Consider the following 42,268-nt stretch of genomic DNA (forward strand, 5'->3'; position numbering starts at 1 on the left):
GGTTTGCCTTGACAAGCAGGTCCTGAATCTCGAGCGCCGCCAGCGCGGCATCGACAGCGTGCGTGCGGTTGATCTCGGGCAGGCCGCCAGCGCAGAGATAGGCATCGCCGATGGTCTTTATCTTCTCGAGCCGATGGCGCGCGATGATCTCGTCGAAACTGCTGTAGTACTCGTCGAGCTGGTGCACGACCTGCGCCGGCTCGATCGCTTCGACATGCCGGGTGAAATCGACGAAATCGACGAAGAGGATGCTGACTGATTGATAGAAGCGCGGCCGCACCTTCTCGTTGGCCCTGAGCTCCTCGGCGACCGCCGGGGGGAGGATGTTGAGCAGGAGCGCGTCTGATTTGCTCCGCTCAGCCTCCGCCATTGCGCGCGCCTTGTCGAGCTCGGCCAGCATCTCGTCGCGCTCGCGGAGTCTACGTCTGAGCTCGAGCTGAGCCACGGCCTGACGCGAGATCCGCCGCACTGCTTCTTGCTGCTCGAAGCTGAGCTCGCGCGGCTCGAAATCGATGACGCAGAGCGTTCCTAGCGCGTATCCCTCCTCGCTGATCAGCGGCATGCCGCAATAGAAGCGCAGCCCGAACTCGCCGGCGACCAGCGGCGAATCGCTGAACCTCGGATCCTTCGTGAGATCAGGCACATAGATGAGATCGTCATGGCAGATCGTCGCCTGGCAGATCGAGATCTCCTTGGGCACGTGCGTAAGGTCAGGCGGCAGGCCGCACTTGGCCTTGAGCCACTGTCGCTTGTCGTCGAGGAAGGTCAGCAGCCCGGCGCTGCAGCCGCAGATCTGCGCCGCGAGGTCCGCCAGTTCGTCATAGGCGATCTCCGGCGGCGTATCGAGAATGCGATAGGTTTCGAGAGCGTGCTGCCGCCCCAGCTCGTTGTCCGGCAGGTAGGTCTTCATGTCGTCCGCCACCGCTCGACAGAACCCGCCATGACCATATCTCCATGCCCAGTCAAGACGCCTGCATTAGAACATCGGCGGCGCATCATGGAAAGGTGCGACACGGCTGCGCAGTCAGCGAGACTGACGTGATTGCGGCCATGCTTTTCCCATCATATGCGTGCTTTCACCCGAACGTGCTTGCTGCCGGTTGCGTGCGTCTCAGCACTGTCGTGCGGGGCCCCTGGCGAAGGCAAGATCGGTGATCAACTGAAACGCGGCTCTAGGTCGGCCGGTGCGTCCTTGGCGCGCTGATTGGCAAAAGCAGACTCGCCACTCGCTATAAGGGGCCGCCGCTGGCAATTGCCGTTGCGGGCGGCAAATCACCCGATCTGCTTCTCGCCGTGCCGCTCCGACAGCGTGAAGATCTCGACGCCGGTCGCGGTGACGCCGACGGAGTGCTCGAATTGCGCCGACAGCGAGCGGTCGCGGGTCACGGCGGTCCAGCCGTCGGAGAGGATCTTCACATGCGGCTTGCCGAGATTGATCATCGGCTCGATGGTGAAGAACATGCCGGGCTTGAGTTGCACGCCCTCGCCGGGACGGCCGATATGGATGATGTTCGGCTCGTCGTGGAACATGCGCCCGAGGCCATGGCCGCAGAAATCGCGCACCACGCTCATGCCCTGCGGCTCGACGAAGCTCTGGATGGCGTGGCCGATGTCGCCGGTGGTGGCGCCGGGTTTCACGGCGGCGATGCCGCGCATCATCGCTTCATAGGTGACCTCGATCAGCCGCTCGGCCTTGCGGGCGATCGGACCGACCGCATACATCCGGCTGGAATCGCCGTACCAGCCGTCGACGATGAAGGTGACGTCGATGTTGACGATGTCCCCTTCCTTCAGCGGACGGTCGCCGGGCATGCCGTGGCAGACGACGTGATTGAGCGAGGTGCAGGTCGAATAGCGGTAGCCGCGATACATCAGCGTCGCCGGATAGGCGCCATGGCTGAAAGCGAAGTCGCGGACGAATTCGTCGACCTTCGAGGTCGGCACGCCCGGCCCGACGATATCGGTGAGCTCGTCGAGGCATTTCGCCACCAGAGCGCCCGCCTTGCGCATGCCGGCAAAGGCGCTCGGCCCATGCAGCTTGATCTGTCCGGTCTTGCGCAGGGAGGTATCGGAGGCTTCGACGTAGCTCATGCGTGTCAGGTCTTTCGGGGCCGATCTCAATACCGGCGGAAGGGCTTGATTTCAGGCCCTAATTTAATGATTGCCGGCCTTCATGCAAGCCGAGCGTGCGACCTTGGGTGGGAAAGCGGGCCTAATTCGGGACTTCTACGGTGGTTTCCACCGGCAGGGCGCCCCCGCGGATGCGGATTTCGCGGACGGGATAGGGAACCCGGATGCCCTCGCGCTTGAAGGCGTCCCACAGCGCCAGCATCACGTCGCTTTTGACCTTGTCCATGCCGTCGGGGTCGGCGATCCAGAAGGTCAGCGAGAACTTCATCCCGGCTTCCGCGAACTCGGTCAGGATGCAGGTCGGCGGCTTGCCCTTCTGCGCGCGCGGATGGGCGGCGGCGGTCTCGGCGGCGAGCGTGCAGACCAGGCGAGGGTCGGCGTCGTAATGGGTGCCGAAGGCGATCTTCACCAGCGTGTTCTTGTCGGTATAGGTCCAGTTGACGACCTTCTGCGTCACCAGGTCCTCGTTCGGCACCAGGAATTCGCGGCCGTCGCCGGCGGCGACGGAAATATACCGCGTCTTCATCGCGCTGATCCGCCCGGTATTGTCGCCGATGGTGACGAGGTCGCCGGGCTTCACCGACTTGTCGGCGAGCAGGATGATGCCCGAGATGAAATTGGCCACGATCTTCTGCAGGCCGATACCGATGCCGACGCCGACCGCGCCGGAGAACACCGCGAGCGCCGACAGGTCGATCCCGACGGCGCCGAGCGCAATGACGATTGCGATGGCGAGAAGTCCGATGCGGATGATCTTGACCAGCAGCACCTGCACCGACGGCGTCAGGTCCGTGGTTGCATTGATCCGGCTCTCGGCGAAATTGCTCGCGATGTTGGTGAGCCAGAGTGCGAGCAGCAGCAGTGCGCCGGCCTTGAGCGCCAGAAGCGGGGTCAGGCGCAGGCCGCCGAGCACGATCGCGTAGGAATCGAGCAGCTCGACCGTCGTGTCGAGCTGGCCGAGGATCGAGAGGGCGGCGAGAAACCAGGCCGTGATCGACACCAGCCTGACGATGAAGGCGTTGCGCAGCACCGAGGTCACGAGCCGGATGACGAGCCAGGCGAAGCCCAGCTTGGCTGCGACCATCAGGAGATAGCTGCGGCTCGGCCAGGTCGCGTGGTACATCACCACGCGCGAGATGATCACGAGCAGCGTGAACACCGCCGTCGAGGCGCTGGAGACCATCACCCGGACGAAATGCCGGAACGGCAGCGGCCAGCGCATCGCCAGCGAGGTCATGTCGACGCGGCTGCGCATCGCGGCCTCCGCGGCATAGGCGATGCCGGCCGCAGCCAGGATGAGACCGAATTGCAGGTAGAACCAGGGTGAGGAGACCTCCGCCCCGACGCTGCGCGCGGTGGTCTGCACGAACTCCATGAAGTCCTTGAGGTCCATGTCCATCGGTCTCGTCGGCAAGCGGGGAGGGAATTGATTCGAGGGAGCCGCAGATTCCCACAAAGGGCGCGACCGGACCATCGATACACCGCGAAGTGAAGTACGTTAAGGCCGTAAAATACGGGCAGATTGCCGCGAGATGCGAAAATGGGTTGGCGCGCGAGTCTGCCGACGATAAGGATGCCATTCCAGCTGTTTTGACCCGGAAGGTGGATGGCTTCCCTCGACTCCGTCAGCCTCGCCATATTGCTCGGCGCCGTCCTCGTCATGGCCGGTATCCTGTCGAGCCTGCTCGCGCTGCGCTTCGGCGCGCCGTTGCTGCTCGTCTTCCTTGCGATCGGCATGCTCGCCGGCGATTCCGGCCCGGGGCAGCTCCAGTTCGACGACGTCCGCACCACTTATCTGGTCGGCTCGGTGGCGCTCGCCTTGATCCTGTTCGACGGCGGCCTGCGGACGCGCTTTGCCAGCATCCGCACCGTGCTCGCGCCCTCCGTGGTGCTCGCGACCGTCGGCGTGCTGCTGACCGCGCTGATCACGGCGCCGTTCGCCAAATACGCGCTCGACCTCAACTGGGCGGAGTCGCTGCTGGTCGGTGCCGTGGTGGCCTCGACCGATGCGGCCGCCGTGTTTCTGCTGGTGCACACCCAGGGCCTGCGGCTGCGCCCGCGCGTCGGCGCGACGCTGGAGGCGGAATCCGGCACCAACGACCCGTTCGCGATCTTCCTCACGCTCATGCTCGTCGAGTACATCTCGGTCGGCTCGAGCTCGCCCGGCCATGTGCTGATGGAGTTCGTCATGGAGGCGGCGCTGGGCGCCATCGTCGGTGTCATCGGCGGGCGCCTCGTCGTGATCGCCCTCAATCAGGTGGCGCTGCCGCAGGGCCTGCATGCCCCGTTCGTGACCACAGGTGCGCTCGTGATCTTCGGCGGCTCGCAGATCATGCACGCCTCCGGCTTCCTCGCGGTCTATCTCGCCGGCATCATCATCGGCAACCGGCCGACCCGCGCGCATAATTCGGTGGTGACGTTCCTCGATGCCGCGACCTGGCTGGCGCAGATCGTGATGTTCGTGCTGCTCGGCCTTTTGGTCTCGCCGAGCCGGCTCGGCGCCAGCGTGCTGCCGGCGGTCGCCGTCGCGCTCGTGCTGATGCTGGTGGCGCGGCCGCTCGCGGTGTTCCTGTGCCTTTCGCCGTTCCGTTTCAACTGGCGCGAGAAGATCTTCATCGCCTGGACCGGCCTGCGCGGTGCGGTCGCGATCTTCCTGGCCTCGATCCCGATGCTGGTCGGGCTGTCGAAGGCCTACCTCTATTTCGACGTTGCCTTCGTCGTCGTCATCATCTCGCTGCTGCTGCAGGGCTGGACCCTGGCGCCGGCCGCGCGCAAGCTGCATGTGGCATTGCCGCGCGCCGAGCGCGGCCCGCGGCGCGTCGAGCTCGATCTGCCCGGTCAGCTCGAGCAGCAGCTCGTCGGCTACCCGGTGCGGCCCAAGAGCCTGTATTTCCGCCGCGGCCTGATCCCGTCCTGGTCCAAGCCGACGCTGGTGATCCGCAACGAGAACATCCTGACGCCGACGGAAGCCGACCCGATCGCGCCCGGCGACTACATCTACCTGCTGGCTCCGCCGGAAAAAGCCGAGTCGCTCGACCGCTTCTTCGTCGACATGCAGCCGAGCACGGCGCCCGATCCGCATCTGCTCGGCGACTTCATGGTCTCCGGCGAGCACACGCTCGCCGAGCTCGCCGAGATCTACGGCGTGAAGGTGAGCGACGACGAGGGCAAGCTCACGCTCGCCGACTATTTCGACGTCCATCTCGACCGCGCGCCGAAAGACGGCGCCGAGCTCGCGCTCGACGAGATCGTCCTGGTCGCGCGCTCGATCTCCGGTGGCCGCGTCAACGTCGTCGGCCTGCGTCTGCCGGAAGAAGACGAGACGCCAGCGCCGCTGACGCGCGCGCAGGAGCTGCGCAAGAAGCTCGCGGAGCTGTGGACCTCGGTGGCGGGGGTCTAAAGCGCGATGCGATGAATCGTCATCGCGCTGTAGGTTGCTGTTTGAACATGATCTTTTCGGAAAACAGCTACGCACTTTTCCGGATCATGCTTTAGGTTCTCTTCGCCATACCGGGGCGGGATAGCTCGAACCCGCAATGACGAGGATGGGGAACCGCCACCAAATCGCCGCAACCGCCGAAGATTTGCGCCGCTTCGTGAGCGCGAAACCCGGAACGCTCGGCGGCGCCGCTCGTTTTAAGCCGCGTAACAGCTTGGAATGACAGGAGTATACCAATGCGAAAGTTCATCCTTCCGATCGCGATGGCCCTTACGCTCGGCGCAGCGGCGCCCGCGATGGCCTATGACACCGGCGATCAGATCTCGATGCAGGTCGCGCTCGATGTGGCGAGCGATCTCGGCGTTGTGACGGTCTCGCACACGAACTTCCTTGGCGATGAATGGGAGATCGAGGGTCGCGACCGCGTGGGCCGGTGGATGGAGGTGGACGTCGATGCCCGTACGGGCGAGGTCCGCAATGTCGACCGCGGCTGGTAGCTGAAAGGAACACGGTGGCCCGGATGGAGCGCAGCGGCGAAATCCGGGCTGCCGCCGCCTCACGTCAGCACCTTGACCCCGCCGAAGGACGTCACGCGGCCCTGCTTCAGCATCACGATCTGCGTCGCGAGCTGGCGCAGCTCGGCGGCGTCGTGGCTGACATAGACCATCGGCACGTTGGCTTCATCCCGCAGCCGCACCAGATAGGGCAGGATCTCGAGCTTGCGGCCCTCGTCGAGCGCGCCGAGCGGCTCGTCGAGCAGCAGCAGGCGCGGCTTCGACAACAGCGCGCGTCCGAGCGCGACGCGCTGGCGCTCGCCGCCCGAGAGCTTCCCGGGGCGGCGATCGAGCAGCGCGCCGATGTCGAGCAGGTCGATGATGCGCTTGTGCTGAGAGGGATCGGGCGGCAGGCGGTTCATCCGCCGTCCATAGTCGAGATTCTGCGCGACGTTGAGATGCGGAAACAGCCGCGCGTCCTGGAACACATAGCCGATGCGGCGGCGCCAGGCCGGGACATGGATGCCGGCCGCGGTGTCGTCGACGGTTTCGCCGTCGATCACGATGGTGCCGCGGTCGGGCCGCAACAGCCCTGCGATCATGTTGACCAGTGACGTCTTGCCGGCGCCCGAGGCGCCGAACAGGCCGATGGCACGGCCTTCGCTGGCGAAGGATGCATGCAGCGAGAATTCGCCAAGCTGCTTTTCGATGTCGACGCGCAGCATGGTCAGTTTCCGTGCAGGCGCGCGGTGGCGCGGCGGGCGAACCACTCGGCGGCGATCAACGCGCCCAGCGCCAGCACGATCGAGACGATCACCAGCCGTCCCGCAGCGGCATCGCCGTCCGGCGTCTGGATCAGCGAATAGATCGCCGAGGAAATCGTCTGGGTCTCGCCGGGAATGTTGGAGACGAAAGTGATCGTCGCGCCGAACTCGCCGATCGCCTTGGCGAAGCCGAGCACCATGCCGGCGAGCACGCCGGGCAGCGCGAGCGGCAGCGTCACCGTGAAGAACACTTTCCAGGGGGCCGCGCCAAGCGTCTCGGCGGCTTGCTCGAGCCGGCGATCGATCGCCTCGATCGACAGCCGCATCGGGCGTACCAGCAGCGGAAACGACATCACGCCGCAGGCCAGCGCCGCGCCGGTCCAGCGGAATGAAAAGACGATGCCGAGATGGTCGGCAAGGAAGCCGCCGACGAGGCCGCGGCGGCCGAACGTCAGCAGGAGCAGATAGCCGGTGACGACAGGCGGCAGCACCAGAGGCAGGTGCACGACGGCGTCGAGCAGCGACTTGCCCCAGAAATCGCGCCGCGCGAGCAGCCACGCCAGCGCGATGCCGAATGGCGTCGCCACCAGCGTTGCGATGATGGCGACCCTGAGCGAGAGCAGGATCGCCGTCCATTCGGCGGGCGAGATCTCGAACATCAATTGCCGAATATCAGATCGTCGGGCTGACCAGGAACTTGAAGCCGTATTTTTCCAAGATGGTCTTGGCGGCCGAGGAGCGCAGGAAGGCGAGATAGTCGTTGGTCCCGGCCTTCGCATGCGTGGTCGCGGCGACCGGATAGATGATCGCGGGATGCGACCCCGCCGGGAAAGTGCCGACGACCTTGACGCCGGGCTCGACCTTGGCGTCGGTGGAATAGACGATGCCGAGCGCGGCCTCGCCGCGCGCCACCAGCGTCAGCGCCGCGCGCACGCTCTCGGCCATGGCGAATTTCGGCTCGGCCGCTTGCCAGGCCCCGAGCTTCTCCAGCGCCGCCTTGGCATATTTGCCAACGGGCACCGACTTGACGTCGCCGGTCGCGATCCTGCCGTCGCCGGCGAGTTTTGCGAGGTCGAAGCCTTGCGTGATGGCGACGTTGTCGATCTTGGAATCCTTCGGCGCGATCAGCACGATGCTGTTGCCGAGCAGGTTGACTCTGGAAGGCTCATCGATGGTCTTCCTGGAGATCGCGTAGTCCATCCAGTCGGTATCGGCCGAGACGAACACGTCGGCCGGCGCGCCCTGCTCGATCTGCCTGGCGAGCACCGAGCTTGCCGCATAGCTGACGCTGAACTTGACGCCGGTCCTGGCGGTGTAGGCGGCGTCGACCTCGTCGAGCGCGTTCTTCATCGACGCGGCGGCGAACACGGTGATGGTCTTGTCCTCGGCGGCTGCCGGCGAAAGGCTTGCGCCGGCGAGGATCACGAAGGCGGTGAAAAGTCCTGCAATGCGTAACATGGGAGCGCTCCGTGCGAGTTCGCGCGCGCAAGATGCACGCGCTGGACTGGCGTTGGTGGATAGGTCGCGACGGGTGGAAGCGCTGCTCCACGGAGCCCCGGCTGCGGCTTACGGCCGGCAGGGATATCGCAATTGCGAAGATAGCAGGGGCCGCGGCCTCAGGTCAAAGGGTGGCCGCTTGTTTGGCAAACCGCGTCATTGGACGGGGAGGACTGCGATCGCGACCGTATTCTCCCTGGCGCCGCTGATTTGGAGCACGAAAGGCTGCGCCGACAGCTCGTATTTCACGGTCTTGCGGATGCCGCTGCAATCGGTCGCACCGCTGAAGGCCGCGGGCTTGAGGACATGCCCATCCTGGACCACGTCGACCCAGGCGCCGATGGACAGGCTGATCGTGTAGAGCCCGGCCTTGGCGGACTTGACGCTGGTGAAGCCGGCAAAGGTGCCGTCCTTCGGCGCGCGCTCCGGCGGCGAGGGCAGCTTTGCCTCGCTTGGGACGACCAGCGCGAGGGTGATGGCCGAGGCCGGCAAGGCCGCCTGGTCGCTGCCCGATGCGAGCTTGGCAAGGTCGGGCGCGGTGAGCGCGGCGCGCTCGCGATCGATCGGCCATCTGAACTTGTCGCAGCCGCTGGGCTCTTCGGCCGCGAGGGCGGAGTTTGCGCTGAACGCGAGCGCAGCGAGCAAGGTGAGGGCGCGCATGCGAACTCCCATCATTGGCCACGCGAACGGCGCGAGGCTTGCGGTCAGGTTCGTTGGTGAACGGGATGCGCATCCCGGGATGCCGCAGGCTTACGGCGCGGCGGCGAAGGGGATCCTAGCGTATCATTACGACGCGAACCAACCAACTCGTCGTCATCCCGGACAAGCCGCAGCGAAGCTGCGCGCAGATCCGGGATCCACAGGGCGATGTTTGGCGAAGACCCGGAGCGGGAGCTTTGTCCCTCGCTCCTGCCTGTGGTTATGGGTGCCCGCGTTCGCGGGGACGACACCGAGCGGGGCGGTGACAGCGCGCCCTACGGCTTCGCATCACCCGCGTGCAGCACCGCCTTGCAGGCCGCCGGCATCTGCGCCAGCGTCATCGGCGGCTTCGGCTTTGGCGGCTCCGGCGGCGGCTTGGGATGCAGCACCGCGTCGGAGAACCAATAGGCGAGATCGGCGGGTTTGCAGCCTTCGTCCTCGGCCTGTGACGGCTGGCCCTGGCACTCGCGGGCGCCCGCCGGGCAACGCATGCGGATGTGGAAGTGGTAGTCGTGGCCCCACCACGGCCGGATCTTCGACAGCCATGCGCGATCGCCCTTGGCCTCGCGGCACAGCGCCTTCTTGATCGCGGCGTTGACGAAGATGCGCTGCACCGCCGGCTCGCGCGCCGCATCGCGCAGCACCAGCACATGGCCGGGTGTGAACACCCGGGGGTCGACGTCGAGCCGGTCCTGGCGCACCATCATCACCGCCGACATGTCCTCGCGCTCCTCGCGCGAGAGCCGGCGGTCCGGCATCGGCGTCAGCCAGATGTCGGCGTCGAGACCGATCTGGTGGCTGGCATGGCCTGACAGCGCCGGCCCGCCGCGCGGCTGGGCGATGTCGCCGACCAGGATGCCGGGCCACCCCGCGTCCCTGTGCGCCCTCGCCGCGAGCCGCTTGATCAGTGCGATCATGTCGGGGTGGCCGTAGCTGCGATTGCGCGACAGCCGCATCACCTGCCAATGGTCGCCGTTGACCGGAATCTGCTCAGCGCCGCCGATGCAGCCCTTGGTGTAGGAACCGATGACATGGGCCGGCCCCTTCGACGGCAGCAGCTTTCGCGCGAACAGTTCCTTGGCGGCGAGATTGGGGTCGTTCGGATTGGCGAGCGGCGGCAGCGGCTTCGGGTTGATGCTGCCTTTGTCCTGGGCCAGCGCGCCGCCGGCAGCCAGAAGAGCGAGCGAGAGCAGGAGGAGGGTGATGCGGCGGCGACTCATGCTGACGTCCTTATAGCCCAATGCTGCATCGGGGTTAACAAGGAGGCCGTGAGCCAGCCGCAGGCTCGCCGCACATGTGTGCACCCCAAATCGCCTCTGAAACGGCCGTTTCTTAACGGTGCAATAACCCTATCCTGCATTGACCAAAATTCGTGCGCGGAGGGAGGAAAACCTGCGGCTCGCATGCAATCGCGTGCGATTTCGGAACCGATTCAAGTGCGCGCGCAATTTTGCGCCAGATCGCTCATTGATTGCGGCGCCGCGCTCAGCCTGACCGCGATTGTCGCCGTTGGCCGCGCCGCGCAAAGAGGCAGCAAGCCCCGCCTCGCGCGGACCGCGCCCGGGCAAGATTACTTTTTTTTCAGACACTTGCCTCAAGACTTGCGGCCGCCGGGGGCGCGACTGGGAAGTGAAGTTGAGTTTGGGGTCTCGAAAAACGAAAAAGCGAAAGCAGAACGTGCTTGCCCGCGCCGGCAGGATGGCGCGCAAGCCGCGTTTCGCGTGCGCGCCGCGAGACCCTGTCGAGCGCGACGAGGTCCTGCGCAGCCGTGCCGAGGCGGAAGCCGCGATCGCGGAAGCGCGAAAATCCCATGAACGCCTGCGCCAGGCCATCGATATCCTGCCGCAAGGCATCGTGTTCCTCGATGCCGAAGGCCGTTACGTCCTCTGGAACAGGAAATACGCCGAGATCTACAGCAAGACCGCCGATCTGTTCGAGGAAGGCGCGCGCCTCGAAGACACGCTGCGCATCGGCGTCGCCCGCGGCGACTATCCCGAGGCCATCGGTCATGAGGACGAGTGGATCGCCGAACGTCTGCAAAAGCTCTATCAGCCCGGTGCGCGCCACGAGCAGAAGCTGTCGGACGGTCGCGTCATCCTGATCGACGAGCGCCTGACCGACGACGGCGGCGTCGTCGGCCTGCGCGTCGACATCACCGAATTGAAGCAGCGCGAGGCCTCGTTCCGCCTGCTGTTCGACGGCAATCCCGTGCCCATGATCGTCTGCGCGCTCGACGATGAGCGCATTCTCGGCGTCAACGATGCCGCGGTCGCCCATTACGGCTACAGCCGGGCCGAGTTCGAAAAGCTGAAGATCCGCGCCCTGCAGGCCTTCGACAGCGAGCCGCCCTGGACCGCCGATGCGACCGGCGAGGAACAGGCCGGCCGCACCTGGAAGCATGTCAAGGCGGACGGGACGCTGATCGACCTTGCGATCTACTCCCGCGAGCTGACCTATGCCGAGCGGCCGGCGGCGCTGCTCGCGCTGATGGACATCACCGAGCGCAAGCGCGCCGAGGCGCGGCTCGCCTTCATGGCCCAGCATGACGGGCTGACCGGCCTGCCGAACCGCACGCTGCTGCGCCAGCAGATCGACGAGATGCTCGTGCACACGCGTCGCAGCGCCGAGAAGGTCGCGGTGCTGATGCTGGGGCTCGACAATTTCAAGGCGGTCAACGACACGCTGGGACATGCGGTCGGCGACAAGCTCCTGCGCGGCGTCGCCAAGCGGTTGCGTTCGACCCTGCGCGAAGAGGACGCGCTGGCGCGGCTGAATTCCGACGAGTTCGCGATCGTGCAGAGCGGCCTGACGCGTCCCGAGGACGCGGTGATGCTCGCCAAGCGCCTGCTGGAGGCCATCGCCGATCCCTATCTGCTCGACGGCCATTCCGTGGTGATCGGCGCCTCGATCGGCATTGCGATGGCGCCCGGCGACGGTGATGATTCCGAGAAGCTGCTCAAGAGCGCCGACATGGCGCTGTCGCGCGCCAAGCTGGACGCGCGCGGCACCTTCGCCTTCTTCGAGGCCGCGCTGGATGCGAAAGCGCAGAGTCGCCGCAAGATCGAGGTCGAGCTGCGCGACGCCATCCAGAACGACGTGCTCCGTCCCTATTACCAGCCGCTGATCGATCTCCAGAGCGGCCGCATCACCGGCTTCGAGGCGCTGGTGCGCTGGCCGCATGCCGAGCGCGGCATGGTCTCGCCGGCCGAATTCATTCCCATCGCCGAGGACACTGGCCTGATCAATCCTCTCGGCGGGCAGATGCTGCGCCGGGCGTGCCTGGATGCCGCCGCCTGGCCCGATGACGTCCACGTCGCGGTCAACCTGTCGCCGCTGCAGTTCCGCAGCGGCAATCTGCTCTCGGTGGTGACGGACGCGCTGAAACATTCCGGCCTGCCGCCGCGCCGGCTCGAGCTCGAGATCACCGAGACGCTGCTGCTGGAGAAGAGCGCGCAGGTGCTGGCGACGCTGCACGCCCTGCGCGCGCTCGGGGTGCGCATCTCCATGGACGATTTCGGCACCGGCTATTCCAGCCTCAGCTATCTCAGAAGCTTCCCCTTCGACAAGATCAAGATCGACCAGTCCTTCGTGCGCGATTTAGGGGCCAATCGCGAGGCGCAGGCGATCATCCGTTCCATCGTCAGCCTCGGCAAGGGCCTGGGCGTCACCATCACCGCCGAAGGCGTCGAAACCGAAGCCGAACTCAGCTGCCTCCGCGCCGAAGGCTGTCACGAAGGCCAGGGCTTTCTGTTCAGCAAGGCCCGGCCGAATGCGGAGATCGTCAGCCTCTTGCAGGCGCAGCGCGGCATCGATGGCGACGAGGACGCGGCGTTGGTGGCGTGAGCGGCTACTGACCTGAGGGACGCACCGCTCTCTCCATCAAGCTCTCCCGCTTGCTTGCGGGAGAGGGAGCGCACCATCGTTGCGGCGGCCATTCAGCGTCCCTCTGCCAAAATCGCCTTCCCCACATCCTCGTAATGCGTATCCCGCGCCTGGATCTGCTGGGCGATCGCATGCATGTCGCGGAGGCGTCGCTCGAACGGCTGGCTGCGGAACACGGCCGTGGCGCCTGCCATGTGATAGGCGGTATCCACCACCTTTGCCGATTGATGGATGGTCCAGGTTGCCGCTAGCCGGACCGCACTGCGATGCGCCGCGCTGAACTCGCCGGTCGCAGCCAGATCGCGCCACATCGCATCCGCCGTCGCGTAGAGATAGGCGCGGGCGGCGCGCAAATTGCCCTCGGTGCGGCCGATCAGCCCCTGGACGGCCTGGTTGTCCCGCATGGCGCCGGCCGCAAGCGACTGATGCTTTCCACGCGCCAGCGCGACAGCGGCATCCAGCGTGGCGCGCGCGACGCCCAGCGACACTGCGGCAAAGCCGAGGCTGAAGGTCGAGCCGGTGCCGATCCTGTAGAGCGCGCCTTTCTCGCGCAGCGCCGACGGCACGTCGCGAAACGCCGTGAATCGCTCGGGGACGAAGAGGTCGTTCACCTCATAGGAATCCGTGCCGGTGCCCGCGAGCCCGATCGCCTGCCAGACGTCGTGCAAGGTCGCGCTCGCAACCGGAAACAGGATCGTGCGCACCTCCGGCGATCCGTCGGCATTCTTGCGCGGCACGCCGTCAGCCCCGACGATGCGGACATGCGCCCCGAGCCAGCTCGCCTGCCGCGAGCCCGAGGCAAAGTCCCAGCGCGCGGTGACGCGATAGCCGCCCTCGACCGCGCGCGCCTCATGCGCTACCGCGCCCCAGGCGAGGATGCCGGGCGGGGTGTTGAATATTTCCCGCGCGGCATCGTGGTCGAGCCAGGCCGCGATCATCGCGCAGACGCCGCACTGGCCGATGCACCAGGCGGCGGACGCATCCGCCTTGGCGATTTCCTCCAGCATCTGCATGAAGGCTTCGATGGGGGCCTCGGCGCCGCCGAGGCTTTGCGGCAGCAGCGCGCGGTAGAGCCCGTTCTGGATCAGCGCAGCCACGACGTCGGGCGTCAGCCGCCGCGTCCGCTCGATCTCGTCGGCCTCGCGCGCAATCAGTGGCGCGATCGCTCGCGCCCGCTCGACCAGACCGAATCCGGGAAGCTCGGACATCCGCGTTGTCTCGCTCCTTCTGCCGTGAGCGGTGGAGGCGCGATGTTGATCCATTTGGCTGATGGGATCAAGGCGATGGCGTCGGCCGGAATGAACGTGTCATGGCCTGCCGCGGCGGTTCGGTTGACATGGGTCAAGTCGAAGTCTCCGGGCGATCCCCACAATCGCGGCGAACGCGAAACCTCGGGAGAAACACGATGCGACATCGGATACTTGCGGCGACCCTGCCGCTCACGCTCCTCGGCACCTCCGCCCTCGCGCAATCGCCTGCCGACCACCAGGCCCATCACCCGGATCAGAAGGACGCTCCTGCGGCCAGTCCGGCCACGCCGTCGGAGGCGCCGCGCAGCACCGCGCCATCTCCGGGCAGGATGGGCGGCGGCATGATGAACATGATGGGCGGCAACATGCCGATGTCCGACATGATGCGGATGATGGGCATGATGCGTCAGTCCGGCGGTGACTGCATGAGCGGAATGGAGACCATCGATCGCGTGGAGGGCCGGATTGCCTTTCTGCGGACCGAGCTCAAGATCACGGACGCTCAGGCACACGCCTGGAACGCGTTCGCCGACGCGTTGCGCGCGAATGCCAAAGCTCTCGGGGAGCTCCGCGGGTCGATGGCCAGCTCCGGATCCGAGACCTTGCTGGATCGTGTGAGCTGGCAGGAAAAATGGCTATCCGCCTGGCTGGAGGCCACCCGTGCAATGAAATCGGCGCTGACCGACCTCGTCGGCGCCCTCTCCGACGATCAGAAAAAGACCGCCGACGAGTTGCTCGCGCCCAACATGGGCATGATGCCGATGATGCAGGGTGGCCGGATGGGCGCCATGCCGATGCAAGGCAGGTAAGGACTCTGTCGGAAACTTGATGTGAATCAACCATGATGACGGCCGCGCCGCTAGGCTCTTAATAGCCGCAGGAGCGTGCCATGACGGTGCAAGACCATTCCGGGTTTCGAGAGCGCCCGCAGGAGGGCATGTCCACCAGGGCCAAGGCGGGCTTGGTCTTGATGGGATTCCTGGTCATCGCCGGCGCGCTGCTGTTCACCGAACACCGGGCCCACGTGCTCGGACTTCTGGTCTGGCTGCCCCTCCTCGCCTGTCCGCTGATGCACGTCTTCATGCATGGCGGACATGGCCACAATCACGGCGGCAGCAAGTCGAACGATCAAAGGAGCATGTGATGCACGACGCTGCGCCGGCCTATGGTCTCTGGAGCCTCGTCATCGTCAATTCGGCGGTCTTCATCCTGTTCGCCTACAGCTTCTTCAAGCCGCAGACCTCGCGTGACTGGCGCTCCTTCGGCGCGTTCAGTGCGTTCCTGGTGGCGCTGTTCGTCGAGATGTACGGCTTTCCGCTCACCATTTACTTCCTGTCGGGCTGGCTGCAGTCGCGCTATCCGGATGTCGACTGGTTCTCGCATGATGCCGGCCACCTGCTCGAGATGGTGTTTGGCTGGAAGACCAATCCGCACGCTGGTCCGTTCCACGTCCTGAGCTTCATCTTCATCGGTGCAGGGTTCCTTCTGATCGCTGCCGCCTGGAGGGTGCTGTACGACGCGCAGCAGACCCGTAGCCTCGCGACCACCGGGCCTTACAGCTACGTCCGGCATCCGCAATATGTCGGCTTCGTCCTGGTGATGTTCGGCTTCCTGCTGCAATGGCCGACCATCCTCACACTGGCGATGTTTCCCGTCTTGACCGTCATGTATGTGAAGCTCGCGAGAGACGAGGAGCGGGACGCCATGGCGGAGTTCGGCGAGGCCTATGCGAAATATGCTGCGGAAGTCCCGGGTTTCATACCGCGCCTGAGCCGAATTCTCCGGCCGGGCTCGACCGGCACGACCTATCGTCACGGCTGATCCTGGCGATCAGCTCACCGAGCTGGCCAGTGAAGCACTTGGGAGGCGCACCAATCAGGAAAGGCAGGGCGCAGGAGTGAAATGGACCGCGACCAGACCGCCAGCCTTGATGAAGCGCGATCTTCGGATCGATCTCTTCCGGGGCCTTTCCCTGTGGTGGATCTATATCGATCACATCCCGGAAAGCTATCTGAACAGGTTCACGCCCAAGAACTTCGGCTTCAGCGATGCGGCAGAGATTCTCGTATTCTTGTCGGGCCTTGCGTCCGGCATCGTCTACGGCAACCTCTTGCGTCGGTCCGGCTTTGCGGTCGCAAGCTTACGCATGCTGCGGCGTTCGTTCGAAATCTACATCGCGCAAATCTTGACTGTCGTCCTGCTGCTGGCGGAAGTGTCCTACATCGCTGCATGGCAGCCCGGCATGTTGGATCACGCCAACCTGGCCATCCTGCTGCAACAGCCCGCTGACACACTGCTTCAGGTGGTGTTGTTGCGCTATTCTCCGGTCAATCTGGACCCTCTCCTGTTGATGGTCATCCTCCACTTCGCTCTCGTCCTCATCCTGCCGTTGACGATAGGCGCCTGGCCGCTGGCCCTGACCGGATCCGTGGCCCTCTATGTTCTCGCCCATCTGTTTGACTGGTACATCCCGGCCTATCCAAGGGGACAGCTCTATTTCAATCCGCTGAACTGGCAATTGCTGTTCGTGATCGGCATCTGGTGGGGGGCAAACCGCGGCGATTGGCAACTTGTCATTCTCAAGTCCCGGGCTCTTGCTGTCCTGGCGGCGGGCTACGTGCTGTTCTCGTTCGTGATCACCTTGGGCTGGCAGATCCACGCGATCGAAGACTATGTGCCGGGATGGCTGTCGCGGCTGATCTACCCGGTCGACAAGACCAATCTCGACATCTTGCGATTGTTGCATTTTGCCGCGCTCGCCCTCCTCTGCTGGCGCCTTCTTCCAAGCAATGCCAATATCCTGAAAGCCAGAGCGCTGTGGCCGCTGATACGATGCGGCGAATATTCGCTGGCGATCTATTGCGTCAGTGTCTTGCTGTCCTTTGCAGCTCATGCGCTGCTCAGCCTGGGCTGGAACAGCCTGGCATCGCAGACGCTGCTTACTCTGGTGGGCCTGGGCCTGATGAGCGCCATGGCGATATTGATCGCCGCAATCGATCGCGGCGTGCATCCTGATCTCCGGCCGTTGTGACTTGAACACGAATACGCAGGCACTTCGATGGGCGAGCCTGTCTTCACCGCCAAGGCGCTGACCAAGACCTACGTCTCGGGCGAGGTGATGGTGCATGCCCTCAGAAATGTCGATCTGGAGATCGCCGAGAAGGAAGTGGTTGTGCTGCTTGGCCCCTCCGGCAGCGGCAAGACGACGTTGCTCAACATCATGGGCGGTCTCGACCGGCCGACCAGCGGCAGGCTGTACTTCCGCGATCTCGACCTGACGGACCTTCAGGACCGTGAGCTGACGAAGTATCGCCGCGACCATGTCGGCTTCGTCTTCCAGTTCTACAATCTGGTGCCGAGCCTCACCGCGTATGAAAACGTCGCGCTGGTCACCGAGGTCGCCAGAAGCCCGATGCGGCCCGCCGAGGCGCTCGCGCTGGTCGGGCTGGAAGAGCGGATGCATCATTTCCCCGCCCAGCTCTCCGGCGGCGAGCAGCAGCGCGTCGCCATCGCCCGCGCGATCGCAAAGCGCCCGGCGGTGCTGCTCTGCGACGAGCCGACCGGGGCGCTGGACTCGAAGACCGGCATTCGCGTCATCGAGGCGCTGCTCGGCGTCAACCGGCAGCTCGGAACAACGACGCTCATCATCACCCACAACGCCAGCATCCAGGAGGTCGCTGACAGGGTGCTGTTCTTCGCCGACGGCCGGATCTCCCGGATTCAGATCAACGAGACCCGGCGGGAAGCCGCCGCGCTCACCTGGTGACGGCCATGAGGGCGCTCGACATCAAGCTGTTTCGCGACGTCAGGCGGCTCTGGGCGCAGGTCCTTGCCGTCGCCCTGGTCGTCGGCGGCGGGGTTGCGACACTGGTGCTTGCGGTCGGCTCGCATCGATCGCTGGAGGAGACCCGGATTGCATATTACGAGCGCTACGGCTTTGCCGACGTGTTCGCGCAGGCCAAGCGCGCCCCCAAGGCGCTGGCCGGCAGGATCGGCGAAATCCCCGGCGTCGCCGCCGTCGACACCCGCATCGCCAAGCCGGCGCTGCTCGATATTCCCGGTTTCTCGGAGCCCGCCAGCGGCCAGTTCGTCTCGCTGCCCGACTACGGCGAGCCGCATCTCAATCGGCTCCATGTGCGGTCTGGGCGCCTTCCGGAGCCCGGGCGTTCCGAGGAAGTCGTCGTCAACGAGTCGTTCGCCCGGGCTCACGGCTTCTCGGAAGGAGCGCGGTTCTCGGCCATCCTGAACGGCAGGAAGCACGAGCTCGTCATTGTCGGCACGGCGCTGTCACCCGAGTTCGTCTACACCATCGGTCCGGGCGACCTGATGCCGGATGATCGCCGTTACGCCATCGTCTGGATGTCGGAGAAGGCGCTCGCCGGTGTCTACGATCTCGATGGCGCCTTCTCGGCGGTATCGGTCAAGCTGCAGCCCGGCGCGTCGGAGCGCGAGGTGATCGCGCGGCTCGACACCTTGCTCGATCCGTATGGCGGTCAGGCGGCTCATGGGCGGAAGGATCAGACCTCGCACGCCTGGCTCGATCATGAACTCGACATGCTCAACAACATGAGCCGCACGTTGCCGCCGATCTTTCTACTGGTGGCCGCGTTCCTGGTCAATCTCACCTTGACCCGGATGGTCGCGCTGGAGCGCGAACAGATCGGCCTATTCAAGGCGCTGGGCTATTCCGATGGTAGCGTCATGCTGCACTATCTGAAGTTCGTGGCCCTGATCGTCGCGATCGGAATCGTCCTGGGCGGCGTTGCCGGCACCTGGCTCGGATTGCGCGTCACGGCACTGTTCGGCGACTTCTTCCACTTCCCGTTCCTGGTGTTCGCGAAGGCCCCGGACCTGTACGTCGCCGCGGGCGCGCTCAGCGCGGCCGCCGCCGCCATCGGCGCGCTGCGGGCGCTGCGCGAGGTCGTGAAGCTGCCGCCGGCCGTCGCCATGCAGCCGCCGGCCCCGCCGGTCTATCGGCGCCTGCTGCCGGCAAGCATCCAGCTTGATCGAATCGTGTCGCAGCCGACGCTCATGATGATGCGCAACATCGCGCGGCACCCCGTCCGCGCCGCATTCACGGTGCTCGGCATGGCGCTGGCCACGGCGATCCTGATCGTCTCGCTGTTCACCCGCGACTCGATGGAGCACCTGATCGACGTCACCTACTTCATGGCCGACCGGCAGGACGCGACCATCGGTTTCGCCGAGAAGCGGATCGCGAACGTGGTGGAGCAGGTGCGTCGGCTTCCGGGCGTTCTCGCCGCAGAGCCGTTCCGCGAGGTGCCGGTTCGCATTCGCCACGGCAACGTCGAACGGCGGATCGCCATCAGCGGCCGGCCCACTGACGCCGATCTCAGGCGCATCATCGACGCCGACCTCCGGCCGGTCGCGCTTCCCGAAACGGGCCTCGCGATCTCCAGCATGCTCGCCGATATCCTCGGCGTCGGCCCCGGCGACGCCGTCGAGCTCGATCTCCTGGAGGGCGCCCGGCGCACCGTGACGATGCCGGTCGTGGCCACTGTCGAGGACTATTTCGGCATCAGGGGAATGATGGACATCGAGGCGCTGCGCAAGCTGATGCGCGAGGCGCCGGTCGTGAACAGCGTGAACCTCAGCCTCGACGGCAACCGGGCGGAGGATTTCTACGCGGCGGTGAAGTCGATGCCGACGGTCGGCGGCGTGGCGCTGCAGCGCGTCTCGCTGGCGAACTTCCGCAAGACGGTCGCATTGCTCGTCACCACGATGGCGAGCATCTACACCGGGCTCGCCGCCGTGATCGCGTTCGGCGTGGTCTACAACAATGCCCGCATCTCGCTGTCCGAACGGGCGCGGGAGCTGGCCAGCTTGCGCGTGATCGGTTTCACGCGCGGCGAGGTGCTGCGCATCCTCCTGCTTGAACTGGCCATCCTCACCGCGATCGCCCAGCCGCCGGGCTGGCTGATGGGCTATGGTCTTGCATGGGTGATGAAGACGAATCTGGCCGGCGAATTGATGCGCGTCCGCCTCGTCGTCGAGCATTCGACCTATGTCATCGCGACCTCCGTCGTGGCGCTGGCGGCCATCGCCTCCGCCGCGGTCATCCGTGAGCGCATCGACAAGCTGGACCTGGTCGCGGTCCTCAAGACGCGAGACTAGCCATGCCCGCCAATTGGACCAAACGTATCGTCGGTGTCGCGCTTCTGGCCGCGATCGCAGGAGGGCTGGCCTGGTTCGCCTGGCCGCGACCCGTTCTGGTCGATCTCGCGACCGTGGCGAAGCGGCCGATCGAAATCACGGCGGATGACGACGGCAAGACTCGCGTGCGCCATGTCTACACCGTCTCGGCGCCCATCGCAGGGAAGGTTCTCAGGATCTCGCATCCGCTCGGCGAGCGGGGACCCTCGCTTCACGTCGGCGACGAGGTTGCCGCCAACCAGACTGTCGTCGCACTGATGCAGCCGACGCTGCCGGGCTTCATCGATGTGCGCTCGCGCGACCAGCTTCGGGCCGAGGTGCTGGCCGCCGATGCTGCCATTCAGCAGCAGGAAGCCGAGGTGAAGCGGATCGAAGCCGCGCTGGATTTTTCCAGGACCGAATTCCAGCGGGCGCAGACCTTGCTGCGGACCCAGTCCATTTCGGCCCAAGCCTTCGACAGGGCGAAATTCGACGTCGCCACCAACGAGGCCGCCTTGGCGAGCGCCAAAGCCCAGGTCGACATGCGTCGCGCGGTGCGCACAAGTCTTGCGGCGCGGTTGATGGATCCGGCCAACGCCGCGCCGTCGGCGGAGCCGATGTGTTGCATCCGTGTGCTGGCACCGGCGAGCGGACGGGTGCTGAAGATCATCCAGGACAGCGAGACGACGGTCCTGCCCGGGACGCCGCTGGTCGATATCGGCAACCCGCTCGATCTCGAGGTCGTCGCCGACCTGCTCTCGACCGACGCCGTCCAGGTCAATGTCGGCGCGCCGGTGCGGATCGATGGCTGGGGCGGACCGTCCATCAGGGGAAAGGTGGTCCGTGTTGATCCCGCCGGCTTCCTCAAGGTCTCAGCACTCGGCATCGAGGAGCAGCGCGTCCGGGTTACCATCGATTTCAGCGACCCGCCTGAGACATGGGCCTCGCTCGGACACGACTACCGCGTCATCGTCCACGTGACGACGTGGAGCGCCGCTGACGCCCTGACCGTGCCGGTGAGCGCCTTGTTCCGGAAAGGTGATCAGTGGGCCGTATTCACCGACGACAACGGCCGCGCCAAGACGGCTCTCGTCCAGATCGGCCATCTCAACAACCGGGTGGCCGAAGTTCTCTCAGGACTCGTCGCCGGCGACCGCGTCGTGCTGCACCCGAGCGACCGGATCGCCGATGGGGTCAGGATCGCGCAAAGGGGCACGGAATAGAGGCCCGTGACGGAACGCCACCCGCATGGCGCGATTCCACCGTCAGGCCGCGATGCGGCCGAGATCGAGCGATGGCCCGCACGTGTCATGGATCGCAGTCACGTGGACTCAGGATGTGTTTTGCGCCGCAGTTTCGTTGCCTCCGCGTGTCCGTTCCATTTGCCCCGTCCACCCGAGGGCCGAGATCAGACTCATGTAGGCTTGAAAGTCCGCGCCGGTCATATTCAAGGAGCGGCTGCACTGTTGGAAGGCTTCCTCATATTGACGGAGGTGCAGGTGTGCGACGCAGAGGAGCCGCGCTGTGATGGTCTCGCGCAGGACGGCCAGATTTGCGAGGTCGCCGTCGAACCGATCTGACCAGATGTCACGGGTGGTCTGAAGGTCGGTGAGAGATACGTTGACCCGCACCCGGTCTCCGTTGCGTCTCACCGCGCCCTGCACGGCCCAGCGGATGCCGAGATTCGTCCCGAGCTGCTGCAAATCGATCGGCTTCTTCCTGTAGGTGAAGGCAGTATCGCGTCCGACAACCATGGTGGCGGCCGTTCGCGCGAGATCGGTCGTCAAATCTGTCGAGATAACGTCGGCAAAGGAGTCCTGCGCCGGATCGTCGTTGAGGCTGGCGAAGGGCAACACGACGAGAGAGAGACGAGGTGCGATCTCGGGCCTGACTGTCGGTTGTCCTTGGATGTTTTGAGCTTCCCGTTTTGCATCAGTGCGGACCGCGTTCCAGACATTCCAGTATCCGGCAGCGCCGCCGGCGATTGCGCCGATGGCGGCGATCGACGCCAGCACTCTGCCGACGAGCTTCAGACGACCCCTGAGGTCCTCCAGCCGGCGAGCGGATCGCTGCCCGCCGACAGCGCTGGCAGAGGTCACCAGAGCCGTGGCCGCTGCAGCGGTTGCTGGTCGCCGATCCTCATCGTGCACGGCGCCCACGAAACGAAAGCCCTTTCGTGGAAATGTCTTGATAAGACGTTGTTGCTGGCCGGAGTCGCCGATCGCGCGTCGGACGGCGTTCAGCCGGGTCGTCAACGCGGCATCGGATACGATCCGGCCGTTCCAGATCGCGTTGACGAGATCGTCCTTGCTGACGACGCGATCCCGGCTGCGGATCAGATGTTCGAGCAGATCGAGAACCTGGGGTGTCGTCGGCACGACATCGGGTCCGCGTCGCAATTCGCGCCGCTCGGTATCCAACGCACAGTCCTCGAAGAAATAGCGCATGGCACCATTTCCAGGCCTGCCCTCCATCCTCCGAGGGCGCGGGAGCAGTTGTCCGCGGACAATAGGCCTTCGGCGGGGAAAATGTAAGCCGCGAAGCAGTCCGCCCCGTCAGGGGGCGCAGCGTCGCGCCTGTCTGGAAGGCCCGCTTCGCGGAGAGCCTCCTCGAAGATCGCGAAGTCATCTGCGCGGCGAAACGGCGCCAGATTCCTCAGATTGGCACGAAGATCTGGATTGCATTCAAGCGCTTGCAGGACGGATCGTTGCGCTCGCGCACGCCTCCCCGCGATTTATCAAGTAGTCGAGAATGTCGAAGACCTGTGGCGCAACGGGAACAGCATCAATCTCGCGATGCAGCTCGCGCCGATCCGTGTCGAGCAGGTATTCATCGAAGGAATGGCGCAAGTTGCCACTCCTGTAGCCAACACGCCGTTGGATGAAGCCGCCCGTGCACCTGGTGGGACGTAAAGTAAGCCGCTGGTCAGGAAAATGTAAGCCGCCCGTCAAGCGTGTCCGGCGACATCCTGGCATCCTGCCATCGGTAGAGGTATCGCCAAGGGATATCGCCGATGAGTGCCATCCACGGCGTTGCACCGGTGCGACGGACTGCCACACCTGCGCAACAGGCAGCCACCCTTTTCCTGCGGCTCTGGAGTGCATGGCAGGAACGCCGCAGACGGCGGAAGGCGCGAGCCGCTCTCTGTGCCCTCAGCGATCGGGAGCTGATGGATATCGGCGCGACGCGCGCAGAGATTGACTACATTGCCTTGCAGCAAGCCAGCGCAAGGCCCCATTGTTCGACACACCGGCGCATTGGCAATGCGCTTGCGATCTTGTTGCTCTTCCACCTGCTTGGCCTGATTTCCGCAAATCGCGCCGAGGCTCAATGCACTGCGCAAGATGTCCTGCGAAGACATCTGGCGGTCAAATCAGTTCCGCCAGCTCCTGGATCGGCCATTCCGGTTGGCCACGCTGCAGATGTTTCAGTGTGGAAGACGATCCTGACCGGTACGTTCACGGATACTTTCGCTCTTCGCAACGCGATGAGTGAAATGGGGTGCGGCGTCGGAAACGCGGCGGCTGAGATACTGGCCCGACCGGCCTTTACTCTGAGCAGCAGGAAGGCGGCAGTCATGCTTGTTACCGTGTCGGTTGCCGAGCTCGGCTTCCGGGGCGAGACATCGTCGCTGCGGGAGATCTATGCGCGCGCGCAAGAGCTCGGCTTCGTTCTGGCGCCGCCCGAAATCGCGCCCCAGCTGAGACTTCAATATTTGGACCAGCCGATCGGTGAGTTTCTCATCATTGGGATGGAGCCTATCGAGACGTGGGCGGGTGAAGCGGTCGTCCTGACGGTAGCCAATGGCGGAGCAGGCCTCGTCCTGATCGGCCAGGATGGCCGTGAGGACGCGCAGATATCTGCGATGTCCCGTTTTGTGTTCGTGCGACCCGATATATCCGAGCCTGCGGATGCTGCCGCGATAGTCAGGTTCGAAAGGGAGAACCCGCGCGGAAGCGTCGGGCTTGGTCAGGGAGACAGGCGATGATCACGCGTCGTGACGTGCTGTCGACCGCCGCTGCCGCGCTCACCGCCACGCATCTTGTGCCGCGCGCGCTCGCACAGCCGCTCTCAAAGACCGTACACATCGTGACGGGCTTCTCGCCTGGGCTACAGGACGCCATGGCGCGGCTCGTGGCCGGACAGATGAGCGGCTATGCGGAAGCCATCGTGGTTGAGACCCGGCCGGGCGCAGGCGGTCGCATCGCGGTGGAGGCTGTTAAGGGCGCCGACGCGGATGGATCGGCCCTGCTGTTCGCACCGCTCGGGTTCATGATATTCTTTCCGCACGTCTACAAGAACCTGAGATACCATCCGCGGGATTTCACGCCGGTGTCGGCCGTCGCCTCGTCGCCGACATTGCTGACGGTCGGACCGAAGGTGCCGGCCGACGTCGAGACGCTGGCGGATTTCGTTGCTTAGTGCCGCGCCAATCCGAAGCTCGCCACCTTTGGCACGCCGGGCGCCGGAACCACGCTGCATTTTCTCGGCACGATGCTGGGCCGCAGCGGGGGCTTCGACTTTCTTCACGTGCCCTATCAGGGTGGCGGTGCGATTCAGGATCTGGTCAAGGGCGTGATTGCTGCGACCGTCATGCCGATCGGCAGCTCGCTCGGGCTCGTCCAGTCCGGTGATCTCCGCGCGCTGGCGACCACCGGGCCGCGCCGCTGCCCGCTCGTTCCGGTGGTACCGACGGTCCAGGAAGCCGGATATCCGTCGCTCGAGGACCTCACATGGTTTGCGTTTTTCGTTCCGGCCAAGACACCGGCGCCGATCGTCGATAAGCTCAACGCCGCGATCCAGGCGGCCTTGCGCACCGAAGAAGTCAAGGCCGGCATGGCAAAGCTGGCCGTCGAGCCCGACGCGATCGCCATGGAAGACTTCGCCAGGCTGATCGCATCCGAATCCGACCGGTGGAAGGCGATCGTCGAGGCAACGGGGTTCGTCCCGACCGACTGAAGCGGCATTTGACAGGAGGCAACACATGAGCCAGCGGGCGTCCGTGCATGATCTCGTGCAGTCGCATCGCATCACCGCGGTGATCTATGCGGCGGCGAAGCTCAATCTCGCCGAGGCGATCGGCAATGAGGTGAAATCGGTGTCCGAACTCGCCCGGCTGGTGTCCGTCGATGCAAGTGCGCTGCGCAGGTTGCTCGTGGGCCTGACGACACTTGGCCTGTGCAGGCAGGTGGACCGGGACCGGTTTGCCATGACCGATCTCGGGCGGCAGCTCGACGAGGCCGCCGATCCGTCATTCAAGGACTGGGTTCTCTTTGAGGGCGAAATGCTGGCGCAGTCCTGGAGCGGACTGGTCGACTCGATTCGCTCCGGGAAGAGCGCGGGCGAGTTGCGCGGCGACGGCGACGATCGCTATGCCGCGACAAGCAATGCGCCGGAATGGAACCGCCGGTTCAACGCCGCGATGGCCAACCTCACCCTGTCCATTGTTCCAAGGATCGTTGCAGCCCACGACTTCGCGGTCGCGCGCGTTGTCATGGACCTCGGTGCCGGCACCGGCGAATTGATCGGCGGTGTACTCATGCACAACCCACATCTCGAGGGCATCGCCTTCGACCTTGCGCGCTGCGAGGCTGGAGCGCATGCGCATTTTGACCGGCTTGGCATCGCCGATCGCTGCCGTTTCGTCGCCGGAAGTTTCTTTGAAAGGGTTCCGGGCGGCGCGGACACGATCCTGATGAAGAGCATCCTGCACAATTGGAAGGACGATCGTTGCGAGGTCATTCTGCGCAACTGCCGGGATGCGCTGCCGGCAAGTGGAACGTTGATTGTGATCGAGCGGATCATGCCGGAGCTTGCCACGACCGAGGCCCAGGACCGCTCCTGCGCCATGAGCGACCTCAACATGCTGAGGGGGCCCGGCGGTTGCGAGCGGACGGAAGCCGAGTATCTCAGGCTGGCCATCCCGGCCGGCTTTGCCTTCGTCGGCACGAGTGGTATCGGCTCGTTCAGCTTGCTCCAATTCATAAAGGTTGGACACTGACTGCGCCAACTACCGAGCCTCAATGTGCCGCGTCGCGTTCTCCGGCCCTGCCGGTCACATACGTTGCGATCCTGGCATCATCCCCCTGTCTTGCCCGACGGGTCAAACGGAATTCCGATAATCGAAAAAGTTCAATCCCAACAAGCCCCCGTCTACTGTGCATGGGGTTGTTTTCGACATTTTGGTTGTCCGGGTTAGTTGTCCGGCCCGAACGGCTCGGATCAGACCTGTCCTGTCACGAAATTTGGTTTCGCCTTCGTCGCCATGGCCGAACTTGGCCCGGCCATCCCCGCCTCAGCTATCCACCTTCAGCGCGGCGATGAACGCTTCCTGCGGGATGTCGACCTTGCCGAACTGCCGCATCTTCTTCTTGCCTTCCTTCTGCTTCTCCAGAAGTTTTCGTTTACGGGTGATGTCGCCGCCGTAACATTTCGCGGTGACGTCCTTGCGCAGCGCGCGCACCGTCTCGCGGGCGATCACCTTGCCGCCGATCGCCGCCTGGATCGGGATCTGGAACATGTGCGGCGGGATCAGCTCCTTCATCTTCTCGACCATGGCGCGGCCGCGCCCCTCGGCGCGGGTGCGGTGGACCAGCATGGAGAGCGCGTCGACCGGCTCGGCATTGACCAGGATCTGCATCTTGACGAGATCGGCCGGCTTGTAGTCGGTCAGGTGATAGTCGAACGAGGCGTAGCCCTTGGAGACCGACTTCAGGCGGTCGTAGAAGTCGAACACGACCTCGTTGAGCGGCAGATCGTATTTCACCATGGCGCGGGAGCCGACATAGGTCAGCTCCTTCTGCGAGCCGCGGCGGTCCTGGCACAGCTTCAGCACGCTGCCGAGATATTCGTCCGGCGTCATGATCGTCGCCTCGATCCAGGGCTCCTGGATCTCCTCGATCTTGACCACGTCGGGCATGTCGACGGGATTGTGGATCTCGATCTCGGTGCCGTCGGTGAGCTTCATCTTGTAGATGACGCTCGGCGCCGTCGCGATCAGATTGAGGTCGAACTCGCGCGACAGCCGCTCCTGGATGATCTCGAGGTGCAACAGGCCGAGGAAGCCGCAGCGGAAGCCGAAGCCGAGCGCGGCGGAGGTTTCCATCTCGAAGGAGAAGCTGGCGTCGTTCAGCCGCAGCTTGCCCATGGCGGCGCGCAGCGTCTCGAAATCGTCGGCATCGACCGGGAACAGGCCGCAGAACACCACGGGAATCGCCGGCTTGAAACCCGGCAGCATTTCGGTGACCGGCTTCCTGTCGTCGGTGATGGTGTCGCCGACGCGGGTGTCGGCCACTTCCTTGATCGCGGCGGTGATGAAGCCGATCTCGCCGGGGCCGAGCTCGTCGACCTGCTGCATCTTCGGCGTGAAGAAGCCGACGCGCTCGACATCGTAGGCCGCGCCGGTGCCCATCATGCGCACGCGCTGGCCCTTCTTCATGGTGCCGTCGACGATGCGCACCAGCACGACGACGCCGAGATAGACATCATACCAGCTGTCGACCAAAAGCGCCTTCAAGGTCGCGTCGCGATCGCCCTTCGGCGGCGGCAGGCGGGTGACGATGGCTTCCAGCACGTCGGGGACGCCGAGGCCGGTCTTGGCCGAGATCATCACCGCGTCGGAGGCGTCGATGCCGATGACGTCCTCGATCTGCTGCTTGACCTTCTCGGGCTCGGCGGCGGGCAGGTCGACCTTGTTCAGGACCGGGACGATCTCGTGATTGTTGTCGAGCGCCTGATAGACGTTGGCGAGCGTCTGCGCCTCGACGCCCTGGCTCGCGTCGACCACTAGCAGGGAACCTTCGCACGCCGCCAGCGACCGCGAGACTTCGTAGGCGAAGTCGACATGGCCGGGCGTGTCCATCAGGTTGAAGATGTAATCCTTGCCGTCCTTGGCGCGATACGAGAGGCGCACCGTCTGCGCCTTGATAGTGATGCCGCGCTCGCGCTCGATGTCCATGGAATCGAGCACCTGCTCCTTGCCCGCCATCTCGCGGTCGGAGAGGCCGCCGGTCATCTGGATCAGGCGGTCGGCCAGCGTCGATTTGCCATGGTCGATATGGGCGACGATGGAGAAATTGCGGATGTTGGAAATGGGGACGGTCGTCATGGGCGCGGGATACCACTCACATCCCCGTGCGGCAACCATATTGCTGTATTTTCAGGGCCTTTCTTCACGCCAAGCTGATTCCAAGACGGGCCAAAACGCGCTACGCAAACGCCCCATGTCGACCACTTCTCTTCCCACGGCCAGAGCGCGGGCGAAGACCCGCTTGAGTTACGACCGCTTCCGGGCCTGGCTGGTTGCCTGCGCGATCCGGCCCGAGACGCGCCTCTGGCTGGTGATCCAGCTCGCCATCCTGCATGCGGTGCTCTGGACCTTCATCCTGATCAATCTGAAGGCGGCGCAGGACGTTCACATGGACGTCGCAGAAGCCTATGGCTGGGGCCAGAAATTCCTCTGGGGCTACGGCAAGCATCCGCCGCTGTCGGGCTGGGTGGCCGGCCTCTGGTTCAAGGCGTTCCCGGCGGCGGACTGGGCGACCTATGCGCTCGCGATGGCGACGGTGAGCGTCGGCATGGTGATCTGCTGGCTCGTGAGCTTGCGCGTGGTGGATGCGCGGCGCGCGTTCCTCGTCGTGGTGATGATCGCGCTCTACCCGATCTTCAATTTCAAGGGTTTCAAGTACAACCCGGATCTGCTGCAGCTCGTCACCTTGCCGCTGCTCGTGCTTGCCTATCTCAACGCGTTCGAGAAGCGGAGCTGGCAGTCCGGCATCTGGCTCGGGCTTGCCGGCGCCTTGGCGCTGATGACCAAATATTGGGTGCTGACCATGATCGGCGCCATCGGCCTTGCCGCGCTGATCCATCCGGATCGCGCAAGATTCCTGCTGTCGCCGGCGCCGTGGGTGGCCATCGTGACGATGGTGCTGACGATGATCCCGCACGTCGTCTGGCTGGCGGATGCGCATTTCGTGCCGCTGACCTATGCCGGCGACACCTACAGCCTCCAGGACAAAAGCGAGGTGCATCAGCTCGTCGCCGGCTACTTCGTGCATAATTTCGCGCTGCTGGCGCTGCCGGTGGCGCTCGCGGCGCTGGCCATGGCGCTGGTGCCGCCTTGGGCCAGGTTGCTGCTGCGCGCTCCCTTGCGCATCGTCACGCGTGCCTGGGCGCGCGGCGGAAATTCCGGCGTCAATCTCCCGCAGGCGCTCAACGTCTGGATCATCCAGATCATCGTCGCCTTCGGCCCGCCGCTCGGCGCGCTGGTCTTCAGCATCTACATGAAGACCGATTGGGGCATCTCGCTGTTCTTCCTGGTCCCGCTCGCGCTGGTCGCGATTCCCGCGTTGCGGGTGCAGGGCGCCGCGCTGTTCAACATCGCCGCGATCTGGCTCGTGCTCAGCGCCGCGACGCTGGCCGCCTCGCCCTGGATCGCCGCACGCGAGATGGCGGCCAATGCCGGCAACACCGCGACCTATGGCGCGCGCTCGGAGCTGGCGCGCGAACTGACCCAGGCCTGGCACGCGCGCTTCGCTTCGCGCTGGGCCGTCGTCGTGGGAACGATGGAAACGATACAGCCGATGGTGTTCTACAGCCCCGATCACCCCAGCCCGTTCACGCCGAACGAAGCCTGGGCTTCCGGGCTGACCTCGCTCGACGACGTCAAGAGATACGGCTTCATCGGCGTGTTCGATGCGACCGACGAACGCCTGCCGAAGCTCGAGAAATGGGTGTCCGAGACCGCGCCGAATGCCGAGCGCATCGTGATGACGACGCGCCGCTTCACCCACGGCAAGGCCGGTCCGTCGATGAGCTGGAACGTCTACATCGCGCCGCCGGCGAAGTGAGGATTATTGTCGTTCCGGGGCACGCGAAGCGTGAGCTACGGTGCGCATTTGCGCACCTGAGAACCTCGAGATTCCGGGGTCGATGCTGCGCATCGCCCCGGAATGACAATCGGGCCTAAGTCCCTTCCTCGTTGAACTTGCTCTCGACGAGCTCGGTGATCGCCGCGAGCGCGGCTTCGGCATCCGTGCCGGCGGCGGCCACAGTGATCGTCGTGCCGGGACCAGCGGCGAGCATCATCAGGCCCATGATCGAGGTGCCGCCGACGGTCTCGCCGCCGCGCGTCACCCACACCTGCGCATCGAAGCGCTCCACCGCCTGGACGAATTTCGCGGAGGCGCGGGCGTGCAGGCCGCGCTTGTTGACGATCAGGAGATCCTTGGAGATCGCGCCAGCGGGCACGCCGGTTCCCGCTTGTGGCGCCTCGCCACTCATTTGCCGGCGAGCACGCGGCTGGCGATGGTGACGTATTTGCGGCCCGCTTCCTGGGCCATCGCGATCGCGTCCGGCAGCGGCCGCTCCTCGCGAACCTTGGCGAGCTTCACCAGCATGGGAAGATTGATGCCCGCGAGCACTTCGACCTTGGGGCGGCTCATGCAGGATATTGCAAGGTTCGAGGGCGTGCCGCCGAACATGTCGGTAAGGATCGCAACGCCGTCACCGGAATCGACGCGATTGACCGCCTCGATGATGTCGCTTCGACAGAGATCGGAATCATCTTCGGCGCCGATCGTGATCGCTTCGATTTGCTTTTGTGGACCCATGACATGTTCAAGCGCCGCCTTGAATTCGTCGGCAAGGCGCCCGTGGGTCACAAGTACTAGACCAATCATCGGAAAACTCCTCGCGGGCGCTTTTGGTGCACCGCACGAACGCGCCACTTTGACCATCCAGAGCCCCCGCGCAAGAGGGGATGTTGCGTATCTCCCTGAATATAGACGGATGGATAAGGGGAGCTGCGCCGGTCTATTCGGTCGCGATAGTGAGGTTCATATGGTTACCATTTCCCTTCAAACAATCGCCGGAAGGATTAACGGAAGATGAACTCTTGGTAGTGGTCAAGGCCGCAACAACCAAGGGGAGGGGCGAATGGTCGCGCCCGACGGGAATTCGCGGTATTTCGACACCGGAAATGCTGGTTTTCAACGATTCCGCCGCAGGCAGGCGCTCCGCGTCGGCGGCGTCCAGATCGACCACGAGACCGACGGTCGCATGCTCCACGAAGTCGCAGCGGCGGATTCCCAGGCCCCGGATCTCGATCAGGCCGGCCAATACCGGCGCGGGGCGGACCTCAATTTCATGGCCGACTGTCGCCAGATGGACACGGTCATCACCGACCAGAACGGCCCTTTCGACCACGCCCGAGCGGCCCGCCATGATCAGATCAAAGGCAAGCCGCGACTTGCCGGAGCCCGAGGGCCCGCGGATCAGCACGGCAAAAGCCCCGACCTTGACTGCGGAGGCGTGAACGCTGGGCCCGCCATCGTTCAAACTACCTTGGCTCATAGCGCCGGCAGCCTGACCACGAAGCGCGCGCCGGCAATGGTCGGAGCGCCGTCGGCATCCAGTGGGCCGGGACGGTTCTCCGCCCAGATGCGTCCGCCATGGGCTTCGATGATCTGCTTGGAGATCGACAGGCCGAGGCCGGAGTTCTGGCCAAAACCCTGATGCGGACGGTCGGTGTAGAAACGCTCGAAGATGCGCTCCAGCGCGTCGTCGCGAATGCCGGGGCCGTCGTCGTCGACCACGATCTCGATCTCGCCACGCGCGCGGCGGCAAGCGAGGCGCACCTTGCTGCCGGCTTCCGAGAACGATTGTGCGTTGGAGAGAAGGTTGGAGACCACCTGCCCGAGCCGCGAATCGTGGCCGGTCACGGCGAAGGCGTCGGTGGGGCTGCGGCCCTCGAAGCGCGTCTCGACCGCGACGTCGTGGCCGAGCTTGGTTTCATTGGCGACTGACGCCAGCGTCGTCAGCAGGCGGCGCAGGTCGACCGGTATCGCGTCCTGGCGCTGCAATTCGGCATCGAGGCGGCTGGCGTCGGAGATGTCGGAGATCAGCCGGTCGAGCCGCTTGACGTCGTGCTCGATCACCTCGAGCAGGCGCGCGCGGCTGGTCTCGTTGCGCGCAAGCGGCAGCGTCTCGACCGCCGAGCGCAGCGACGTCAGCGGGTTCTTCAATTCATGGGCGACGTCGGCGGCAAACATCTCGATCGCCTCGATGCGGCTGTAGAGCGCGCTGGTCATGTCGCGCAGCGCGCCGGAGAGGTGGCCGATCTCGTCGCGGCGGCGCGTGAAATCGGGAATCTCGATGCGGGCCTTGATGCGGCGGCGGACGCGCTCGGCGCTGTCGGCGAGCCGGCGCACGGGCCCGGCGATCGTGCTCGCGAGCAACAGCGACAGCATGATCATGACGGCGGCGGCGACGCCGCCGACCTTCAGGATGGCGAGGCGCTCGGCGGTGACCATCTGGTCGATGTCGTCGCCTTGCGTCGACAGCATCAAGGCGCCATGGATCGCGCGCGAGCGCAGCACAGGGACCGCGACCGACACGATCACCTCGCCGCGCGCATTGACCCGCACCATCGAGCGCTTCTGGCCCTGAAGCGCGTCGCTCACCTCCGCATAGCCATTGCCGTTCTCGGGCCCGAGCTCGCGATAGAGCGGCAGGTCGCCGCGGTTCAGCCAGGTGCGCACCGCGACCATGCCGCGCTCGACGATACCGGGCTTCTCGGCCGGCGGCGGCAGGTCGTAGCGCAGCACGTTTTCGAGATTGCGGCTGTCGACCAGCAGGCTGCCGTTCGGGTCGTAGATGCGGGCGCGCGTCTTGGTCGGCGAGATCAGCGTGCGCAGCACCGGCGCCACGCGCTCCGGATTGATCGGGAAGTCCAGGGGCGAATATTCGTCTGGGCCGCCATAGGTCTCGCCCGGCTTGAGGTCGAGCAGCCGGTCGGGGTCGATGGTGATCGCGTTGGTCTGCACGGTCGCGGAGGCCGCGATCGCGCCGGCGATGATCTCGGCCTGCACCAAAAGGCTCTGCGCGCGCGCATCGATCAGGCCGGCGCGGAATTGCGACAGATACAGGATGCTCGCCACCAGCGCGACGAGACCGGCGAGGTTGAGCGAGACGATGCGGCGGGTCAGGCTCGAGAAGGACAGCGCAAAGAAGAACTGCCCGGCGCGCTTTACCCAGTTCAGCGGCCGCCAGCCCTGCGGCTTGTCATCGGCGACGTGCTCCGGAACGCCGTCGGATGCGATATCCCCGGCGCTCTGGTTTGGATCAGGCTGCGTTCGGTCAAGCAATGCTTACGCCCGCGTTAGGACAGCTTGCGAGAAGGTCCCCGCATCCTAGAGCATGATCCGGAAAAGTGTGTAGCGGTTTTCCGAAAAGATCATGCTCAAACGATAACCTGAAGCGCGATGATCTCATCGCGCTTTGGAGCGATCGCGGTCCCGATGGAATCGGAACCGGCGATGCTCTCGTCGCGAAGCTGGGTGAGCTTCAGGCTTCCTTGAAACGGTAGCCGACGCCGTAAAGCGTCTCGATCATCTCGAACTCGTTGTCGACCACCTTGAACTTCTTGCGCAGCCGCTTGATGTGGCTGTCGATGGTGCGGTCGTCGACGTAGACCTGGTCGTCATAGGCGGCGTCCATCAGCGCGTTGCGGCTCTTCACCACGCCGGGCCGGGTCGCGAGCGCCTGCAGGATCAGGAATTCGGTGACGGTCAGCGTCACCGGCTCGTTCTTCCAGGTACAGGTATGGCGTTCCGGATCCATGCGCAGCAGGCCGCGGTCGAGCGCCTTGGCGTCGTTCTCCTTCGGCGCGACGGTCGGGTCCTTCGGCGCCGACCGGCGCAGCACCGCCTTGACGCGTTCGACGAGGAGGCGCTGCGAGAACGGTTTGCGGATGAAGTCGTCGGCGCCCATCTTGAGGCCGAACAGCTCGTCGATCTCCTCGTCCTTCGAGGTGAGGAAGATCACCGGCAGGTCGGATTTCTGCCTGAGACGGCGCAGCGTCTCCATGCCGTCCATGCGCGGCATCTTGATGTCGAGGATGGCAAGATCGGGCTGGGTGGTGCGGAAGCCGTCGAGCGCGGAGGCGCCGTCGGTGTAAGTCATGATGCGGTAGCCTTCGGCTTCCAGCGCGATCGAGACGGATGTGAGAATGTTGCGGTCGTCGTCGACCAAAGCGATTGTGGGCATGAGCCTCTGCTTTCTGCTTTCCGTTTGGGTCGTGGCTTGAAACGGCGAGCAATCCAGTGATGCGCCGCATACATGGGTGCCAAAGTTGGCGTTCGAACCTTGTCACCGAGCAATGCAAGCTGGGCTGAAGTGTGACCAAGTTCCACGAAACACGGCAGATTCGCCGCGTCTCGACCCATAACCGGGCCCCGGTTTACCCGAAAAAAGGCCCCCCATGCAACCACCTGACCCGAGAAAGCCGATGCAACCGACTCGCAATTTCGACCCCGGAACGCTCGCCAAATCGCTCCTGCGGCGATCCCGGCAAGGAGCCCTGGCGACGCTGATGGTCGGCAGCGGTGATCCCTATTGCTCCCTGGTCAACCTCGCCAGCCACCCCGATGGCTCGCCGATCCTCCTGATCTCGCGCCTGGCCGTGCATACCCGGAACATCCTCGCGGACCCCAGGGTCTCGCTGATGCTCGACGAGCGCGTGGCCGGCGATCCCCTCGAAGGCGCGCGGATCATGCTGTCAGGCCGGGCGGAGGAGGCCGATACCGACAAGGATCTGCTTCAGCGGCGGTATCTAAGTGCCCATCCCTCGGCCGAGGGCTTTGTTTCGTTTAAGGATTTCTCCTTCTTCCGGATCCGACCCACGGGAACTCATCTGGTCGCGGGCTTCGGCCGGATCGTCGACCTCACGCCTGATCAGTTCCTCACGGACCTTACCGGAGCAGATGATCTGCTCGCGGCCGAAGCGAGCGCCGTCGAGCACATGAACGCCGACCATCGCGACGCCATGAATCTCTATGCAACAAAGCTCCTCGAAGCCGTCGAGGGCGACTGGCGCTGCACCGGCTGTGACCCTGACGGCCTCGACATGCAGGACGACCAAATCACACTGCGGCTGGACTTTCCCGAGCGTGTGACGGATGGCACGGCGCTGCGCAAGATGCTGGTCCGCCTCGCTGGCGAAGCGCGCATGAAGATGGACCAGGGCACCACGACTTGAACGCCGTTACCCGTCGCTGCGACCCATGACCGTGATGGTTTTCGGGCTCGCAGCGAGAGGGGTCATGACGCGTCATCGTATGGCATCGGCCGCGGGTCTGGCGCTCGCGATCACCACCTTGCTCGCCACCCCGGTCCTTGCCCGGAAGGGCGATCTCGCCGCACAGGGGGCGCGGATCAATGCGCTCAATCAGGCCGGCAAATACGCGGAAGCGTTACCCCTGGCGCAAGCCATGGTCGCGAGCCTGGAGAAGGCCAGCGACGATCGCGACCTGTCCGCAGCGCTCAACAATCTCGGCCAGGTCCATGCCGGCCAGGGCCGCGACGATCTGGCGGAGCCGGTCTACAAGCGCGCCATCGCGCTGATGGAAAAGGCGCTCGGCCTCGACACGGGCTTGATCGCGGCCGAGCTGAACAATCTCGCCGCGCTGTATCAACGCCAGGGCCGCTTTACCGAGGCCGAGCCGCTGTTCAAGCGCGCGCTCGCCGTCAGCGAAAAGAGTCTGTCGCGCGAGCATCCTGATGTCGGCCGCGCCCTGAACAATCTCGCCACGCTCTATGTGAAGCAGGGGCGCCTCGCCGAGGCTGAACCGCTGTTCCGGCGCTCGCTCGCGATCTATCAGACAGCAGCCGGGCCCGAGCATCCCGCGGTTGCGACCGTCCTGAACAATATCGGTCAGGTCGATCGCGACCTCAATCGCGACGCCGATGCCGAAGCGCCGATCAGGCGCTCGCTCGCGATCCGTGAAAAGGTGCTGGGACCGGATCATCCCGATGTCGCGCGCTCGCTCAACAATCTCGCCGGGCTCCACGAGCACCAGCAGCGCTATGCCGAGGCCGAGCCGCTCTATCGTCGCGCCCTGGCGATCCGCGAGCGTGCATTCGGACCGGATCATCCCGAGCTTGCCGCCGGCAGCGACCGGCTCGCCAGCTCGTGCGCAAGGATCAGGATCTCGCGGCCGAGTCCGAAGCGCTCGACGAGGCGATCATCGCCGCGGTGTCGAAGCAATCCGCCCAACGCGACGCTGCGGCCGAGCAGCGCAGCCGCGCGCGGATCGCGGCGATCGCGAGCGCGCGCAAAGGGTTGCAGAAGACGCTCGCCGTCGAGTTTCCCGACTATGCCTCGCTCTCCGACCCGCTGCCGCTGGCGGTGAAGGACATCCAGCCGCTGCTGTCGGCAGACGAGGCGATGGTGATCTATTCCGTCGTCGACAAGCAGAGCCATGTCGTCGCGATCACGCGCGAGGGCGCCGACTGGAAGGAGATTTCTCTCAGCGCCGATGCGCTGGCGCAGAAGGTAGCTGCTTTCCGTAAGGGATTGGATGTCGGAAAGGCGCGCGATGCCTCCGGCAAATCGGGGCTGTTCGACCTTGCGCTCGCGAGCGAGCTCTATGTCGCGCTGCTCGGCCCGGTCGAGGCGCTGACAAAGGACAAGCGCAACCTGCTGGTCGTGCCGTCGGCGGCGCTGACCGCATTGCCGTTTCATCTGCTGGTCACGGAGAAGCCGCAGGCTGCGATCCCGGACAGGCTCGAGGGCTATCGCGACGCCGCCTGGCTGCTGCGGCGTCAGGCCGTCTCGGTGCTGCCGTCGGTGATCTCCCTGAAATCGCTGCGCGCCTTCGCCCGCAGGGATCAAGGCGTCAAGCCGATGACCGGCTTCGGCGATCCCGTGTTCGACCCAGCCGCCGAAGGGCCCGCCGGCCGGCGGGCCGCGAGCGGCAAGGTCGCCGCGCGCAGCATCGCGACGATGGCCTATGCCGAGTTCTGGCGCGGCGCAGGCGTCGATCGCGCGCGGCTGGCGCAGGCGTTGCCCCAACTGCCCGATACCGCCGATGAGCTGAATGCGGTGGCGAGGGACGTCGGCGCCACCGATGCCGACATCCATCTCGGACGCGATGCCAGCGAAACGACGCTGAAGTATGCAGCGCTTGCCCAATACGGCATCATCTACTTTGCCGCCCACGGCCTCGTTGCCGGCGACGTCAAGGGATTGGGTGAGCCCTCGCTGGCACTCTCCATTCCGGATCAGCCGTCGGAGCTCGACGACGGTCTTCTCACGGCCAGCGAAGTGGCCCAGCTCAAGCTCAACGCCGATTGGGTGGTGCTGTCCGCCTGCAACACCATCGCGGGCGACAAGCCCGGCGCGGAAGCGCTGTCGGGATTGGCGCGTTCGTTCTTCTACGCAGGCGCCCGCGCGCTGCTGGTTTCGCATTGGGCCGTGGATTCGGAAGCTGCCGCCCGCCTGACCACGTCGACGTTCGCGCAGCTCAAGAACGAACCAAAGATCGGTCGTGCCGAAGCCTTGCGCCGCGCCATGTTAATCTATCTCGACGACGCTTCGTCACCGCGCAACGCCTATCCGGCGATGTGGGGGCCGTTCGCCCTGATCGGCGAGGGTGAGGTCAGGTAAGAGGCGACGCGAGGATTGTGCGTCGCAATAATCGGGAGTAACGCGCAAACGCGCATTTGGTTGCGCGATCATTCGTGATTTCGTGACGTGCCTGCTCAGAGCTGACATGCGCGACGTTTGGCGCGGTCCTTGAATAAACCAAATCCTGCGGGATCAGCTTGGCAACGCCAGCGTTCATCAGTATTAGGTCGTTCAGCCGAGGCCGAACGGCCCAATAATCACGGTGACCGCGGTGGCGCCAAACTTGGTCGCGCTGAGTGTCGCGGGTTCTAGGAGGATTCTTTCGTGCAAGAGACGGGCGTGCGCAACGGTGCCTTTGGCGCCGACAAATTCGGCTTAAAGAATCTCGAGCAGGTTCACTGGAACCTCGGTGCGCCGCAACTCTATCAATACTCGCTCGCGGCGGGTGAGGCGGTGCTGTCCGCCGACGGCGCACTCTGCGCCGACACTGGCGAGTTCACCGGGCGCAGCCCGAAGGACAAGTTCACGGTACGCGACGCCACCACCGACAAGAAGATGTGGTGGGCCGGCAACCAGTCGATCACCGCAGAGCAGTTCGAGACGCTCTACCAGGACTTCCTCAAGCACGCCGAAGGCAGGAAGCTGTTCGCGCAGGACCTCTATGGCGGCGCCGACCCGGCCTACCGGATCAAGACGCGCGTGTTCACCGAGCTCGCCTGGCACTCGCTGTTCATCCGCACGCTCCTGATCCGTCCGGAGGCGATCGAGCTGTCGACCTTCGTGCCGGAGCTCACCATCATCGACATGCCGAGCTTCCGCGCCGATCCTAAACGCCACGGCGTGCGCTCGGAGAACGTGGTCGCGATCGATTTCGCCCGCAAGATCGTCCTGATCGGCGGGTCTTATTATGCCGGCGAGATGAAGAAGTCGGTGTTCACCACGCTGAACTACTATCTGCCCGAGCGCGGCGTGATGCCGATGCACTGCTCGGCCAATGTCGGCGCCAAGGGCGACACCGCGATCTTCTTCGGGCTGTCGGGCACCGGCAAGACCACGCTGTCGGCCGATCCCAACCGCACGCTGATCGGCGACGACGAGCACGGCTGGGGCCCGAACGGCGTCTTCAATTTCGAGGGCGGCTGCTATGCCAAGTGCATCAAGCTGTCGAAGGAGGCCGAGCCGCAGATCTATGCCGCAAGCACGCGCTTCGGCGCGGTGCTCGAGAACTGCGTGCTCGACGAAGACACCCGCGTGGTCGATTTCGACGACGGCTCCAAGACCGAGAACACGCGTTCCGCGTACCCGCTCGACTTCATCCCGAACGCCTCGCGCACCGGCCGCGCGCCGCAGCCGAAGAACGTGGTGATGCTCGCCGCCGACGCCTTCGGCGTGCTGCCGCCGATCGCAAAGCTCTCGCCGGCGCAGGCGATGTATCACTTCCTCTCCGGCTACACCGCCAAGGTCGCCGGCACCGAGCGCGGGCTCGGCAACGAGCCGCAGCCGGAATTCTCGACCTGCTTCGGCTCGCCCTTCCTGCCGCTCGACCCCTCGGTCTACGGCAACATGCTGCGCGACCTCATCGCCCAGCACAATGTCGATTGCTGGCTGGTCAACACCGGGTGGACCGGCGGCAAGTACGGCACTGGCAGCCGCATGCCGATCAAGGTGACGCGCGCGCTGCTCACCGCCGCGCTCGACGGCTCGCTTCGCAATGTCGAATTCCGCACCGACAAATATTTTGGCTTCGCGGTCCCGACTGCGCTGCCGGGCGTGCCGGCCGAGATCCTCAACCCGGTCAACACCTGGAAGGACAAGGACGAGTTCGACAAGACCGCCCGCGCCCTGGTCGGCATGTTCCAGAAGAACTTCGCCAAGTTCGAAGCCCAGGTCGATGCCGAGGTGCGTGCCGCGGCGCCGGACGTGAAGCTCGCGGCGGAGTAGATCTCTCTCTCTTGAATACGGAAGGGCGGCCGTGAGGCCGCCCTTTTTGTTTGTGGCACTGGCGCGAACCACACCCTCAGTGTCGTCCCTGCGAACGCGGGGACCCATACCGCGTGATCTATCGAGGGAGTGCGGTGCAAGTGCCAGCGAAGAAGATCACTCCGAATCTTCGCCAAACTTCTCCCTGGGTCCTCGCCTTCGCGGGGACGACATTGGGGAGAGAGTCACGCCTTGAAATACGCGATCTGCGTCGTAGTCGCGAGCAGCCTGCCGTTCGGCGACCACAGCTCGGCGTTCTGGTCGGCGTAGCTCTTGTGCATGATCTTCGAGTCGGCCGTCGCCAGCACGCGCGTGATGTCTTCAGTGGCGAGCTCCTCGCCGTCGGTGTGGAAATACGTCGTCAGCGACACCGTGCCGAACGGCACCAGCTCGCGGCGGGCATGGAAGATGCGGCCGAAGAAGGCGTCCGACATCGACATCAGCGACAGCATGTCGAGCTTGCGCGGGGTACGGTCGCTGATCCAGATCTTCGAATAGGTGCTGGCGAGCTCGGCCTGCTGCGGGCCGATCCGCATCTCGCCCTCGACGAAACGGAATTCGTACTGGTTGGCCCAGGACGCCGAGATTTTTGGAAACGGCATCGTCTCTTCGAACGGCTTTGTTTCAGGATATTGCGCCACCCGGTGCTCCCAGGACGGCCGCCGCTCGGCGAACACCGCGGTGGCGAGCGTCGCGACCTCGCCGCCGCCCTGGCTGAGCTCGACGCTCCAATGCTGGCTGGAGCGATTGGCCTTGACCAGTCGCACGTCGAGATCGAACGGGCCCTTGGCGATCGGCGCGCAGTAATTGACGGTGAGTGCGAGCGGATCGCCGGCGCGTTGCGGATGCTCGATCAGCGCGCGCAGGATCGTCGCGGCGGTGGCGCCGCCGAACGGGCCGACGAAGGCCCAGTAATCGTCGCTGGTGTGACCCTGCCAGCTGGAGTCACCGGCGGTGATGCGCGTAGCGTCGTCGAAGGGATGCGGGAGCTTGGCGTGCATTTGTGTTTCCGTCTGTCATTCCGGGGCGATGCGACGGGACCGCTTAGCGCGGCCCGGAGCATCGAACCCGGAAGTTCGAGATTCTCAGGTACGCAATTGCGTACCATAGTTCGGCTCTGCGAGCCGTCCCGGAATGACGGTCGTCATATCACAGCCATTGCCTGCCTGTGCAATTACGTATCGGGTAACGCCGCTTCCACGCCGCGGAAAATCAGCTCGCGGCGTCGCGCAGGTCCGGGAGCACGGGCGTGGTCGGGTTGACCGGCACGTTCCAGATCTCCTCGGCATATTCGCGGATGGTGCGGTCCGAGGAGAACCAGGCCATGCGCGCGACGTTGAGGATAGAGGCGCGCGTCCAGGCCGGCGAGACCAGCCAGCGCGCATCGACCGCGCGCTGCGCCTCGTAATAGGAATCGAAATCGGCGCTGACCATGTAGTGGTCGAGATAGCGCAGCGCATGCGCGATGGATTCGAAGCGGCCGGGATCGCCGGGCGAAAACTCGCCGGTGCCGATCGCGTTGATGGCGCGCTGGAGCTTCGGCGAGTTGCGGATGATGTCGGAGGCGTCCAGCCCCTGCTTGCGCCGGATCATCACGTCGCCGGCTTCCATGCCGAAGATCGCGATGTTCTCCGCGCCGACCTGGTCGCGGATCTCGATATTGGCGCCGTCGAGCGTGCCGATGGTGATGGCGCCGTTGAGCGCCAGCTTCATGTTGCCGGTGCCGGAGGCCTCCATGCCGGCGGTGGAGATCTGCTCGGAGAGATCGGCGGCGGGAATGATCACCTCGGCGAGGCTGACATTGTAGTCGGGCAGGAACACGACCTTGAGCTTGCCGCCGATCGCGGGATCGTTGTTGACGACCTCCGCGACGTCGTTGATCAGCTTGATGATCAGCTTGGCATAGCGGTAGCTGGCCGCCGCCTTGCCGGCGAAGATCTTCACCCGCGGCACCCAATTGCCGTTGGGGTCGTCCTTGATCGACTGGTACAGCGCGACCGTCTCGATGATGTTGAGCAGCTGGCGCTTGTACTCGTGGATGCGCTTGATCTGCACGTCGAACAGCGCGCCCGGGTCGACCTTGATGCCGAGCCGCTCGCCGATCAGGCGGGCGAGTTGTGTCTTGTTGTGGTGCTTGACGCTGCGGAACTTCTTCTGGAACTCGACGTCGCTGGCGCGCGCCTCGATCAGCGAGAGCTGGGTGGGATCGTCGAGCACGGCCTCGCCGCAGGTCTCGCGCAACAGGTCGGTCAGCTTCGGGTTCGCCAGCATCAGCCAGCGGCGGAAGGTGATGCCGTTGGTCTTGTTGGTGATGCGGCCGGGATAGAGGTGGTTGAGATCGTGGAACACGGTCTCGCGCATCAGGTCCGAATGCATCGCCGAAACGCCGTTGATGCGGTGCGAGCCGACGAAGGCGAGCTGGCCCATGCGCACGCGGCGCCCGCTCTTCTCGTCGATCAGCGAGACCGAGGCGCGGAAGTCGATGTCGCCGGGGCAGCGCGCCTCCGCCAGCGCCAGATGCTGCACGTTGATGCGGTAGATGATCTCGAGATGCCGCGGCAGCAGCCGCTCGA

34 protein-coding genes and 3 pseudogenes are annotated in these 42,268 nt (G+C 65.0%); 17 read left to right on the forward strand and 20 right to left on the reverse strand.

Going from position 1 to position 42,268, the window contains the following annotated elements; all coding sequences use genetic code 11:
- The 3 genes from IC50_RS38310 to IC50_RS03700 form a co-directional block, all read right to left on the reverse strand.
- On the reverse strand, positions 1 to 910 hold a 910-nt coding region (locus tag IC50_RS38310; protein WP_157460814.1), incomplete at its 3' end, for an adenylate/guanylate cyclase domain-containing protein.
- Positions 911 to 1,272: 362 nt separating this feature from the next.
- A complete protein-coding gene (map, locus tag IC50_RS03695; RefSeq protein ID WP_035700561.1) occupies positions 1,273 to 2,091 on the reverse strand; it encodes a type I methionyl aminopeptidase in 819 nt (272 codons plus the stop codon).
- A 121-nt stretch (positions 2,092 to 2,212) separates the two neighbouring features.
- Positions 2,213 to 3,529 carry a mechanosensitive ion channel family protein gene (locus IC50_RS03700; protein ID WP_035700563.1) on the reverse strand — a complete coding sequence of 439 codons (1,317 nt, stop codon included), beginning with the start codon at positions 3,527 to 3,529 and terminating at the stop codon, positions 2,213 to 2,215.
- Positions 3,530 to 3,736: 207 nt separating this feature from the next.
- On the opposite strand from IC50_RS03700, the gene IC50_RS03705 reads away from it, so the two are divergent.
- Positions 3,737 to 5,530 (forward strand): potassium/proton antiporter, encoded by a 1,794-nt coding sequence (locus tag IC50_RS03705; protein WP_035700565.1) that lies wholly within the window; start codon positions 3,737 to 3,739, stop codon positions 5,528 to 5,530.
- Between the two features lie 275 nt (positions 5,531 to 5,805).
- Entirely contained in the window at positions 5,806 to 6,066 is a 261-nt protein-coding gene (locus IC50_RS03710; protein ID WP_035700568.1) for a PepSY domain-containing protein, read from the forward strand.
- Positions 6,067 to 6,125: 59 nt separating this feature from the next.
- Here IC50_RS03710 and modC read toward each other — a convergent pair whose 3' ends face one another.
- The 5 genes from modC to mepA all read right to left on the reverse strand — a co-directional run bounded on the left by modC (position 6,126) and on the right by mepA (position 10,243).
- Positions 6,126 to 6,788, reverse strand: a complete 663-nt coding sequence (modC, locus tag IC50_RS03715; protein WP_035700571.1) for a molybdenum ABC transporter ATP-binding protein — start codon at positions 6,786 to 6,788, stop codon at positions 6,126 to 6,128.
- 2 nt (positions 6,789 to 6,790) lie between these two features.
- Positions 6,791 to 7,486 (reverse strand): molybdate ABC transporter permease subunit, encoded by a 696-nt coding sequence (gene modB, locus IC50_RS03720; protein WP_035700574.1) that lies wholly within the window; start codon positions 7,484 to 7,486, stop codon positions 6,791 to 6,793.
- Positions 7,487 to 7,499: 13 nt separating this feature from the next.
- Positions 7,500 to 8,285, reverse strand: coding sequence for a molybdate ABC transporter substrate-binding protein (gene modA, locus IC50_RS03725; protein WP_035700577.1), 786 nt, complete (start codon positions 8,283 to 8,285; stop codon positions 7,500 to 7,502).
- Between the two features lie 195 nt (positions 8,286 to 8,480).
- The gene (locus IC50_RS03730) at positions 8,481 to 8,984 is read right to left on the reverse strand and encodes a hypothetical protein (protein ID WP_035700580.1); all 504 of its coding nucleotides are present in this window, start codon (positions 8,982 to 8,984) and stop codon (positions 8,481 to 8,483) included.
- Between the two features lie 314 nt (positions 8,985 to 9,298).
- Positions 9,299 to 10,243, reverse strand: coding sequence for a penicillin-insensitive murein endopeptidase (gene mepA / locus IC50_RS03735; protein WP_035700582.1), 945 nt, complete (start codon positions 10,241 to 10,243; stop codon positions 9,299 to 9,301).
- 478 nt (positions 10,244 to 10,721) lie between these two features.
- Here mepA and IC50_RS03740 point away from each other — a divergent pair, with 478 nt between their 5' ends.
- The gene (locus IC50_RS03740) at positions 10,722 to 12,866 is read left to right on the forward strand and encodes a putative bifunctional diguanylate cyclase/phosphodiesterase (RefSeq protein WP_440588132.1); all 2,145 of its coding nucleotides are present in this window, start codon (positions 10,722 to 10,724) and stop codon (positions 12,864 to 12,866) included.
- Between the two features lie 92 nt (positions 12,867 to 12,958).
- Here IC50_RS03740 and IC50_RS03745 read toward each other — a convergent pair whose 3' ends face one another.
- A complete protein-coding gene (locus IC50_RS03745; protein ID WP_035700587.1) occupies positions 12,959 to 14,113 on the reverse strand; it encodes an acyl-CoA dehydrogenase family protein in 1,155 nt (384 codons plus the stop codon).
- 295 nt (positions 14,114 to 14,408) lie between these two features.
- A complete protein-coding gene (locus IC50_RS42905; RefSeq protein ID WP_244429516.1) occupies positions 14,409 to 14,555 on the reverse strand; it encodes a hypothetical protein in 147 nt (48 codons plus the stop codon).
- Here IC50_RS42905 and IC50_RS42910 point away from each other — a divergent pair.
- The 7 genes from IC50_RS42910 to IC50_RS03780 all read left to right on the forward strand — a co-directional run bounded on the left by IC50_RS42910 (position 14,554) and on the right by IC50_RS03780 (position 21,531).
- The gene (locus IC50_RS42910; RefSeq protein WP_244429517.1) at positions 14,554 to 14,964 is read left to right on the forward strand and encodes a Spy/CpxP family protein refolding chaperone; all 411 of its coding nucleotides are present in this window, start codon (positions 14,554 to 14,556) and stop codon (positions 14,962 to 14,964) included. The genes IC50_RS42905 and IC50_RS42910 overlap by 2 nt on opposite strands.
- Before the next feature lie 80 nt (positions 14,965 to 15,044).
- Complete coding sequence (locus IC50_RS03755) at positions 15,045 to 15,299, forward strand: DUF2933 domain-containing protein (RefSeq protein ID WP_035700593.1); 255 nt, start codon at positions 15,045 to 15,047, stop codon at positions 15,297 to 15,299.
- Positions 15,299 to 15,976: a methyltransferase family protein gene (locus IC50_RS03760; RefSeq protein ID WP_035700596.1), complete on the forward strand. Its 678-nt coding sequence runs from the start codon at positions 15,299 to 15,301 to the stop codon at positions 15,974 to 15,976. The genes IC50_RS03755 and IC50_RS03760 overlap by 1 nt, the downstream gene beginning before the upstream one ends.
- A 109-nt stretch (positions 15,977 to 16,085) precedes the next feature.
- Positions 16,086 to 17,186, forward strand: a complete 1,101-nt coding sequence (locus tag IC50_RS03765) for an OpgC domain-containing protein (protein WP_050990872.1) — start codon at positions 16,086 to 16,088, stop codon at positions 17,184 to 17,186.
- 27 nt (positions 17,187 to 17,213) lie between these two features.
- The gene (locus IC50_RS03770; RefSeq protein ID WP_035700598.1) at positions 17,214 to 17,921 is read left to right on the forward strand and encodes an ABC transporter ATP-binding protein; all 708 of its coding nucleotides are present in this window, start codon (positions 17,214 to 17,216) and stop codon (positions 17,919 to 17,921) included.
- A gap of 5 nt (positions 17,922 to 17,926) precedes the next feature.
- Entirely contained in the window at positions 17,927 to 20,290 is a 2,364-nt protein-coding gene (locus IC50_RS03775) for an ABC transporter permease (RefSeq protein WP_035700600.1), read from the forward strand.
- A gap of 2 nt (positions 20,291 to 20,292) precedes the next feature.
- The gene (locus IC50_RS03780) at positions 20,293 to 21,531 is read left to right on the forward strand and encodes an efflux RND transporter periplasmic adaptor subunit (protein WP_035700603.1); all 1,239 of its coding nucleotides are present in this window, start codon (positions 20,293 to 20,295) and stop codon (positions 21,529 to 21,531) included.
- Between the two features lie 399 nt (positions 21,532 to 21,930).
- On the opposite strand, the pseudogene IC50_RS43990 reads toward IC50_RS03780, so the two are convergent.
- Both IC50_RS43990 and IC50_RS41035 read right to left on the reverse strand, forming a co-directional pair.
- Positions 21,931 to 22,755: pseudogene (locus tag IC50_RS43990) on the reverse strand (winged helix-turn-helix domain-containing protein); the annotation flags it as partial.
- Positions 22,756 to 22,992: 237 nt separating this feature from the next.
- Complete coding sequence (locus tag IC50_RS41035; RefSeq protein ID WP_157460817.1) at positions 22,993 to 23,157, reverse strand: hypothetical protein; 165 nt, start codon at positions 23,155 to 23,157, stop codon at positions 22,993 to 22,995.
- A gap of 164 nt (positions 23,158 to 23,321) precedes the next feature.
- On the opposite strand from IC50_RS41035, the gene IC50_RS03790 reads away from it, so the two are divergent.
- The 3 genes and pseudogenes from IC50_RS03790 (at position 23,322) to IC50_RS03800 (ending at position 26,309) form a co-directional block, all read left to right on the forward strand.
- Positions 23,322 to 24,296: a DUF1127 domain-containing protein gene (locus tag IC50_RS03790; RefSeq protein ID WP_063826443.1), complete on the forward strand. Its 975-nt coding sequence runs from the start codon at positions 23,322 to 23,324 to the stop codon at positions 24,294 to 24,296.
- A 134-nt stretch (positions 24,297 to 24,430) separates the two neighbouring features.
- Positions 24,431 to 25,267, forward strand: a pseudogene (locus IC50_RS03795) (Bug family tripartite tricarboxylate transporter substrate binding protein).
- 25 nt (positions 25,268 to 25,292) lie between these two features.
- Positions 25,293 to 26,309, forward strand: coding sequence for a methyltransferase (locus tag IC50_RS03800; RefSeq protein ID WP_035700609.1), 1,017 nt, complete (start codon positions 25,293 to 25,295; stop codon positions 26,307 to 26,309).
- Between the two features lie 294 nt (positions 26,310 to 26,603).
- On the opposite strand, the gene lepA is transcribed toward IC50_RS03800, so the two are convergent.
- A complete protein-coding gene (lepA, locus tag IC50_RS03805; protein WP_035700612.1) occupies positions 26,604 to 28,415 on the reverse strand; it encodes a translation elongation factor 4 in 1,812 nt (603 codons plus the stop codon).
- A gap of 115 nt (positions 28,416 to 28,530) precedes the next feature.
- On the opposite strand from lepA, the gene IC50_RS03810 reads away from it, so the two are divergent.
- Positions 28,531 to 30,156 (forward strand): glycosyltransferase family 39 protein, encoded by a 1,626-nt coding sequence (locus IC50_RS03810; protein WP_035700615.1) that lies wholly within the window; start codon positions 28,531 to 28,533, stop codon positions 30,154 to 30,156.
- Between the two features lie 115 nt (positions 30,157 to 30,271).
- Here IC50_RS03810 and IC50_RS03815 read toward each other — a convergent pair whose 3' ends face one another.
- From IC50_RS03815 to IC50_RS03835, 5 genes are all read right to left on the reverse strand, one after another.
- Positions 30,272 to 30,589, reverse strand: coding sequence for an HPr family phosphocarrier protein (locus tag IC50_RS03815; protein WP_035700617.1), 318 nt, complete (start codon positions 30,587 to 30,589; stop codon positions 30,272 to 30,274).
- A complete protein-coding gene (locus tag IC50_RS03820) occupies positions 30,586 to 30,987 on the reverse strand; it encodes a PTS sugar transporter subunit IIA (protein ID WP_007597752.1) in 402 nt (133 codons plus the stop codon). The genes IC50_RS03815 and IC50_RS03820 overlap by 4 nt, the downstream gene beginning before the upstream one ends.
- A 133-nt stretch (positions 30,988 to 31,120) precedes the next feature.
- Complete coding sequence (locus tag IC50_RS03825; protein ID WP_035700636.1) at positions 31,121 to 31,645, reverse strand: HPr kinase/phosphorylase; 525 nt, start codon at positions 31,643 to 31,645, stop codon at positions 31,121 to 31,123.
- Positions 31,646 to 31,656: 11 nt separating this feature from the next.
- Positions 31,657 to 33,453: a sensor histidine kinase gene (locus IC50_RS03830; RefSeq protein ID WP_035700620.1), complete on the reverse strand. Its 1,797-nt coding sequence runs from the start codon at positions 33,451 to 33,453 to the stop codon at positions 31,657 to 31,659.
- 199 nt (positions 33,454 to 33,652) lie between these two features.
- On the reverse strand, positions 33,653 to 34,354 hold the full coding sequence (locus tag IC50_RS03835) for a response regulator transcription factor (protein WP_008542552.1): 702 nt from the start codon (positions 34,352 to 34,354) through the stop codon (positions 33,653 to 33,655).
- Between the two features lie 241 nt (positions 34,355 to 34,595).
- On the opposite strand from IC50_RS03835, the gene IC50_RS03840 reads away from it, so the two are divergent.
- From IC50_RS03840 to IC50_RS03850, 3 genes and pseudogenes are all read left to right on the forward strand, one after another.
- Positions 34,596 to 35,345, forward strand: coding sequence for a HugZ family pyridoxamine 5'-phosphate oxidase (locus IC50_RS03840; protein WP_035700622.1), 750 nt, complete (start codon positions 34,596 to 34,598; stop codon positions 35,343 to 35,345).
- Between the two features lie 79 nt (positions 35,346 to 35,424).
- Positions 35,425 to 37,754 (forward strand): annotated as a pseudogene (locus tag IC50_RS03845) (CHAT domain-containing protein).
- 285 nt (positions 37,755 to 38,039) lie between these two features.
- Positions 38,040 to 39,656, forward strand: a complete 1,617-nt coding sequence (locus tag IC50_RS03850; RefSeq protein ID WP_035700623.1) for a phosphoenolpyruvate carboxykinase — start codon at positions 38,040 to 38,042, stop codon at positions 39,654 to 39,656.
- Between the two features lie 224 nt (positions 39,657 to 39,880).
- Here IC50_RS03850 and IC50_RS03855 read toward each other — a convergent pair whose 3' ends face one another.
- Positions 39,881 to 40,696, reverse strand: coding sequence for an acyl-CoA thioesterase (locus IC50_RS03855; RefSeq protein ID WP_035700626.1), 816 nt, complete (start codon positions 40,694 to 40,696; stop codon positions 39,881 to 39,883).
- A gap of 211 nt (positions 40,697 to 40,907) precedes the next feature.
- On the reverse strand, positions 40,908 to 42,268 hold a 1,361-nt coding region (gene glgP, locus IC50_RS03860; protein ID WP_035700628.1), incomplete at its 5' end, for a glycogen/starch/alpha-glucan family phosphorylase.

Source organism: Bradyrhizobium genomosp. I (2014), from assembly GCF_000261685.1.
In the GTDB taxonomy this organism is placed as follows: domain Bacteria; phylum Pseudomonadota; class Alphaproteobacteria; order Rhizobiales; family Xanthobacteraceae; genus Bradyrhizobium.

Excerpts from the sequence above, each read along its gene's own strand:
- map (WP_035700561.1), bottom strand. The coding sequence starts at position 2,091 with ATGAGCTACGTCGAAGCCTCCGATACCTCCCTGCGCAAGACCGGACAG.
- IC50_RS03700 (WP_035700563.1), bottom strand. The coding sequence starts at position 3,529 with ATGGACATGGACCTCAAGGACTTCATGGAGTTCGTGCAGACCACCGCG.
- IC50_RS03705 (WP_035700565.1), top strand. The coding sequence starts at position 3,737 with ATGGCTTCCCTCGACTCCGTCAGCCTCGCCATATTGCTCGGCGCCGTC.
- IC50_RS03710 (WP_035700568.1), top strand. The coding sequence starts at position 5,806 with ATGCGAAAGTTCATCCTTCCGATCGCGATGGCCCTTACGCTCGGCGCA.
- modC (WP_035700571.1), bottom strand. The coding sequence starts at position 6,788 with ATGCTGCGCGTCGACATCGAAAAGCAGCTTGGCGAATTCTCGCTGCAT.
- modB (WP_035700574.1), bottom strand. The coding sequence starts at position 7,486 with ATGTTCGAGATCTCGCCCGCCGAATGGACGGCGATCCTGCTCTCGCTC.
- modA (WP_035700577.1), bottom strand. The coding sequence starts at position 8,285 with ATGTTACGCATTGCAGGACTTTTCACCGCCTTCGTGATCCTCGCCGGC.
- IC50_RS03730 (WP_035700580.1), bottom strand. The coding sequence starts at position 8,984 with ATGCGCGCCCTCACCTTGCTCGCTGCGCTCGCGTTCAGCGCAAACTCC.
- mepA (WP_035700582.1), bottom strand. The coding sequence starts at position 10,243 with ATGAGTCGCCGCCGCATCACCCTCCTCCTGCTCTCGCTCGCTCTTCTG.
- IC50_RS03740 (WP_440588132.1), top strand. The coding sequence starts at position 10,722 with ATGGCGCGCAAGCCGCGTTTCGCGTGCGCGCCGCGAGACCCTGTCGAG.
- IC50_RS03745 (WP_035700587.1), bottom strand. The coding sequence starts at position 14,113 with ATGTCCGAGCTTCCCGGATTCGGTCTGGTCGAGCGGGCGCGAGCGATC.
- IC50_RS42910 (WP_244429517.1), top strand. The coding sequence starts at position 14,554 with ATGATGCGTCAGTCCGGCGGTGACTGCATGAGCGGAATGGAGACCATC.
- IC50_RS42905 (WP_244429516.1), bottom strand. The coding sequence starts at position 14,555 with ATGCCCATCATCCGCATCATGTCGGACATCGGCATGTTGCCGCCCATC.
- IC50_RS03755 (WP_035700593.1), top strand. The coding sequence starts at position 15,045 with ATGACGGTGCAAGACCATTCCGGGTTTCGAGAGCGCCCGCAGGAGGGC.
- IC50_RS03760 (WP_035700596.1), top strand. The coding sequence starts at position 15,299 with ATGCACGACGCTGCGCCGGCCTATGGTCTCTGGAGCCTCGTCATCGTC.
- IC50_RS03765 (WP_050990872.1), top strand. The coding sequence starts at position 16,086 with ATGAAGCGCGATCTTCGGATCGATCTCTTCCGGGGCCTTTCCCTGTGG.
- IC50_RS03770 (WP_035700598.1), top strand. The coding sequence starts at position 17,214 with ATGGGCGAGCCTGTCTTCACCGCCAAGGCGCTGACCAAGACCTACGTC.
- IC50_RS03775 (WP_035700600.1), top strand. The coding sequence starts at position 17,927 with ATGAGGGCGCTCGACATCAAGCTGTTTCGCGACGTCAGGCGGCTCTGG.
- IC50_RS03780 (WP_035700603.1), top strand. The coding sequence starts at position 20,293 with ATGCCCGCCAATTGGACCAAACGTATCGTCGGTGTCGCGCTTCTGGCC.
- IC50_RS03790 (WP_063826443.1), top strand. The coding sequence starts at position 23,322 with ATGAGTGCCATCCACGGCGTTGCACCGGTGCGACGGACTGCCACACCT.
- IC50_RS03800 (WP_035700609.1), top strand. The coding sequence starts at position 25,293 with ATGAGCCAGCGGGCGTCCGTGCATGATCTCGTGCAGTCGCATCGCATC.
- lepA (WP_035700612.1), bottom strand. The coding sequence starts at position 28,415 with ATGACGACCGTCCCCATTTCCAACATCCGCAATTTCTCCATCGTCGCC.
- IC50_RS03810 (WP_035700615.1), top strand. The coding sequence starts at position 28,531 with ATGTCGACCACTTCTCTTCCCACGGCCAGAGCGCGGGCGAAGACCCGC.
- IC50_RS03815 (WP_035700617.1), bottom strand. The coding sequence starts at position 30,589 with ATGAGTGGCGAGGCGCCACAAGCGGGAACCGGCGTGCCCGCTGGCGCG.
- IC50_RS03820 (WP_007597752.1), bottom strand. The coding sequence starts at position 30,987 with ATGATTGGTCTAGTACTTGTGACCCACGGGCGCCTTGCCGACGAATTC.
- IC50_RS03835 (WP_008542552.1), bottom strand. The coding sequence starts at position 34,354 with ATGCCCACAATCGCTTTGGTCGACGACGACCGCAACATTCTCACATCC.
- IC50_RS03840 (WP_035700622.1), top strand. The coding sequence starts at position 34,596 with ATGCAACCGACTCGCAATTTCGACCCCGGAACGCTCGCCAAATCGCTC.
- IC50_RS03855 (WP_035700626.1), bottom strand. The coding sequence starts at position 40,696 with ATGCACGCCAAGCTCCCGCATCCCTTCGACGACGCTACGCGCATCACC.